Origin of the sequence: Nocardia sp. 852002-20019_SCH5090214 (genome assembly GCF_001665865.1) — a bacterium.
Classification (GTDB): Bacteria; Actinomycetota; Actinomycetes; order Mycobacteriales; family Mycobacteriaceae; genus Nocardia; species Nocardia nova.
In genome coordinates this window covers 57,672-110,503 of record NZ_LZMK01000044.1, presented here as the reverse complement: position 1 = coordinate 110,503, position 52,832 = coordinate 57,672, and the positions used below count along the sequence as shown (strand labels likewise).

At 67.0% G+C, this 52,832-nt stretch carries 53 protein-coding genes and 1 tRNA gene (1 of these 54 only partly in view); 37 read left to right on the top strand and 17 right to left on the bottom strand.

Annotated elements, in window-relative coordinates; translation table 11 throughout:
- The first annotated feature begins 101 nt into the window (after positions 1-101).
- Together A5780_RS05305 and A5780_RS05300 are read left to right on the top strand one after the other, a co-directional pair.
- On the top strand, positions 102-617 hold the full coding sequence (locus A5780_RS05305; RefSeq protein ID WP_064902748.1) for an ImmA/IrrE family metallo-endopeptidase: 516 nt from the start codon (positions 102-104) through the stop codon (positions 615-617).
- A 112-nt stretch (positions 618-729) separates the two neighbouring features.
- Positions 730-1,755, top strand: a complete 1,026-nt coding sequence (locus A5780_RS05300; RefSeq protein WP_063010007.1) for a hypothetical protein — start codon at positions 730-732, stop codon at positions 1,753-1,755.
- A gap of 194 nt (positions 1,756-1,949) precedes the next feature.
- Here the strand turns inward: A5780_RS05300 and A5780_RS05295 are convergent, their stop codons facing one another.
- Positions 1,950-2,366 (bottom strand): helix-turn-helix domain-containing protein, encoded by a 417-nt coding sequence (locus tag A5780_RS05295; protein ID WP_014348820.1) that lies wholly within the window; start codon positions 2,364-2,366, stop codon positions 1,950-1,952.
- 358 nt (positions 2,367-2,724) lie between these two features.
- A complete protein-coding gene (locus A5780_RS05290; protein ID WP_063010005.1) occupies positions 2,725-3,891 on the bottom strand; it encodes a steroid 3-ketoacyl-CoA thiolase in 1,167 nt (388 codons plus the stop codon).
- A gap of 213 nt (positions 3,892-4,104) precedes the next feature.
- Here A5780_RS05290 and A5780_RS05285 point away from each other — a divergent pair, with 213 nt between their 5' ends.
- Entirely contained in the window at positions 4,105-5,289 is a 1,185-nt protein-coding gene (locus A5780_RS05285; protein WP_051757275.1) for a cytochrome P450, read from the top strand.
- 85 nt (positions 5,290-5,374) lie between these two features.
- On the opposite strand, the gene A5780_RS05280 is transcribed toward A5780_RS05285, so the two are convergent.
- From A5780_RS05280 to A5780_RS05265, 4 genes are all read right to left on the bottom strand, one after another.
- A complete protein-coding gene (locus tag A5780_RS05280; protein ID WP_030518658.1) occupies positions 5,375-5,797 on the bottom strand; it encodes a nuclear transport factor 2 family protein in 423 nt (140 codons plus the stop codon).
- A 103-nt stretch (positions 5,798-5,900) separates the two neighbouring features.
- A complete protein-coding gene (locus A5780_RS05275; RefSeq protein WP_062962009.1) occupies positions 5,901-7,067 on the bottom strand; it encodes a thiolase domain-containing protein in 1,167 nt (388 codons plus the stop codon).
- Entirely contained in the window at positions 7,064-8,098 is a 1,035-nt protein-coding gene (locus A5780_RS05270; protein ID WP_063010001.1) for a thiolase domain-containing protein, read from the bottom strand. Before A5780_RS05270 ends, A5780_RS05275 begins: the two co-directional genes overlap by 4 nt.
- Before the next feature lie 12 nt (positions 8,099-8,110).
- Positions 8,111-9,121, bottom strand: a complete 1,011-nt coding sequence (locus tag A5780_RS05265) for a Zn-ribbon domain-containing OB-fold protein (RefSeq protein WP_063009999.1) — start codon at positions 9,119-9,121, stop codon at positions 8,111-8,113.
- 118 nt (positions 9,122-9,239) lie between these two features.
- Here A5780_RS05265 and A5780_RS05260 point away from each other — a divergent pair, with 118 nt between their 5' ends.
- The 5 genes from A5780_RS05260 to A5780_RS05240 all read left to right on the top strand — a co-directional run bounded on the left by A5780_RS05260 (position 9,240) and on the right by A5780_RS05240 (position 16,680).
- Positions 9,240-10,277, top strand: coding sequence for an LLM class F420-dependent oxidoreductase (locus A5780_RS05260; protein ID WP_064907847.1), 1,038 nt, complete (start codon positions 9,240-9,242; stop codon positions 10,275-10,277).
- Positions 10,278-10,307: 30 nt separating this feature from the next.
- Positions 10,308-11,849 carry an acyl-CoA synthetase gene (locus tag A5780_RS05255; RefSeq protein WP_064907846.1) on the top strand — a complete coding sequence of 514 codons (1,542 nt, stop codon included), beginning with the start codon at positions 10,308-10,310 and terminating at the stop codon, positions 11,847-11,849.
- Positions 11,850-12,144: 295 nt separating this feature from the next.
- Positions 12,145-13,794 carry an acyl-CoA synthetase gene (locus tag A5780_RS05250; RefSeq protein ID WP_063009991.1) on the top strand — a complete coding sequence of 550 codons (1,650 nt, stop codon included), beginning with the start codon at positions 12,145-12,147 and terminating at the stop codon, positions 13,792-13,794.
- A gap of 245 nt (positions 13,795-14,039) precedes the next feature.
- A complete protein-coding gene (locus tag A5780_RS05245; protein ID WP_063010019.1) occupies positions 14,040-15,029 on the top strand; it encodes a sigma-70 family RNA polymerase sigma factor in 990 nt (329 codons plus the stop codon).
- Between the two features lie 223 nt (positions 15,030-15,252).
- Positions 15,253-16,680 (top strand): MFS transporter, encoded by a 1,428-nt coding sequence (locus tag A5780_RS05240; RefSeq protein ID WP_064907845.1) that lies wholly within the window; start codon positions 15,253-15,255, stop codon positions 16,678-16,680.
- 48 nt (positions 16,681-16,728) lie between these two features.
- On the opposite strand, the gene A5780_RS39765 is transcribed toward A5780_RS05240, so the two are convergent.
- Complete coding sequence (locus A5780_RS39765; RefSeq protein WP_156511190.1) at positions 16,729-16,872, bottom strand: hypothetical protein; 144 nt, start codon at positions 16,870-16,872, stop codon at positions 16,729-16,731.
- Between the two features lie 249 nt (positions 16,873-17,121).
- Entirely contained in the window at positions 17,122-18,006 is an 885-nt protein-coding gene (locus A5780_RS05235) for a LysR family transcriptional regulator (RefSeq protein WP_064907844.1), read from the bottom strand.
- Positions 18,007-18,117: 111 nt separating this feature from the next.
- On the opposite strand from A5780_RS05235, the gene A5780_RS05230 reads away from it, so the two are divergent.
- Positions 18,118-18,909 carry an alpha/beta fold hydrolase gene (locus tag A5780_RS05230; protein WP_197521665.1) on the top strand — a complete coding sequence of 264 codons (792 nt, stop codon included), beginning with the start codon at positions 18,118-18,120 and terminating at the stop codon, positions 18,907-18,909.
- Between the two features lie 32 nt (positions 18,910-18,941).
- Positions 18,942-19,754 carry an alpha/beta fold hydrolase gene (locus A5780_RS05225; protein ID WP_064907842.1) on the top strand — a complete coding sequence of 271 codons (813 nt, stop codon included), beginning with the start codon at positions 18,942-18,944 and terminating at the stop codon, positions 19,752-19,754.
- Positions 19,755-19,762: 8 nt separating this feature from the next.
- On the opposite strand, the gene A5780_RS05220 is transcribed toward A5780_RS05225, so the two are convergent.
- Positions 19,763-20,182, bottom strand: coding sequence for a VOC family protein (locus A5780_RS05220; RefSeq protein WP_064907840.1), 420 nt, complete (start codon positions 20,180-20,182; stop codon positions 19,763-19,765).
- 160 nt (positions 20,183-20,342) lie between these two features.
- On the opposite strand from A5780_RS05220, the gene A5780_RS05215 reads away from it, so the two are divergent.
- Positions 20,343-20,897, top strand: coding sequence for an AAA family ATPase (locus A5780_RS05215; protein ID WP_064907838.1), 555 nt, complete (start codon positions 20,343-20,345; stop codon positions 20,895-20,897).
- Here the strand turns inward: A5780_RS05215 and A5780_RS05210 are convergent.
- Positions 20,894-21,991, bottom strand: coding sequence for an acyl-CoA dehydrogenase family protein (locus A5780_RS05210; protein WP_063009979.1), 1,098 nt, complete (start codon positions 21,989-21,991; stop codon positions 20,894-20,896). The genes A5780_RS05215 and A5780_RS05210 overlap by 4 nt on opposite strands.
- A gap of 49 nt (positions 21,992-22,040) precedes the next feature.
- Positions 22,041-23,234 (bottom strand): acyl-CoA dehydrogenase family protein, encoded by a 1,194-nt coding sequence (locus A5780_RS05205; RefSeq protein ID WP_030518643.1) that lies wholly within the window; start codon positions 23,232-23,234, stop codon positions 22,041-22,043.
- Between the two features lie 209 nt (positions 23,235-23,443).
- Here A5780_RS05205 and A5780_RS05200 point away from each other — a divergent pair, with 209 nt between their 5' ends.
- From A5780_RS05200 to A5780_RS05145, 12 genes are all read left to right on the top strand, one after another.
- A complete protein-coding gene (locus A5780_RS05200; protein WP_030518642.1) occupies positions 23,444-23,632 on the top strand; it encodes a ferredoxin in 189 nt (62 codons plus the stop codon).
- Positions 23,633-23,676: 44 nt separating this feature from the next.
- Complete coding sequence (locus tag A5780_RS05195; protein WP_030518641.1) at positions 23,677-24,594, top strand: 3-oxoacyl-ACP reductase; 918 nt, start codon at positions 23,677-23,679, stop codon at positions 24,592-24,594.
- A gap of 279 nt (positions 24,595-24,873) precedes the next feature.
- Entirely contained in the window at positions 24,874-25,638 is a 765-nt protein-coding gene (locus A5780_RS05190) for an ABC transporter permease (protein WP_030518640.1), read from the top strand.
- Between the two features lie 4 nt (positions 25,639-25,642).
- Positions 25,643-26,494, top strand: coding sequence for an ABC transporter permease (locus A5780_RS05185; protein ID WP_030518639.1), 852 nt, complete (start codon positions 25,643-25,645; stop codon positions 26,492-26,494).
- Positions 26,495-26,499: 5 nt separating this feature from the next.
- Positions 26,500-27,717 carry an MCE family protein gene (locus tag A5780_RS05180; RefSeq protein ID WP_051757273.1) on the top strand — a complete coding sequence of 406 codons (1,218 nt, stop codon included), beginning with the start codon at positions 26,500-26,502 and terminating at the stop codon, positions 27,715-27,717.
- Positions 27,718-27,719: 2 nt separating this feature from the next.
- On the top strand, positions 27,720-28,745 hold the full coding sequence (locus tag A5780_RS05175) for an MCE family protein (RefSeq protein ID WP_030518637.1): 1,026 nt from the start codon (positions 27,720-27,722) through the stop codon (positions 28,743-28,745).
- Complete coding sequence (locus A5780_RS05170; protein WP_064907851.1) at positions 28,742-29,803, top strand: MCE family protein; 1,062 nt, start codon at positions 28,742-28,744, stop codon at positions 29,801-29,803. Before A5780_RS05175 ends, A5780_RS05170 begins: the two co-directional genes overlap by 4 nt.
- Entirely contained in the window at positions 29,800-31,065 is a 1,266-nt protein-coding gene (locus A5780_RS05165) for an MCE family protein (protein ID WP_063009957.1), read from the top strand. Before A5780_RS05170 ends, A5780_RS05165 begins: the two co-directional genes overlap by 4 nt.
- Positions 31,062-32,309: an MCE family protein gene (locus A5780_RS05160; protein WP_063028953.1), complete on the top strand. Its 1,248-nt coding sequence runs from the start codon at positions 31,062-31,064 to the stop codon at positions 32,307-32,309. Before A5780_RS05165 ends, A5780_RS05160 begins: the two co-directional genes overlap by 4 nt.
- A complete protein-coding gene (locus tag A5780_RS05155; RefSeq protein ID WP_064907837.1) occupies positions 32,306-33,730 on the top strand; it encodes an MCE family protein in 1,425 nt (474 codons plus the stop codon). The genes A5780_RS05160 and A5780_RS05155 overlap by 4 nt, the downstream gene beginning before the upstream one ends.
- Positions 33,727-34,575, top strand: coding sequence for a hypothetical protein (locus tag A5780_RS05150; protein WP_063009951.1), 849 nt, complete (start codon positions 33,727-33,729; stop codon positions 34,573-34,575). Before A5780_RS05155 ends, A5780_RS05150 begins: the two co-directional genes overlap by 4 nt.
- The gene (locus A5780_RS05145) at positions 34,572-35,072 is read left to right on the top strand and encodes a h domain protein (RefSeq protein WP_030517392.1); all 501 of its coding nucleotides are present in this window, start codon (positions 34,572-34,574) and stop codon (positions 35,070-35,072) included. Before A5780_RS05150 ends, A5780_RS05145 begins: the two co-directional genes overlap by 4 nt.
- Before the next feature lie 358 nt (positions 35,073-35,430).
- Here A5780_RS05145 and A5780_RS05140 read toward each other — a convergent pair whose 3' ends face one another.
- The gene (locus tag A5780_RS05140; protein ID WP_063009973.1) at positions 35,431-36,978 is read right to left on the bottom strand and encodes a trehalose-6-phosphate synthase; all 1,548 of its coding nucleotides are present in this window, start codon (positions 36,976-36,978) and stop codon (positions 35,431-35,433) included.
- Between the two features lie 99 nt (positions 36,979-37,077).
- The gene (locus A5780_RS40635) at positions 37,078-37,245 is read right to left on the bottom strand and encodes a hypothetical protein (RefSeq protein ID WP_169812365.1); all 168 of its coding nucleotides are present in this window, start codon (positions 37,243-37,245) and stop codon (positions 37,078-37,080) included.
- Between the two features lie 270 nt (positions 37,246-37,515).
- On the opposite strand from A5780_RS40635, the gene A5780_RS05130 reads away from it, so the two are divergent.
- The 3 genes from A5780_RS05130 to A5780_RS05120 all read left to right on the top strand — a co-directional run bounded on the left by A5780_RS05130 (position 37,516) and on the right by A5780_RS05120 (position 38,989).
- Positions 37,516-38,355, top strand: a complete 840-nt coding sequence (locus A5780_RS05130) for an alpha/beta fold hydrolase (RefSeq protein ID WP_030517394.1) — start codon at positions 37,516-37,518, stop codon at positions 38,353-38,355.
- A 158-nt stretch (positions 38,356-38,513) separates the two neighbouring features.
- Positions 38,514-38,756 carry an MbtH family protein gene (locus tag A5780_RS05125; protein WP_011207082.1) on the top strand — a complete coding sequence of 81 codons (243 nt, stop codon included), beginning with the start codon at positions 38,514-38,516 and terminating at the stop codon, positions 38,754-38,756.
- 158 nt (positions 38,757-38,914) lie between these two features.
- Positions 38,915-38,989 (top strand) — tRNA-Thr (locus A5780_RS05120).
- A gap of 43 nt (positions 38,990-39,032) precedes the next feature.
- Here A5780_RS05120 and A5780_RS05115 read toward each other — a convergent pair.
- The gene (locus A5780_RS05115; RefSeq protein WP_030517395.1) at positions 39,033-39,239 is read right to left on the bottom strand and encodes a hypothetical protein; all 207 of its coding nucleotides are present in this window, start codon (positions 39,237-39,239) and stop codon (positions 39,033-39,035) included.
- A 304-nt stretch (positions 39,240-39,543) separates the two neighbouring features.
- Between A5780_RS05115 and A5780_RS05110 the strand changes: the two genes are divergently transcribed.
- The 3 genes from A5780_RS05110 to A5780_RS05100 all read left to right on the top strand — a co-directional run bounded on the left by A5780_RS05110 (position 39,544) and on the right by A5780_RS05100 (position 42,512).
- Positions 39,544-40,032: a hypothetical protein gene (locus A5780_RS05110; RefSeq protein ID WP_146100904.1), complete on the top strand. Its 489-nt coding sequence runs from the start codon at positions 39,544-39,546 to the stop codon at positions 40,030-40,032.
- 150 nt (positions 40,033-40,182) lie between these two features.
- Positions 40,183-40,920 (top strand): response regulator transcription factor, encoded by a 738-nt coding sequence (locus A5780_RS05105; protein WP_030517397.1) that lies wholly within the window; start codon positions 40,183-40,185, stop codon positions 40,918-40,920.
- A 188-nt stretch (positions 40,921-41,108) separates the two neighbouring features.
- Positions 41,109-42,512 (top strand): cell wall metabolism sensor histidine kinase WalK, encoded by a 1,404-nt coding sequence (locus A5780_RS05100; RefSeq protein WP_063009971.1) that lies wholly within the window; start codon positions 41,109-41,111, stop codon positions 42,510-42,512.
- A 15-nt stretch (positions 42,513-42,527) separates the two neighbouring features.
- On the opposite strand, the gene A5780_RS05095 is transcribed toward A5780_RS05100, so the two are convergent.
- Positions 42,528-42,953, bottom strand: a complete 426-nt coding sequence (locus A5780_RS05095) for an HIT family protein (RefSeq protein WP_063009945.1) — start codon at positions 42,951-42,953, stop codon at positions 42,528-42,530.
- Between the two features lie 105 nt (positions 42,954-43,058).
- On the opposite strand from A5780_RS05095, the gene purD reads away from it, so the two are divergent.
- Positions 43,059-44,351, top strand: a complete 1,293-nt coding sequence (gene purD, locus A5780_RS05090) for a phosphoribosylamine--glycine ligase (protein WP_063009943.1) — start codon at positions 43,059-43,061, stop codon at positions 44,349-44,351.
- Between the two features lie 62 nt (positions 44,352-44,413).
- Here the strand turns inward: purD and A5780_RS05085 are convergent, their stop codons facing one another.
- Entirely contained in the window at positions 44,414-45,418 is a 1,005-nt protein-coding gene (locus A5780_RS05085) for a M23 family metallopeptidase (protein WP_063009941.1), read from the bottom strand.
- Positions 45,419-45,549: 131 nt separating this feature from the next.
- Between A5780_RS05085 and A5780_RS05080 the strand changes: the two genes are divergently transcribed.
- From A5780_RS05080 to A5780_RS05060, 5 genes are all read left to right on the top strand, one after another.
- Positions 45,550-46,719 (top strand): pyridoxal phosphate-dependent aminotransferase, encoded by a 1,170-nt coding sequence (locus A5780_RS05080; protein ID WP_082856653.1) that lies wholly within the window; start codon positions 45,550-45,552, stop codon positions 46,717-46,719.
- 247 nt (positions 46,720-46,966) lie between these two features.
- A complete protein-coding gene (locus A5780_RS05075; RefSeq protein WP_081879751.1) occupies positions 46,967-47,671 on the top strand; it encodes a TetR/AcrR family transcriptional regulator in 705 nt (234 codons plus the stop codon).
- Positions 47,672-47,677: 6 nt separating this feature from the next.
- Entirely contained in the window at positions 47,678-49,111 is a 1,434-nt protein-coding gene (gene purB / locus A5780_RS05070) for an adenylosuccinate lyase (protein ID WP_063009939.1), read from the top strand.
- A 131-nt stretch (positions 49,112-49,242) separates the two neighbouring features.
- Positions 49,243-49,713: an HIT family protein gene (locus tag A5780_RS05065; RefSeq protein WP_063009967.1), complete on the top strand. Its 471-nt coding sequence runs from the start codon at positions 49,243-49,245 to the stop codon at positions 49,711-49,713.
- Positions 49,714-49,831: 118 nt separating this feature from the next.
- Entirely contained in the window at positions 49,832-50,791 is a 960-nt protein-coding gene (locus A5780_RS05060) for an alpha/beta hydrolase family protein (protein WP_064907836.1), read from the top strand.
- 78 nt (positions 50,792-50,869) lie between these two features.
- Here A5780_RS05060 and A5780_RS05055 read toward each other — a convergent pair whose 3' ends face one another.
- Entirely contained in the window at positions 50,870-51,094 is a 225-nt protein-coding gene (locus A5780_RS05055) for a DUF397 domain-containing protein (RefSeq protein WP_223273481.1), read from the bottom strand.
- A gap of 310 nt (positions 51,095-51,404) precedes the next feature.
- Here A5780_RS05055 and A5780_RS05050 point away from each other — a divergent pair, with 310 nt between their 5' ends.
- Both A5780_RS05050 and A5780_RS05045 read left to right on the top strand, forming a co-directional pair.
- Positions 51,405-51,617: a hypothetical protein gene (locus tag A5780_RS05050; RefSeq protein WP_063065915.1), complete on the top strand. Its 213-nt coding sequence runs from the start codon at positions 51,405-51,407 to the stop codon at positions 51,615-51,617.
- A gap of 98 nt (positions 51,618-51,715) precedes the next feature.
- Positions 51,716-52,832 carry the 5' portion of a S9 family peptidase gene (locus tag A5780_RS05045; RefSeq protein WP_064907850.1) on the top strand. Its footprint extends 1,061 nt past the window's final position, so the window shows 1,117 of its 2,178 coding nt (coding positions 1-1,117); its start codon is at positions 51,716-51,718; its stop codon lies beyond the right edge, outside the window.

Genomic DNA, 52,832 nt, shown 5'->3' with positions numbered 1-52,832 from the left:
CGGCTCCGGTGTGATGAGCTTTCGCAGTGCCTCGGCGGCGCAGGCACGCCTCGACGCCGCACGGGCGGAATTCTTCGGACCGAGGGCCTGAGGGGCGCGGAATGATCGAGAGCCGGACTATTAAGACAGGCCGCTCGTATCGCCGCGTCGCCGTCGCCGTCGACGCGGTGTGCGCGGTCGCCGCCGATTTCGACGCCACCACGTTGGAGGAGGTGGTCCTCGCGATCTCCGCCGAACGCGGCCGCCTGATCGAAATCACTGATGCCCGGCTGGGGCCGGGTGTCTGCGGTCAGCGCCGCAGCTATCCGGACAAGGATGTGATCGTGCTGGCCACGGCCCTGCCCAGTCGCGACCACACCCTCGCACACGAACTGGGACATGTGGTCTTCGACCATCCCGGTGAACCGACCGCCGAGGTCATGCTCGAGGCCGGCGACGACCTGATCGCCTACATGTTGTCCCAGCGTGCGCATCAGCGGATCGTCGACGACGGTCGAAACCAGCAGTACGAGTGGGAGGCCGAGACCTTCGCCGGCATGTTGACGACCCGCCTACGCGTATTCGACAACCGTGGTTCCGGCGTCTCGGTGCTCCGATTCGACGAGGCACTCGGATGACCGAGGGGACCGGAGGCGGCAGCGTGCGTAAACATGTAGGACTGCTCGGTCATCCGCAAAAGGCTCGGATGACGGTGCATGCCGGTCATCCGACGAAAGGGAAGGGTTGGTGATGATGTTCTCGTTGACGGCCCTGTTGGTGTGGATGGCGGCCAGTGCCCGTATCGGCCGCGTCCTGGTGAAGCCCCCGACCACGGCCCGGATGGCGATCGTGATCGCGGTCGCGGCGGTGGGCGCCGCGGCCACACTCGGCGTTCCGGAAACCGCGGTCGCGGTGGACCACTCACGGCCGCAAGGAATCAACGGTCAGGCTCTGGCCGACCGGCTGGTGGCGGCGACCTGGCTGCTGTTCGCTGTGGCCACCTCGGTGGTGGCGGCTGCCGCCTGGCCGGTGGTCTCGCGTCGAAATCTGCGTCAAATCGCTTGGGCGGTATACGGTTTCGGCGCCTTCCTCATCGCCGCCACCATCGGTTGGTCGATCCTGTTCGGCTGGGCCATGACGCTGCTCGGATGTGTCTTCATCGCGGTGACGGGTCTGCGCAATCTGGACTGGACGGCGTTGGGGCGCGGTATCGCGCTCTACACCGCGGGCACCATGGCCACGGGAGTGCTTGCCGCACTATCGATCCGGCGGCTGACGGTCGGTGCACAACCGGTTCCTCCCGGCGAGCCGGGGTGGTTCTGGCCGGGCTGGCAGCTCGCGAGTCTGCTGATCGCGGGCGGCGCGGTATGGATCGTGATCGAGCGGTGGATGCGGGCGCGGCTGCTGCTGCGACAGATCCGAGCCCTGCACCGGACCATGATCAAACGTTTTCCCGAGGTGGTGGCGCACGAGCAGACGGTGTCGGTCACCGAGCTCAAGGCGTCCGACCAAGTCGCTCAGATCATGGACGCACTATATCTGCAGACCGGCGGCGGTATGGAACTGGCGGCGGCGGGGGTGCCCGCGCGTTCGGTCACCGAACGCGCGGAACGGGTGGCCCGTTGGGCCCGCAATCCGCTCGGTGACGAGATCGTCGACGCCCGCTGGATCGCACCGCCGGAGGGATTGAGCCCGCGCGGCTGGGTGCAGGCGATCGCCCGCGCCTTCGAGCGCACCGCGGTCGACCGGAAATCAGCTGTCGCACAGGCGGATTGACCATCGATGCGGCCGGACCGATTGGGCGGGCGGTCCTATCGCGCAGCGCAGGGTCGTATTGCGCAGCGCAGCGTGAATCGCACAGCGCAGCGTGAAATGCACAGCGAAGACCGAAGCGTCACCGCTTCGGTCTCAGGTCACAAGACAACACAGTGCGGTTCCGAGTGCCGCACTGTGTTGCCTTGTCCGACTTGCTATTCCGTGCCGTCCGGTGGAACCTCGGGCAGACCTTCACTCGCCCGGAGCTTTTCGGCCATCGAGGTCAGGAGGTTCTGCGATTCTTCGGAGAGATCGAACGCCCTGCTCGACAGCCGACGCAGTCCATAGCCCTGCAGCTGGGACAGCAACTCCAGATCATGGTCGATCTTGGCGGCGTAGATGTCGTTGAAGAAGTAGTCCGGTTTGACCTTGAAGAACTTTGCCAGTGCGGCAACCGTTTCATCTGAGGGGTTCGTCCGCTGACCCGACCGCAACTGCGAGAGATACGGTTTCGAGATCGGATGCCCGGAGGCGGTGAGCGCTGCCGCCACCTCGGCATTGGTGTGCGGCTTACGCCCCGGGGGATGTACGGTTTCGAACAGCTTGTTCAGCCGCGCCGCGAAATCAGCCATTGTGAGCCGCCCAATTCCCTTCGCTGTACTAACAGTCGTTATCTCGGATACGTATCATTGATATTAGCGGCTGAGTAACTGAAAACCTACGCCTGATTCAGGATTTCCTTGAAGCTTCCAGGTCGGCCGTCCGGGAACCGTTCAGCGTCGGCGCGTTTGCGGGGCACCGCACCCTCACTGGTCGAGGGGCAGTACGCTCCGGTTCTGGCCCGTCGAACGAGTCTCGCTCAACGGGCCATTGATAACCGGAAGATAGCTGACATCTCATCCTTTTGTCTGTATCGCAGTTTGTGTGGCGTACGACACGTCTCGGACCTGTGAGGATGAACGTTCAACTACGGATGAAATCTGTTCGGTATTACAACCGCTCGATGATTGTTCCGGTCGCAAGTGCGCCACCGGCGCACATGAGGACCATTGCGATCGACTTGTCGGAGCGTTCCAGCTCGTGCAGGGCGGTGGTGATCAACCGCGAGCCGGTGCTGCCGACCGGATGTCCGATCGCGATCGCGCCGCCGTTGACGTTGACCCGGTCCATATCCGGCTTGTGCACCGACGCCCACGACAGCGGGACCGAGGCGAAGGCCTCGTTGATTTCGAAGAGGTCGATATCGGCGATGCTCATGCCCGACTTCTCCAGCAGCCGCGTCGTCGCCTGTACCGGGCCGTCCAGGTGGAACTCCGGCTCGGCGCCGACGAGGCACTGGGTGACGATGCGCGCCCGCGGCTTCAGTCCCGCACGCGCGGCGGCCTGTTCGTCCATGAGCAGCACCGCGGCGGCACCGTCGGAGATCTGCGACGAGGTGCCGGCGGTGTGAATTCCGCCCTCCAGCACCGGCTTCAGCTTCGCCAGGCTCTCCCGGGTGGTCTCGCGCAGTCCCTGGTCGCGGTTGACGTCGAGCGTCTCGCCGGTGAGGGTGCCCTCCTTGTCGACCTGCGGCGCGCCGGCGATGGTCAGCACCTCGCGGTCGAAGCGCCCCTCCGCCCAGGCCTGCGCGGCCAAACGCTGTGAGCGCACGCCGAATTCGTCGATATCGTCGCGGGTGATGCCGCGCCGCTTGGCGATTCGCTCGGCCGCCTCGAACTGGTTGGGCATATCGATGTCCCAGCTCGCCGGGCGGCGGGGCCCGGCGTTCTCGCCCACGTTCGCGCCCAGCGGGACGTGGCTCATGGATTCGACGCCGCAGGCGACGCCGATGTCGATCGCGCCCTGGGCGATCTGCCCGGCGATCAGGTGGTTGGCCTGCTGGGCGGACCCGCACTGGCAGTCGACCGTGGTCGCGCCCACCTGCCAGGGGAGTCCGGCGTGCAGCCATGCGGTGCGGGTGACGTTGTTGCCCTGCTCGCCGACCTGCATGACGCAGCCGCCGATGACCTGTTCGACCAATGCCGGATCGAGCTGTGCGCGCTCGAGGACGCCGCGCTGCGCGGCGCCGAGCACCTCGGCGGCGTGCAGGCCGGCCAGCCAGCCGTTGCGTTTGCCGATCGGGGTGCGCGCGGCCTCGACGATGACGGGGGTGCCCATAACTTCAACCTTTCGAACAGGATCCGTATCAGCACAGAAACTGGAACAAGTTCTGTGGATGTACTGAGGGCGGACTATGGCTTCTTTACTACTGATACCACCTATGCTGCAATGAAGGTAGAACGTGTTTCAGTTAGTCGAAGGAGACAACTGGTGGTTGACACCCATGTAGCTCCGAACCTCCCCGAGGGGTTCGACGCCACAGATCCCGATATGTGGGCCCGCGGCATTCCCGTCGAAGAGTTCGCGGAGCTGCGCCGGGCCGCGCCGATCTGGTGGAACCCGCAGTCTCCGGAGGTCGGAGGGTTCCACGACGACGGCTTCTGGGTTGTGTCCAAGCACGCCGATGTCAAGGAGGTCTCGCGGCGCGACGATTTCTCCACCTACGAGAACACCGCGATTCCCCGCTTCAACGACGACATCCCGCGCGAGGCCATCGAGCTGCAGCGCCACATTCTGATCAACAAGGATGCGCCCGAACACACCAAACTGCGCAAGCTGATTTCCAAGGGCTTCACCCCGCGCGCGATCAACGGTCTGCGCGCGGAGCTGTCCGCCCGCGCCAAATCGATCGTCGACGCGGCCGCGGCCAGCGGCGCCGGCGACTTCGTCACCCAGGTGGCCTGTGAGCTGCCGCTGCAGGCGATCGCCGAACTGATCGGCGTCCCGCAGGAAGACCGGATGAAGGTCTTCCAGTGGTCCAACGAGATGACCGGCTACGACGATCCGGACACCGATGCCGACCCGGCCGCCTCGTCGATGGAGATCCTCGGCTACGCCTGGCAGATGGCGGAGGCCCGCAAGGCGGAACCGGCCAACGACATCGTCACCGCTCTGGTCAATGCCGATATCGACGGTGAGGCGCTGACCTCGGAGGAGTTCGGCTTCTTCGTCATCCTGCTGGCGGTCGCCGGAAACGAGACCACCCGCAACGCCATCACCCACGGCATGATCGCGTTCCTGGAGAACCCGGAGCAGTGGGAGCTCTACAAGCGCGAGCGGCCGGCCACCGCCGCCGACGAGATCATCCGCTGGGCCACGCCGGTGAGCTCGTTCCAGCGGACCGCGCTGGTCGACACCGAACTGTCCGGGGTGCAGATCAAGAAGGGCCAGCGTGTCCTGCTGATGTACCGCTCGGCCAATTTCGACGAGGAGGTGTTCGAGAATCCGTACACCTTCGACATCACTCGCGATCCGAATCCGCACCTGTCCTTCGGTGGTACCGGCGCGCACTTCTGCATCGGCGCCAACCTGGCCCGCCTGGAGATCGACCTGATCTTCAATGCCATCGCCGACCATCTGCCCGATATCACCAAGCTCGGCGACCCCAAGCGTCTGACCTCGGGCTGGCTCAACGGCATCAAGGAATTCCAGGTCGACTACAAGACCAAGGCCTGATTCGCACCCTGAACACGGACAGGGCGGGCACCCATCGGGTGCCCGCCCTGTTGTTCGTGCGGCCCTCGTTTCGTGCCGCACTGCCTCACTGCTTGCGCATGGTCCCCATCGCGCGATCGGTCTCCCAGAACGCGCGCAGTGCCACGATCTTCCCGGCGTCGTCGACCTTGTAGGTGAAGACGCCCTCGGCGTCGATGACGTGTCCGCCCAGCTGCGTGCGGATCAGCCCGGTGAAGGCCACCTCGCTGCCGCAGGCGAAGGAGTCCCCGAAGAGGAAGTCGATGGATTCGGTGGGGGCGATGGCCTTGTCCCAGAACGCCGCGATGGCCTCGTGGCCGCGGTGGCCCACGCCCTCGGGGTCGAAGACCGAGGGGCCGATCGGGTCCTCCACGATGCCGTCGGTGGCGAACAGTGCCAGCCACGCGTCCTTGTCCCGGGCGCGGACCGCGGCCTGTGAGGCCCGTCCGGCGAGGCGTGCCGGATGTTCGGTGGTGGTGGTAGCGGTCATGTCGAACTCCCGGCTCGGCGGTATCGGCGAATTTGCTGATGGAATTGCAAATGTGCTTTCCGCCGACAATCCGGTCACCCGGAAATGCCGGCGGAATTGCGCGTCACCGTGGTTCCGAGCCCACTACCCACATCGAGAAGTACTGTGATCCGCCACCATAGGCATGGCCGAAGGCTTTTCGAGCACCCTCGACTTGGTAATCGCCGGCCCGGCCCATTACCTGCTTGGCCGCCTCGGCGAAGCGGATCATGCCGGACGCGCCGATCGGATTGGAACTCAACACGCCGCCCGAGGGGTTGACCGGCAGCTTCCCGCCGATCTCGGTCTCACGCGCGTCGACCAGCTTCCAGCCCTCGCCCTCGGGGGTGAAGCCCAGGTTCTCCAGCCACATCGGCTCGAACCAGGAGAACGGGACGTAGATCTCGGCCGCATCGATCTCCTCGAGCGGATTGGTGATCCCGGCCTGCTTCCACAGTGCGGCCGCGGCGTCGCGTCCGGCCTGCGGATTGACCTGGTCGCGGCCGGAGTAGGCCAGCGGTTCGGTGCGCATGGCCGTGCCGTGCACCCACGCGACCTTCTTACCCGACGCCTCGGCAGCCTTCGCCGACTCCTCGTCGCCGATCACGATCGCGCACGCGCCGTCGGAGGACGGGCACGTCTCGTCGAAACGCACCGGATCCCAAAGCATTTGGGACGCGAGTACCGATTCCATGGTGATATCGGGCTGGCGCAGGTGGGCGAACGGATTCTTCGCGCCGTTGCGGCGATCCTTCACCGCGACCATCGCGCCGATGTGCAGGGGAGCGTTGGCCCGGCGGATGTACGCGCGCACGTGCGGCGCGAAGTATCCGCCCGCACCGGCGCCGACCGGCATCGTGAACGGCACCGGATTCGACAGCGCCCACATCGCATTGGATTCGGACTGTTTTTCCCAGCAGATCGCCAGCACCCGGCGGTACACACCGGCCTGCACGTGGTTGGCGGCCACGACGCCGGTCGAACCGCCGACCGAACCCGCCGTGTGCACTCGCAGCAGCGGTTTTCCGGTGGCGCCCAAGGCATCCGCCATGAACAGCTCGGGCATCATCGAGCCCTCGAACAGATCCGGCGCCTTACCGACGATCACCGCGTCGATATCGGCCATCGTCAGATCGGCATCTTCGAGTGCGCGATCGATTGCCTCGCGGCACATACCGGCCATCGAGACATCGGTCCGTTTCGTCACGTGATGGGTTTGTCCCGTGCCGAGTACGGCGGCTTGCTGCGTCATCGTCCTGCCTCCAGGATCGCCACCAAGTTCTGCTGCAACGCCGGACCACTGGTGGCGTGTGCGAGGGCTCGCTCGGCGGTGCCGTTCATGATTTCGTTGGCCGCGTAGCCGATTCGTTCCAGACCTGCGGCGAACATCGGGTTGCCCGCCAGCGCACCACCCGAGGGGTTGATGCGGGTGGACTCGCTCAGCCCGATGGCCTGCTTCAGGATCAGCTGTTCGTGGCTGTAGGTCGCATGCAGTTCGGCGACATCGAATCCGCTCGCATCCCCGCCGAGCACCGCCTTGGCCGCGGCCGTGGTGGAGGGGGAGGTGGTCAGATCGCGGGCGCCGATCATCGGGGTGTCGATGCGATGCGCCATGCCGGTCAGCCACGCCGGCCGCTCGCACAGCTCGCGAGCCTTGTCGCCGCGGGCCAGCACGATCGCGGCGGCGCCGTCGGTGATCGGCGCGATGTCGTGCTCGCGCAGCGGATTCGCGACATAGGGTGCGGCGAGGCGCTTCTCGATCTCGGCGTCGTCGGCGGCCGAGACCGCGGCCATATCGCGTTCGGTCCAGTTCCCGGCGTCGAGTCCGGCCCGAGCCTGCAGTCCGGCCACCGAGACCGCATCCGGCCACAGCGGGGCGACCAGGTAGGGATCCATCTGCATCGTCAGCACCTGCCGCAGCGTGCCGGCCGAAGGCTTGCCGAAGCCGTAGACCAGGGCGGTCTCGGCCTGTCCGGAGCGCAGCTTCACCCACGCCTCGTACAGCGCCCAGGCGGCGTCCATTTCGACGTGCGATTCGTTGATCGGCGGCACGGCGCCGATCGAGTCGATCGCGGAGATGAACGAGAAGGCCCGTCCGGCAAGGTAATCGGAGGAACCCGAGCACCAGAAGTCGATATCGGACACGCCGATGCCGAGCTTGTCGTACAGCTGCCGGAAGCACGGGACCAGCATTTCGACACCGTTGGTGGTGCCGTAGGTTTCACGGACATGCGGGGCGTGGGCGAAGCCCACCACCGCGATATCTGTAGCGTTGTCGCTCAAGGTGTTTCGCTCCTAGAGGTGGTGCCGGTAGCTGTCGTAGTCCGCGTCCGGCTCGCCGTTGGGCTCGAAGTGGTCCACGTTCTCCAGCGTGTAACCCCACTCCTCGCGCGGCTTCCACACCGCCTTCACGCGCATACCCATGCGGACTTCGCTGGGATCACAGCCCAGCACCCGGTGCAGCACCGGAATATCGGCGCCGTCGAGCAGTACGTACGCGGTGACGTACGGCGGCTTGATCTTCTGTCCCATGAACGGCACGTTCACGATGCAGAACGTGGTGATGGTGCCGGTGTCGGGCAGGTCGACCATCTCGTCGGTCGGACGGCCGTCGATCGGGTCGGCGCCGCGGGGCGGGAAGTACACCTTGCTCTCGGCGTCGGCGCGACCGCCGATCAGGCGTCCCTCGGCCAGCGCCTTCAGATACCGCGTCTCGGTAGGCGAGGCAGTGTGCTTGTACCGCAGGTCGATGGGAGTGACGATGCCGGTGACCGGCTCGGCAGCATCGGCATCCGACGAGGTGGAACCGGCTGGGGCCGAGGAGGTCTCGCCCGGTTCGACACAGGCTATGTCGTGGATGCTGCCGGTGCGTTCGGCGGCCCAGCGCACCCGCACGCGCAATCCGCTGTGCACCTCGTCGGGAGACGACACGTCGAGAGCGTGCAGCACCGCCGTGTCGGCGCCGTCGAATTTCACCAGCGCCCAGGCGAAGGGGCGGTCGAACGGCTGGCCGGGCAGCGGATCGGCGACCCAGCTCCAGCTCTGCACCGTGCCGACATCGGAGACGTCGACGAAGTCGGTCAGCCGCTCCGCGGTCACCGGATCGAATTCCGCCGGCGGCACGATCACCCGGCCGTCGCTGCCGCGGACGCCGACGATCCGGCCCTCGCGCAGCCCGGTCAGGAACCGGCCGATGGTCGGTCCGACCGATCGGGTGTAGTCGAACTTCATTCGTAGTTCGGCGCTGAGTACCTCGGGTGCGGGTTCCGCTTCCGGACCGCTGCCTTTCGCGATTACGCCGGTCATGGTGTTCCCATTGGTCACGATATCGAGTAGAACAGGTTCTTATTCTGGTGGCAAGGGCTACCTGGAAAGGTGTCCGGCAACGGGCTCGGTGAAACGGGCTGGGCGGAAGGAGTCGACGATGCGGTTCGGATTGCAGCTCGGATATTGGGGTGCGGGGCCGCCGCCCAACGCCGGGGAGTTGGTGGTGGCCGCCGAGGAGGCCGGATTCGACGCGGTGTTCGCCGCCGAGTCCTGGGGTTCGGATGCCTTCACGCCACTGGCCTGGTGGGGTTCGTCCACGCATCGGGTCCGGCTCGGGACGTCGGTGGTGCAGCTGTCCGCTCGCACCCCCACCGCGACCGCGATGGCCGCGCTGACCCTCGATCACCTCAGCGGTGGCCGCCACATCCTGGGGCTGGGCGTCTCCGGCCCGCAGGTGGTGGAGGGCTGGTACGGCCAGCCCTTCGCCAAACCGTTGCAGCGCACCTGCGAGTACGTCGGGATCATCCGCCAGGTGCTGGCCCGGGAGGCGCCGGTGGTGAGTCAGGGCGCGCAGTACCGGCTGCCCTACGACGGGCCGGGTTCGACCGGCCTGGGTAAACCGCTCAAGCCGATAACCCACCCGCTACGTGCGGATCTGCCGATCTGGCTCGGCGCCGAGGGGCCCAAGAACGTGGCGCTCACGGCCGAGATCGCCGACGGCTGGCTGGCGATCTACTACACCCCGCGACTCGCCGGAATGTACGACGAATGGCTCGACGAGGGGTTTGCCCGGCCCGGTGCCCGGCGTTCTCGGGAGGACTTCGAGATCGCGGCGAGCTGCCAGGTGATCATCACCGACGACGCCCGCGCCGAAATCGATCGGATCAAGCCGGTGATGGCGCTCTACATCGGCGGCATGGGCGCCGAGGAGCTGAACTTCCACGCCCAGGTCTACCGGCGGATGGGTTACGGCGCCGAGGTCGACGAGATCACCAGATTGTTCCGCTCCGGCCGCAAGGACGAGGCCGCCGCCGTGATCCCGGACCAGCTGATCCTCGACACCGCCATCATCGGCGACGAGGACCATGTGCGCTCCCAGCTGAAGGTCTGGGAGGCGGCGGGTGTCGGAATGCTCCTGGTGACCGTTCGCGACGTGGCGCAGCTGGACCGTCTCGCCCCCCTTGTTCAGATGTAGAACACGTTCTAGATTCGAGGAGTGACTTCGATGGAGCCGGCGCAGAAGCTGGGACTGTGGAATATCGCTGCCACCGACCCCGATCGGATCGCGGTCGTCGATCCGTCGGGGCGGGAGGTCAGCTACCGGGAGTTGTCCGACCAGGCCGACCGCATCGCAAGAGGCTTGCAGGCCAAGGGGTTACAGCCCGGCGATGTGCTGGTGTCGATGGTGCACAACACCACCGATGCGCTCGGCGTGTACTTCGCGGCCTATCAGGCCGGGCTGTACATCGTCGCGGTGAACTGGCATCTGACCGGTCCGGAGATCGCCTACATCCTCGGTGACAGCGAGGCGAAGGTCTTCATCGCCGACGAGCGTTTCGCCGAAGCCGCGACGATCGCCGCCGACGAGGCGAATGTGCCTGCGAGCGCGCGCTATTCGGTGGTCGACATCGCCGGGTTCCAGCCCCTGGCCGAGCTCGGCGCGGGGGAGTCCGGACGCCCCGACGTCCGGACCACCGGTGCGCCGATGCTCTACACCTCGGGAACCACCGGTCGTCCCAAGGGCGTTCGCCGCCCGCTGACCGGCGCCGATCCGGATGTGGTGGGCCCGCAGGCGACCGGCTTCTTCGGACTCTTCGGCATCCAGCCCTTCGACGACCACGTGCACATCTGCGGTTCGCCGCTCTATCACACCGCCGTGCTGAACTTCGCCTCCATCTCGATTCAGCTGGGGCACAAGGTGGTTCTGATGGACAAGTGGGATCCGGAGGAGATGCTGCGGCTGATCGACACCCATCGGGTGACGCACAGCCATATGGTCCCCACTCAGTTCCACCGCCTGCTCGCGCTCCCGGAGGAGGTGCGGGCGCGCTACGACGTCTCCTCGCTGCGGTGCATGATCCACGGCGCCGCGCCGTGCCCGCAGGAGACCAAGCGCAGGATGCTGGAGTGGTGGGGCCCGGTCGTCACCGAGTACTACGCGGCCACCGAGGGCGGCGGCACGTCGATCTCGGGCGAGGAGTGGTTGCGCAAGCCGGGTTCGGTCGGCAAGGCCTGGCCGTACGCGGTGGTGAAGGTGCTCGACGAGCAAGGCAACGAGGTCGCGCCCGGCGAGGTCGGCCAGGTGTACATGAAGATGGGCGGCTCCAACTTCGAGTACCACAAGGACAAGTCGAAGACCGAGGATGCGCGGGTGGGCGATCTGTTCACCGTCGGCGACATCGGGCACATGGATGCCGACGGCTATCTGTTCCTGCACGACCGGCGTTCGGATCTGATCCTGTCCGGGGGTGTGAACATCTATCCGGCCGAGATCGAGGGTGAGTTGATCACCCACCCCAAGGTCGCCGATGTCGCGGTCTTCGGTATCCCGCATCCGGATTGGGGTCAGGAGGTGAAGGCCGTCGTGCAGCCGGCCGAAGGAGTCGCGGCCGACGACGAGCTGACCCGGGAGCTGATGGAGTTCGCCGCGGCTCGCCTGGCGAAGTACAAGCTGCCCAAGAGCATCGACTACCTGCCCGAACTGCCGCGCGATCCGAACGGCAAGTTGTACAAGCGCAAGCTGCGCGAGCGTTACGTGCCCGCGTAGCCGCAGTCTCGCCGATCGAGTCCGGACGCCCTTTCCGTCCTGCCCTGTGTGGGGCGTCCTCGGTCGCGAGCGCCCAACGGGGTCGAGGCCCGTAGGAGGCAGCGAAGCGTCACCACGCAGGGCCTCCCCGTTGGGCGGATGCGACACTGCCCTCGAGCCCGCCCGGTTGTGACCGGCGGGCTCGTCGGCGTTGCAGAATACGCGTTTCGGCGAAACCCACTGCCGATTCGGCCGAATTAGTAAACTGTGTAAATCAAGTCTTGTCAGGCGTAAGAACACGTTCTATTTTGGTCCTGTGAGCTACAACATAGCGGACCTTGTCGAACACACCATCGACCTCGTGCCGGACCGTGTCGCGCTGGCCGACGACGTCCGCTCGGTGACCTATGCCGAGCTGGAGGATCGGGCCAACCGATTGGCGCACTACCTGCAAGAACAGGGTGTGCAGCCGGGTGACAAGGTCGGCATCTACTCGCGCAACACGATCGAGGCCGTGGAGGCCATGGTCGCGATCTTCAAGGCGCGGGCAGTAATGATCAACGTGAACTTCCGGTACGTCGAGAACGAGTTGCAATACATTTTCGACAATTCCGATATGGTCGCGCTGATTCACGAACGTCGCTACAGCGACAAGGTGTCGGCGGTGCGACCGAACACGCCGAAGCTGAAGACGGTCATCGCCGTGAACGACGGTACCGAAGCCGAGGTGTCGCTGCCCGCGGATTCGGTGGAATACGAAGCGGCGCTGGCGGCTTCGCACGGTGAGCGCGACTTCGGTGACCGCTCCAACGACGACATCTTCATGATCTACACCGGCGGCACGACCGGCATGCCCAAGGGCGTCATGTGGCGCCACGAGGACTGGTGGCGGGTGCTCGGCGGTGGCATCAACTTCATCACCGGCGAAGCGATCGAGGACGAGTGGCAGCAGGCCAAGGCCGGCGCCGCCGGCGGCCAGATGGTGCGCTACCCGATCCCGCCGATGATCCACGGCGGTTCGCAGTCGGCGACCTTCCACGGCCTGTTCGACGGTGGCAAGACGATCATGCTGCCGGAGTTCGGCGCCCACACCGTGTGGCAGGCGATCGACCGCCACGGCGTGAACCTCATCTTCATCACCGGTGACGCCATGGCGCGGCCGATGCTGGACGCGCTCAAGGAAGGCCATCCGGAAACCGGTGAGCCGTACCAGCATGCGAATCTGTGGGCGATGGCCAGCAGTGCGGCGCTGTTCTCCCCGGCGCTGAAGGACGAGTTCATCGAGCTGCTGCCGAATACGGTCATCACCGATTCCATCGGCTCCTCGGAGACCGGTTTCGGCGGGCTGTCGGTGGCGGCCAAGGGTGCCACCCATACCGGTGGTCCCCGGGTCAAGATCGACGCCTCCACCGCGGTCATCGACGAGGAGGGCAACCCCGTCGCGCCCGGCTCCGGTCAGGTGGGCGTGCTGGCTCGGACCGGCAACATCCCGCTCGGCTACTACAACGACCCGGTGAAGACCGCCGCGACGTTCAAGGAGTTCAACGGCGTTCGCTACTCGATCCCCGGCGACTTCGCCCGGGTCGAGGAGGACGGCACCGTCACGATGCTGGGCCGCGGTTCGGTCAGCATCAACAGCGGCGGCGAGAAGATCTACCCGGAGGAGGTCGAGGGCGCGCTCAAGTGCCATCCGGAGATCTTCGACGCGCTGGTGATCGGTGTGCCGGACGAGCGCTGGGGTCAGCGGGTGGCCGCGGTCGTGCAGTGTCGCGGCGCCGACCGTCCGACGCTCGAGGAATTGCGTCCGGTGCTGACCAGGGAGATCTCCTCCTACAAGCTGCCGCGCAGCCTGTGGTTCGTGGACGAGATCAAGCGTTCGCCGGCCGGTAAGCCCGACTACCGCTGGGCCAACGAACACGCCGGGTCGCGTCCGGCCGACGAGGAATCCCAGGCCGCGTCGAAATAGCCCCGCAGCGATGGCCCCGCAGAAATAGATAGCTCGCCGAAGTAAATAACCGGCAATCGATATCGCCGCGCCCGGCATAGCACGCCGGGCGCGGCGATTTCGTGTCGCCGAAACGCGGTGAGTTCTGTGCACCGCCGGTCCGTCGAGTGCCATTGCATGGCCGCGGCCTGCTGAGCACGGCGTTCGTGTCGATGCCCCTACTTCCGGGGTGTTTTCTGTCGGTGGCCTGTGCCACAGTGATCCGCATGAGCGAACAAGCTTCCGCCGGCACGGTCGACGACGTGCTGCAGCAATTCGAGAGTTACCGGCGGGAGCTGTGTGCTTACGCCTATCGGATGTTGGGTTCCTCGTTCGAGGCAGAGGACGCGGTTCAGGAGACTTTCACTCGGGCCTGGAAGGCCTACGACTCGTTCGAGGGGCGGTCCAGCCTGCGGTCGTGGCTGTACAAGATCACCACGAACATCTGCCTGGACATGCTGGACGGCCCCCAGCGCCGGGCCCGGCCGATGGACCTGTCCGGACCGTCGAGCCCGGACAGCCCGCTGCCGCCGCCGCAGCCCGATTACGTCTGGGTCGAGCCGATTCCGAACGCACTGGCCTTCGGCGCCGACCCGGCCGAGCACGCCAGCACCAAGGATTCGCTGCGGCTGGCGTTCGTGGCAGCCTGTCAGCATCTGCCGGCCACCCAGCGGGCGATCCTCATCATGCGTGAGGTGCTGCGGTTCTCGGCCAACGAGACGGCCGAGATGTTGATGATGTCGCCGGCCTCGGTGAACAGCGCGCTGCAGCGGGCCCGCGCGACGATGTCGAAGGTGCAGCCCTCGGAGTCGGGCGGCTACGACGAATCCGACGACAGTCAGCGCAAACTCGTCGACGGCTTCGTGCGCGCCTTCGAGGCCTACGACATGGACGCGCTCACCTCGCTGCTGAAAGAGGATGTGGCGCTGTCGATGCCGCCCATCGAGCTGTGGGTCTCCGGTCCGGAGAACGTCGCTCGGTTCATGCTCTCGCCGGGACCCTCGGCCTGCCGGGGTTCGCGGCTCGTTCCCCTGGAAGGCGCCAACGGACTTCCGGCCTTCGGTCAGTACAAACCCACCGGGGAACCCGGGGTCTTCTCGCCCTGGTCGATCACGGTGCTGGAATTCGACGGTTCCGCGATCAGCGGACTGAACTTCTTCCTCGACACCGACCGGTTGTTCCCGCTGTTCGGATTGCCGCCGGAGTTGCGCGACTGATCCGTTCGGGATCGTGCAGGGCCCGCCGGTCGAATGACCGACGGGCCCTTCTCCTTTCGCGGTCGCGGAGATGTCCGCCTCGGAGACGTCATACCCCCAGGGGGTATGACGGGAATCACAGCGGCGTTTCATACCGTGCATATACCCCTAGGGGGTATACAGAACGAGTCGGAAATTCCACGGGCGCAGCGGATGCGCCCGCAACCGAGGAGTGAGGATTTCTATGTCCACTCGGGTATCCACGCCGCCGTCGCGGCGCTGGTTCGCATTGGCGCTGATCGCGCTGGCGCAGTTCATGGTCATCATGGACACCTCGATCATCGGGGTGGCGCTGCCGAAAATGCAGGATTCCCTGGGCTTTTCGCAGGAGGGGCTGTCCTGGGTCTTCAACGCCTACGTCATCGTCTTCGGCGGGCTGCTGCTGCTCGGCGGACGCCTGTCCGACATCTGGGGTGCTCGCCGCGTCTTCCAGATGGGCTGGGTGGTGCTCGGCGCCGGGTCGCTGGTGGCCGGACTCGCCGGATCGCCCGCAATCGAGCTGATCGGCCGGGGTGTGCAGGGAGCGGGCGCCGCATTGATCGCCCCCTCGGCGCTGACACTGCTGATGATGGTGTTCGGGTCGAATCCCAAGGAGCTGACCACCGCATTCGCCTTCTACGCCGCCGCCGCGCCGGCGGGCGGTACCGCCGGCGTATTCCTCGGCGGGCTCATCACCGAGTACGCGTCGTGGCCGTGGGTCTTCTACATCAACATCCCGATCGCCGCGCTGGCCGTCGTCGCGGCCGCGGTCCTGGTTCCCGGCGGAGCGGCCGCGTCCGGCGGTTCGGTCGACGTGCTCGGTGCCCTGACCGCGACGCTGGGTCTGGGTGCGGCCGTCTTCGCAGTCGTCCGTGCGCCAGAGGTCGGCTGGGGTTCCGGATCGACGTGGGGTGTCCTGGCGCTCGCGGCCATCTTGTTGGCGGCCTTCCTGGTGCTGCAGGCCCGTCGCCGGGAACCGCTGATGCCGCTGTCGATCTTCCGTGCGCCGAATCTCGGTGCGGCCAACATGGCTCAGGTCCTGCTGGGCGCGGCCTGGGTGCCGATGTGGTTCTTCCTGAACCTGTATCTGCAGCAGGTTCTCGGCTACTCGGCGTTCCCGTCGGGTGCGGCTCTGCTGCCGATGACCGCCCTGATCATGGTCGGCATGATCGCGGTGTCGCCGAAGTTGTTCGCGCGCTTCGGCGCTCGCGCCATGATCGTCACCGGGCTGCTGGTCCTGGGGGCCGGTCTGGTCTGGCTGACCTTCATCCGGGCCGACGGCAACTTCTGGATCGACGTGCTGCCCGGATCGCTGCTGGCCGCGTTCGGGATGTCGCTGGCCTTCGTCCCGTCGCTGCAGACCGCCATCTCCGCGGCGCGGCCGGAGCAGGGCGGCCTGGCGTCCGGTCTGGTGAACACCGGCTATCAGATCGGATCGGCGCTGGGGCTGGCGGTGGTGACCGCGATCGCCTCGGCCGCCGGAGCCGACCGCATCGGTGACGCCGATGCCCTCACCGACGGGTTCTCCGCCGCATTCGGCGCCGCGGCGGGAATCGCGGTGCTGGCGGCGGCGCTCGGCTGGGCGACCTTCCGGTCGCCGGCTCGGCGTGAGCGAGTGCCGGCGGGTGCGTGACAGCGCGACCGCGTGTGGCCCTCGACCAGGTCGGGGGCCACACGGCTGTCAGTCGATCGCCTTGGCGGTCAGCCAGATCGTGATGACGACCCCGGCCGCCACCGCCATGCCGATGTGGCCGGGGGAGCGCGCGTAGTCGTAGCTCGAGAGTGCCGCGACGGCCGCCAGGACGAACATCAGCAGACGTTTCACCGGGTACCCCCCACCGCTCGGAGTTCAAGCATACGAGAGGCGGAAGTGGTTGCGCCACAGGAGAATACCGCGATCACGTGGTATCGGTATTGCACGATGTTCGCCGGTGACCCCGGGCTCGCGTGGTGCGCGGATAGCTCGGCAAGGCCGAAGCAGCCGCGCCCGGCGCGTCGGCGGATGTCGCGGTGGTGAGACGAATTGGGCCGGCGCGGAACGTCTTCGAATGAGACGGACGCAACGATCAGGTGATCAGTCGGTGACGGTGTGGCAGGCCTCGATGAGTGCCCGTAATTCGGCACGTGGCGGATCGGGCCGCACCGCGAGATAGCTCGGCATCCTCGGCTCCGGGTTGCGCAGAGGACGCCAGACCACGCCCGGGAACGACAAATTCGCCGCCTGGGCGGCGTAGTACACCGTCCAACTCGGCGTGCCGAAGCCGATCGCGGCCAGCGTGTCCTGTTCGGTGGTGAACTCCGGTCCGAAGGCCGGTGCGAAACCGGCCTCCCGGCACGAATCGACGACCAGGTCGTAGAGGGTGGGATTGCGGATGCGGCCGACCAACCGCAGCGGCAACTGCGCGAGCCGCGCGAGATCGATCTCGCGCAATACCGCGAGGTCGTGCCGAGCGGGGATCGCGGCCACCAGGCGGTCGGACCACAGCGGCAGCAGTTCCAGGCCGGGTTCGTCCCGCGGACCGCGCACGATCGCCGCATCCAGTTCCCCCGAGCGCACCCCCTTCACCCGAACCTCGGTGTCCGCGCCGACCAGTTCGAGGTGGGCGTGCGGGGCACGGCGAGCGAAGGCCACGAGAATGTTCTCCAGGCGGGTGCCGAGGCCGGTGCTGGTGCCCAGCCGGATCGTGCCGGTGCGTTCGATGCGCAGGTCGTCGATGGCGGCACGGGCCTGCGCCACCGCGGCGAGGACCTGTTCGGCGTGCGGAAGCAGTCGCCGCCCGCCCTCGGTGAGGCGCACGGTGCGGGTGGTCCGCTCGAACAGCGCGACGCCCAATTCCCGCTCCAGGCGGGTGATCTGCTGGCTCACGGCCGACTGCACGATGTGCAGCCGCACGGCCGCGCGTCCGAAGTGCAGTTCCTCGGCCACGGTCAGGAAGTACTGCAATTGGCGGAGCTCCACGGCGCGAGATTAATCAGTTTCGGTGAACAGTGCCAGCGCGGTTCGACCGTTTTTCGGCGCGGCCGAACGCGATTTCCTGGTCACAGCACATCGGAAACCGCACCGGGAGTGATGACCATGCCGTATCTCGCCGTCGACGACGTCCAGCTGTACTACGAGGATCAGGGAACCGGGCAGCCGCTGTTGTTCCTGCACGGCTGGGGTACCAGCGGCCGGGTCTGGGGCGCTCAGCAGGCGGCGCTGGTCACCGAGTTCCGGGTGGTCACCGTCGATTGGCGCGGCTGCGGGCGATCGGACCGGCCCGTCGCCGGCAACAACCTGACCGGTGTGATCGCCGACCTCGTCGAGCTCATCCGGCGGCTCGGGTTGCATCGCCCCATCGTCGTCGGATCCTCGGTCGGCGCGACCTTCGCGACCGAACTGGCGCTGGCTCATCCGGATCTGCTCGGCGGTGTCGTCGCGGTGGACGGTCCGGCCTACTGGCCCGGGCAGGGCATGCCGCTGGCCGAGATCATCGGCGAAATGCGGGATCACCGAGCCGAATTCGTCGCGCGGTGGGTGCCGAACTGGTATGCCCCGGGAACCTCGCCGGCGCTGGTGGGCTGGACCGTACGACAGATCCTCGATTCGGGTGTGTACATCGACGAACTGTTCCACCTCTTCGCGACCTACGATCCCCGCCCGCGACTGCCGCACCTGCGTACGCCGATCCACTACCTGCACGGCGAGTTGGACGCCGAAATTCCGGTGGCGGTGGCGCGGACGTGCGCGGCCCTCACCCCGGGCGCGCGAGTCGGCGTGATCGACGGCGCGGGCCATATGCCGCAACAGGAACGAGCGGCCGAATTCACGGCCGCGCTGCGCGCGGCGATCGCCGACTTCACTCTGCAGGCCGCGGCCTGATGACCGAAACACCTACGACACAAGGAAATTCGATGAAATTCGCAACTGCCGCAATCACCGGGGGTACCGCCGAGGTCGCCTACCACATGACCGGAACGGGTCCCGCGGTCGTGCTGGTCCACGGCACGGCGGCCGCACGCGACCAGTGGGCGCCGCTGACCGCCGATCTCGCCGACCGCTATACCGTTGTGGCACTGGACTATTCCGGTTCCGGCGACACCGTCGACCACGGCGGCCCACTCACCGTCGCCGATCTGGCCGCCGAGGTGCGCGCCGTCGCCGATCACGCCGGGCTGGACCGGTTCCACTTGGTCGGGCATTCCCTGGGCGCGGTGGTGGCCGCGCATGTCGCCGCGACCGCACCCGACCGGGTTCGTTCCCTGCTGATGCATGCGGGCTGGGTTCGCACCGACGCTCGGATGGATGCCGAATTCCGTTACTGGATCCAGGTGCTGCGCGCCGACGCCGCCTACGGCACCAGCCTCTTCGCGCACATGCTGCCGCTGATGGCATTCGGTCCGCGCTACTGGGAGCGAACGAGCGCGGAGGAGAACGCGACCCTGGTCGAGCAGCTGGCGAAGGTGATCGCGCGCGGTGCCGCCCGCCAGACCGAGGTGGATCGCACCGTGGATCTCACCGATCTGCTCGGCCGCATCACCGCGCCGACGCTGATCCTCGCCAGTGCGCACGACCGGGTGGTTCCGGCGGCGCAGCAACAGCGGCTGCTCGCCGCGATACCCGATGCTCGCTACGCCGAGGTCGACGCCGGCCACGGCGCTCCGGGCGAGGATCCGGCCGGCTTCCACGCCAAGATCATCAATTTCCTGGACGCGCAAACGGCGTGAACGCCCGGTCAGTTGCTGCCGGGATAGTCCATCCAGAAACCCTCCCAGTGGTGACCGTCGGGGTCGACGAAGGCGCGGCTGAACATGCCTACCGCCTCCTCCTGGGCGCGCTTGTCCTCGCTGACCTCCTCCGTGGCCCCGGCGCCCACCGCGGCCGCGATCAGCGACTCGACCTCCGCTCGACTGCCCAGCGACAGCGCGTAGATGGAACCGGTGGCCGCCCGGGTGTCGGCGATCGGTCGGTTGGTGAAGGTGTCGAAGTACCGCCGGACCAGCAGCATCACGCAGATGTTGTCGTCGACCACCACGCACGCGGCATTCTCGTCGGTGAAATCCGGATTCACCTTCCAGCCCAGCGCCTCGTAGAACGATGTGGACCGCTCCAGATCCTCGACGGGGAGATTGATGAAGATCATCTTGCTGGCCATGCTCGGTCCTCTCGCGGCATCGGTACGTGTCGTCTGTAGAGACGCGGTGGGCGCGGCAAACTCATCGGACGCCTCGGCGTACCCCCTCTGAGCTGCACCGATGCCGCATCGACCGGGAAAATCGCTCGCGGTCGAATGTCCTGCGCGATACCGTCCGGCCATGACGAGTGCCGTCTATCTCATCACCGGCATCCAGGCGGCCGGAAAGTCGACGGTCGCGCAGGCCCTCGCCGAACGACTGCTCCGTTCCGCCCACGTTCGCGGTGACGTGTTCCGCCGCTTCGTGGTCGGCGGCCGCGCCGAGATGTCCGGCGAACCGAGCGGAGAAGCCATGCGGCAGTTGCGGTTACGCCACCGCCTGGCGGCCGCGACGGCCGACGAATACGCCGCCGCGGGATTCACGGCGGTGGTCCAGGACGTCGTCCTGGGTGAACTGCTGCCGTGGATGATCGAGCAGATCCGCACCGACCCGCTGTACGTGGTCGTGCTGACTCCGCGTCCGGCCGCGGTAGCTCGGCGTGAGGCCGGACGGGACAAGAAGGCCTACGGGGTCTTCACCGTGGAACAGCTCGACACCGTTCTGCACGCGGAAACGCCACGCGTCGGATTGTGGTTGGACACAACGGATCTCACGGTCGAGGAGACCGTCGAAGAGATTCTCGCCCGGGCCGAACCGGTGGAGCGGCGGATCGGCCCGGGCGAGCGCCTGCGTTAGTGGGCCTCGGCCAGGAGGGTGCCCAGCGCACGCAGGTGGTCGGTGGCACCGCCGAGCGCGAATTCGTTGTGTTTGGCGGCGGTGAAGTAGCACTGCACGATGTGGTCGCGGTCGATGCCGACGCCACCGTGCACGTGCACGGCGGTGTGTGCGATGCGGTGACCGGCCTCGGCGGCCCAGAACTTGGCGGTGTGAATCTCCGCGTCCGCCGGCAGCCCCTCGTCGACCCGCCACGCGGCCTGGGTGACCGCCAGCCGCAGCCCCTGCAGATCGATGTAGCCGTCGGCCAGCCGCTGCGCGACGGCCTGGAAGCTGCCGATCTTGCGATTGAACTGCTCACGCTCGCGGCCGTATTCGGCGACGAGTTCGACCGCGCGCTCCAAGGTGCCCAGCTGCTGCGCGGCCAGACCGAGCCAGCCGTGGTTCAGCAGCCACGCGAGGATTTCCGCGCCGTCGTCCACGGTGCCGATCAATTCGGCAGGGGTGGAATCGAATTCGATCTCGGCCTGCGGGCTGCGGTCGACCACCTGCTGCGGCGTGATGCGCGCGTCCGCCGGGTCGACCAGGAATACCGCTGCCGTGCCGGAGACCGTGGCGGGCACCAGGATCCGCCCGGCCTGCGCGGCGAAGGGAACAACCGTCTTGGCGCCGACCAGCTTCCAGCCGCCGTCCTCGGTCGCGGTCGTGGTGGGCTTCGCCGGCTCCCAGTTGCGTTCCTCCGACAGCGCCGCGGTCAGAATCGTCTCGCCCGCACCGGCTTTCGCCGCCAGTTCGCGCTGCGCCTCGTCGCCCCAGCGGGCCAGGGCGCCGGCGCCGAGCACGACCGACCACAGATAGGGGACGGGGGCGGCGGATTTGCCGATCTCCCGAAGGATCGCGGTCTGCTCCAGCGCGCCCAGGCCGCTGCCGCCCACCGATTCCGGCAGCGCCGCCGCGAGCACTCCGGTCTCGGCCAGTGACCGCCAGAGCTGTTCGTCGAAGCGGACCTCGGCCTTGTCCAGTTCCCGCAGCCGGTCGGCGGTGACCAGTTTGGTGCAGACCTCGCCGGTCAACCGCGCGAGATCCTGCTGCCCCTCGGTAAGTGTGAAATCCATCGTTGTTCCTAGTTCTTCGGCGTTTCCGATGTTCCGACCGGTCTGCGGCTCAGCGGGCGGCAGCGGGCTGTTTCAGGGCGGTCATCGCGATGATGTCGCGCTGCACTTCGTTGGTGCCGCCGCCGAAGGTCAGGATCAGGCAGGCGCGATGCATCCGCTCGAGCCGTCCGCGCAGCTGCGCGCCGGGGGAGTCCTGCCGCAGATAGGCCTGCGGGCCGAGGATCTCCATCAGCAATCGGTAGGCCTCGGTGGCCAATTCGGTGCCGAGCACCTTGCAGGTGGAGGCATCCCACGGCCGCGGCGCGGCATCTCCGCCGGCATCGGCGCCCGAGGCGATCTCCCAGTTCAGCAGCTTCAGGAATTCGACCTTGGCGTGCACGCGCGCGAGGTTCAGCCGCACCCACTCGTTGTCGATCACCCGCGCACCGGTGGAATCCTTGGTGTCGCGCGCCCACTCGGTGGTCTGCGCGACCGCCAGCGCCAGCGGCGCCGCCGAGGTCAGCGCCACCCGCTCGTGGTTGAGCTGGTTGGTGACCAGCGCCCAGCCGCCGTTCTCGGGGCCGACCATCGCCGAATGCGGAACCCGCACGTCCTGGTAGTAGGTGGCGCTGGTGTCGGGCCCGGCCATCGTGTGCACGGGCGTCCAGGAGAAGCCCTCGGCCGACGTCGGCACGATGAACATGCTGATGCCCTTGTGCTTCTTGGCGGTCGGGTCGGTGCGGGCGGCCAGCCAGATGTAGTCGGCGTACTGGATGAGGCTGGTCCACATCTTCTGGCCGTTGATCACCCAGTCGTCACCGTCGCGGACCGCGGTGGTGCGCAGTGACGCCAGGTCGGTGCCCGCGCCGGGCTCGGAATATCCGATGGAGAAGTGCAATTCGCCCGCGGAGATCTTGGGCAGGAAGAACTTCTTCTGCTCCTCGGTGCCGTAGTGCATGATCGTCGGCGCCACCGAGTTGATGGTCAGGAACGGCACCGGCGCGCCCGCGACGGCCGCCTCGTCGGTGAAGATCAGCTGATCCATCGTCGAGCGATCCTGGCCGCCGTACTCCTTGGGCCAGCCGAGGGTGAGCCAGCCGTCGTGGCCCATCTGCTGAACGACCTCGCGGTAGACGTTGCCGTGCCCGTACTCACCGGTCTGCGACGACAAGGCCTCGCGGCGCTCCGGCGTGATCAGCTTGGCGAAATATTCGCGGAGCTCGGCGCGCAGCTGCTCCTGTTGCTCGGTATAAGCAATCCGCATGGCGGTTACCTCGTACTCGGTGATGGTGATGGCGGATGTGACGACATCGCCCCTGTGACGATCAGCGCCGGGGCCGATCTGCCCTGACGTCGATCATTGCATATCTACTGAAACATGTTCCAGTATGGAAACCGAATCCGGCCGCTTCGGCCGCAGCGGCCCGGCCGGGCTTGTAGGCTCGGCACTACCTGGTGGTGAAGGAGTTATCAATGAAGGTCAGTGTGGATTTCGACCAGTGCGAGGCCAACGGTATTTGCGTCGGAATCGCCCCCGACGTCTTCGAACTCGACGATGAGGATCAGCTGCACATCCTCACCGCCGACGTGCCCGAGGACCGGCTCTCCGATGTCGAGACCGCCGTCGCGCAATGCCCCAAGGCTGCCCTGCGGTTGCAGTGAAATGGATGCTTGCCGATAACTGGAACACGTTCTAGAGTCACGGCGTGAGTGAATCGTCGAATCAGTCGGGGACGGATCTGTCCGGCAAGGTAGCGATCGTGACCGGAGCCGGCGCGGGCCTCGGGCGGGCCGAAGCGCTGGCGCTGGCCGGGGCCGGCGCATCGGTGGTGGTCAACGATCTGGCCGAGAACGATGCGGTGGCCGCCACCCTCGCCGATATCCGCGCGCTGGGCGCGAAAGCGGAATTCGTGGGTGGCAGTGTGGCCGAGCGCGCCACCGCCGATGCCCTGATTCGCACCGCGGACGAGACCTTCGGCGGTGTGGACATCGTCGTGAACAATGCGGGAATCGTCCGTGACCGCATGCTTTTCAATCTCTCCGACGAGGACTGGGACGCGGTCCTCGCGGTCCATCTGCGCGGCCATTTCCTGTTGTCGCGGAATGCCGCCGCCTACTGGCGCGGTAAATCGAAGGAATCCGGTGCTCCAATTTACGGGCGCCTGATCAACACATCGTCGGAAGCCGGTTTGCTGGGTCCGGAAGGGCAGCCGAATTACGCGGCCGCGAAAGCCGGAATCACCGCGCTGACGCTGTCCGCCTCGCGCGGTTTGTCGCGATACGGCGTGCGTGCCAACGCCATCTGCCCGCGGGCCCGGACCGCCATGACGGAATCGGTCTTCTCCGCCGCTCCCGAAGGGGATGTGGACCCGCTGTCGCCGGATCACGTCGCCCGTCTGGTCGCCTACCTGGCCTCTCCCGGCGCCGATGCGATCAACGGTCAGGTGTTCGTCGTATACGGCCCGATGGTCGCGCTGATGGCCGCGCCCGAAGTCGAGGCCCGCTTCGATGCCGCCGGCGCGGAATGGAGTGCGGACGCGCTGGCCGACACACTCGGAACCTACTTCGCCGAGCGCCCCGCCGGGCGTACGTTTTCTGCGAGTTCGCTGCACGATCTCGGCTGATTATCAGGTGCAGGTCATCCGACCAACTCCGGTTGATCGGCGGTCTCGCACTTGGTAGACATGGGGGTCGAAGGTTGTGGGGTGCCTCACAAAGGCGTTCTGTACACCGTATGAACCTGTTCTAGCTTCCGAGATGAAGCTCGGATGAAAAGAGCAGGTCAAAAATGTCAAATTCTCTTCCGATTCGATGTGAACGTGTTCTAATCTTCGGAGCGGAAGAGGTGTGGAGGCTCGCTTGCGCAGCGTTGCGCGTACGGGTCGGCAAGGAGGAATCGCGGAATGAACGAGGTTCTTGCCGTGCCGTTGCGTGCGGTCGGCGGGTTCTTCGAACTCGTGGCCGCTGTGGCGCGGGCCTTGATACGTCCGCCATTTCAGCGACGGGAATTCGTCGACCAGTCGTGGTTCGTCGCACGGGTGTCGATCATCCCGACCATCCTGGTCGCGATCCCGTTCACGGTTCTGGTGAGCTTTACGCTGAACATTCTGCTGCGCGAAATCGGCGCGGCCGATCTCTCGGGCGCGGGCGCCGCATTCGGAACGGTCACCCAGGTCGGTCCGATCGTGACGGTGCTGATCGTCGCCGGCGCCGGTGCCACCGCGATCTGCGCGGACCTGGGTGCGCGCACGATCCGGGAAGAAATCGACGCCATGAAGGTGCTCGGTATCGATCCGATCCATCGCCTGGTGGTGCCCCGCGTACTCGCCTCGATGTTCGTCGCGGCGCTGCTCAACGGCCTGGTCTCGACGATCGGCATCGCCGGCGGCTTCCTGTTCTCGGTTCTTCTGCAGGGAGTCAACCCCGGCGCCTTCGTCAACGGGCTCACCCTGCTCACCCATACGCCGGAGCTGGTGATCTCGGAGGTCAAGGCCGCGCTGTTCGGTCTGATCGCCGGTCTGATGGCCTGCTATCTCGGTCTCAACGTCAAGGGCGGTCCCAAGAGTGTGGGTGACGCGGTCAACCAGACGGTGGTTTTCTCCTTCATGGCTCTGTTCGTGGTGAACGTCGTGGTCACCGCCGTCGGCATCAAGTTCACGGTGCGGTGATCCGATGGCGTTCGTAATCCAGTCCCGCTTCCCCCGTACTGTTCGACGTGTGCGGCGGGTTTCGAGTTCGATGGACGGAATCGGGCATCACGCCCAGTTCTACGCGAAGTCACTGGCCTCGGTGCCGAAGGCGTTCTCGCACTACCGCACCGAAACCATTCGCCTGATCGCCGAAATCAGCATGGGCACAGGCGCTTTGGCGGTGATCGGCGGCACGGTGGTGATCGTCGGCTTCCTCACCCTGTTCACCGGCGGCACCATCGCGGTGCAGGGCTACAGCTCGCTGGGCAATATCGGTGTCGAGGCGCTGACCGGATTCTTCGCCGCATTCCTCAATGTGCGCATCGCGGCACCGGTGATCTCGGGCATCGGGCTCGCGGCGACCATCGGCGCCGGCGCCACGGCCCAGCTGGGCGCCATGCGGGTGGCCGAGGAGATCGACGCCCTGGAATCCATGGCGATCCGGCCGATGCCCTTCCTGGTGGGCACCCGGGTGCTGGCGGGCATGATCGCGATCGTTCCGCTCTACGCGCTCGCGGTCATCGCGTCGTTCGTCGCGAGCCGCTTCGCCACGGTCGTCATCTACGGCCAGTCGGCCGGTGTGTACGACCACTACTTCTCAACATTCCTGATTCCCAGTGACATTCTGTGGTCGTTCGTACAGGCGATCCTCATGGCCTTGGCGGTCATGATGATTCACACCTATTACGGCTACAACGCGACCGGTGGACCGGTCGGTGTCGGAATCGCGGTCGGTAACGCGGTGCGCGCCTCGCTGGTGGCAGTGGTGTCGGTGACCCTGCTGATGTCGCTGGCGATCTACGGCACCTCCGGCAACTTCCATCTCTCCGGGTAGGCGGTATGGCGGCAAATAAACTCGTCGAAAAGGAAGGCGCCGGCAAGTTTTTCGGCGCCGGATGGGGTGTCAAGCTTTCGGGGGTGGCGCTGATTCTGTTTCTGGCCGCGATCGTCGCCGTCGCTTTGACGATGTTCGTGGGCGGATTCAGCACGTCGAAACCGGTCTATCTCGACGCCCCGCGGGCCGGCCTGGTGATGGACAAGGACGCGAAGGTCAAGATCCGCGGTGTGCAGATCGGCCACGTCTCCGATATCGCGTATACCGGCGACCAAGCTCGGCTGACCCTGGCGATCGAACCCGATCAGCTGAAGATGGTGCCCGCGAACGCGACCGTGGATATTCGGTCCACCACCGTCTTCGGCGCCAAATACGTGAACTTCGTCGAGCCGGAGGTTCCGTCCGCGCAGCATCTGCAGGCCGGCGCCACGCTGACCGCGCAGTCGGTGACCGTCGAATTCAATACGCTGTTCCAGCATTTGACCGATGTGCTCGGCAAGATCGCGCCGGAGAAATTGAATGCGACGCTGACCGCGCTCGGCACGGCATTGCAGGGCCGCGGCGACAAACTCGGTCAGCTGCTGGTCGACAGTGACGAATATCTGCGCGACATCAATCCGAGCCTGCCCGATCTGCAACGCGATCTGCAGACGTCGGTGGGAGTCACCAATCTGTACGCCGACACCGCGCCGAACCTGTTGCGCACCACCGACAACGCGGCCGTGACGAGCAAGACCATCGTCGACCACCAGGACAGCCTCGACGCGGTGCTGCTGAATCTGATCGGCCTGGCCGACACCACGGGCGCGGTGCTGAAGGAGAACGAGAACGGCCTGTCGACCGCACTGGATCTGCTGCGCCCGACGGCCGAACTGCTCAACGAATACAACCCGGCGCTGTACTGCCTGGTCGAAGGTGTCGCGGGCGCGATTCCACGAGCCAACGAGATCTTCGGCGGCACCGGACCGTGGGTGACGTTGAACGCCAGTTTCATGCCGGGCGGCACGCCCTACACCTATCCGAAGGATCTGCCGAAGGTGAATGCGACCGGTGGCCCGCACTGCGAGGGCATCCTCGACCGTAAACCCGGTAGTCACGCGAACTATCTGGTCACCGACACCACTGAGGGACGGGTGTACACGCCGGAACTGTCCACCCATCTGAACGGGCCCCGGGTCTTCCAACTGCTGTTCGCGGGGCTGCCGGGGGTGGGTAATCCGTGAGCATCAAACCGCACGCCACCGGCGTCAAACTCGGAATCTTCACGCTCGTGATGGTTCTGGTGCTGGCCCTGTTGGTCGTCATCTTCTCGCAGATGCGCTTCGCCCGGGAGAACGGCTACCACGCGGTGTTCACCAGTTCCTCGGGCATGCTGCCCGGGTCCAAGGTTCGCATCGCGGGTGTCCCGGTCGGATCGGTGAAGAGCGTCAAGGTCGGCAAGGACCATCTGGCCCATGTCGATTTCGACGTCGACCGGCAGTACAAGCTCTATGTCAGCACCCATGCCGCGGTGCGCTACGAGAATCTGGTGGGTGACCGGTATCTGGAACTGATGGACGCCCCGGGCACCGCGCAGGTGCTGCACTCCGGCGGCACCATCGGTCTGGACAAGACCAAGCCGGCGCTGGACCTGGACATGCTGCTGGGTGGTTTCAAGCCGCTGCTGCGCGGCCTGGACCCGCAGCAGGTCAACTCCCTGACCGAGGCGCTGCTGCAGGTCTTCCAGGGCCAGGGCGGCACCCTGGTCGCACTGCTGAACAGCTCCGGCTCGTTCGCCAAAACCCTGGCCGACCGCGACGCCCTCATCGGCAGCGTGATCGAGAATTTGAAGACGGTGCTGGCCACCATCGACGATCACAACAAGGAATTCGACACCACGCTGACCGAATTGCAGCGTCTGGTGAGTGGCCTGGCCGCGGACCGGGATCCGATCGGCGCGGCGCTGCCGCGACTGGCCGGCGCCACCGGAGATCTCACCGATCTGCTGAAGCAGGCGCGCCCGGACCTCAAGGCGACCTTCGACCAGCTGGGCCGGCTCTCGGACAATCTCGACCAGAAGTCCGACGATGTCGAGTGGGTCCTGCAGAACCTGCCCACGACCTACAAGGAGCTGGTGCGGCTCGGTTCGTACGGCTCGTTCCTGAACATGTACGTGTGCGGAACGAATTTCCTCGTGGACGGCCCGGACGGTAAGCCGATGCATGTGAATCTGCCCGGTCTGCAGACGACCGGAAGGTGTTCGACGAAGTGAACCAGACCTCCCCGCTCATCAAACACGGCGTCGTCGGCGTCGTCCTGGCGGTCGCGATCGCGTTGTCCGCCCTGCAGTTCGACCGGCTTCCGTTCATTCGCAGCGGCGCCGAATTCACCGCGTATTTCGCCGATGCCGGCGGTCTGGTGACCGGTGACCAGGTTCAGGTCGCCGGTGTCCGCACCGGTCAGGTCGAGGATGTCAGCCTCGACGGCCCCAAGGTGAAGGTCCGGTTCAGCCTCGACGAATCCATCGTCCTGGGGAAGAAGACGACCGCCGCGATCAAGACCAACACCGTGCTCGGGCGCAAATCCCTGGAGGTCGATCCGCAGGGGTCCGGTGCGTTGCGCAGCGATCAGCCGATTCCCTTGGAGCGAACCACTTCTCCGTATTCGCTCAACGACGCCCTGGGCGATCTGAGCAATACCGTGAAGGGGCTGGACACCGACCAGGTCAACAAGACTCTGGACGCCCTGTCGGACGCCTTCGCCGACACCCCCGCGCCGATGCGTTCCGCCCTGGACGGCATCACCCAGCTCTCGCGCAGCCTGAACGCCCGCGACAAGGCGCTGACCGAACTGCTCTCGCACGCGCAGAACGTCACCAAGGTGCTCTCGGATCGGTCGAACCAGATCAACTCCCTGCTGCTGGACGGCAACAACCTGCTCGGCGAGCTGGACGCCCGGCGCACCGCTCTGAGCCAGTTGATCGTCTACGTCAACGGGCTCGCGCAGCAGCTCACCGGCTTCGTCAACGACAACGAACAGAGCCTGAAACCCACACTGGACAAGCTGAATTCGGTGCTGCAACTGCTCGAGCGGAACAAGAACAACCTGAACCAGGCCCTGGACGCCCTCGGACCGTTCGAGGCGGCGCTCGGTGAGCAGGTCGGCAGCGGCCCGTACTTCCAGGCCTACGTCTCCAACGCCACGAGTATGACGTTGCAGCCGCTGGTGGACGCGCTGGTCTGGCCCCAGCATGTACCCGAATCGTTCTGGAAGTACCTGACCACCCCGCCGCCCTCGATCGGGCCCGCGATCCAGGAGCCGCCGCGATGAACGCGATTCGCACGATCACGAAGGTGCCGAAATGGGTCCGCGTCGTGGCCGCCGTCCTTGTGGTGGCGCTGGCGGGCTGGATCGTCTACGGCGCGGTGAGCAATATCGGCAAGACCCACATCACCGCCTATTTCCCGTCCACCACCGGGCTGTACGCCGGTGACGACGTGCGAGTGCTGGGCGTCAAGGTCGGCAGGATCGATTCGATCGAGCCGGGCCGGGACAAGACCAAGGTGACGATGACGGTCGACCGCGGCGTCGACATTCCCGCCGATGCCAAGGCCGTCACGGTCTCGCCGAATCTGGTCTCGGCACGCTTCGTGCAGTTGGCGCCGGTCTACACCGGCGGCCCGAAGATGCACGACGACGGCGTGATTCCGATCGAGCACACCGCCGTGCCGGTGGAATGGGACGACATCAAGGCCGAGCTGACCAAACTGTCCAAGGCCCTGGGGCCGATCGGTGAGGATCAGCAGGGCTCGTTCGGCCGGTTCGTCAACACCGCGTCCGACAATCTCGCAAACGGGAACGCCCAGGCGCTGCGGGACACGCTCCACGAGTTGTCGAGCACGCTGAATACGTTGTCCGACGGTCGCACCGACCTGTTCGGCACCGTCCGCAACCTGCAGCAGTTCGTCGACGTGCTCTCCAAGAGCAACGATCAGATCGTGCAGTTCGGCGGGCGGCTGGCCTCGGTGTCCTCGGTGCTGTCGGGCGTCTCCGACGACCTCGGCGCCGGACTGGACAATCTCGACTCGGCGGTGGCCGACGTCAAACGCTTCCTGGACGAACGCGGCGGCCAGCTCACCGAGAGTGTGCAGAATCTGGCGCAAGTGACCCAGATCCTGGCCGACAAGCGTCCGCAGCTCGAGCAGGTCCTGCACTCCGGCCCGGTCGCGCTGGCGAACTTCTATCAGATCTACAAGCCCGCGCAGGGCACGCTGACCGGCGCCGTGGTGCTGCCGAACTTCCGCAATCCGTTCGCGTTCCTGTGTGGTGCCGTCGAGGCGCTCGAGGACAACGGTTCGCAGCGGACCGCCGACCTGTGCAAACAACAGGTGGCGCCGGTGATCAGCTCACTGATGATGAATTACCCACCGCTGCTGGTGAATCCGGCGTCCGGACAGCAGGCCTTCCCGAGCCAGCTGACCTTCTCGCCCCCGAGCCTGGCCGACCGCGTCGAGTATCCGGCGCCCGGCGAGGCTCCGGCCGAGGTGCCCAGCGGTCTTGCCGGCCTGGCGATTCCGGGAGGAGGACGATGATGCGACGCGGACGGATGCGACTCGCCGGCGCCGCCGTCGGTCTGGTGATCCTGTTGGGCGCCACCGGATGCGAGTGGGACGGTCTGAACACCCTGCCGATGCCCGGTGCGGCCGGAACGGGTGAGGGCGCCTGGCAGATCAAGATCCAGATGCCGAATGTCACCACGCTGACCCGCAATTCGCCGGTGCAGGTGGACGACGTCACGGTCGGCACGGTGAAGAACATCCAGGTCGAGGATTGGCACGCGCTGGTCACGGTGAGCCTCGAGAAGGGTGTGCACCTGCCCGCCAACACGGTGGCCGCGATCGGGCAGACCAGCCTGCTCGGCAGTAACCACGTCGAGCTGTCGGCGCCGAAAGACGTTGCGCCGGAAGGCCAATTGAAGCCCGGCGATGTGATCCCGTTGTCGCGCGCGAGTGTCTATCCCACCACCGAGCAGACGCTGTCGTCGCTGTCGGTGGTGCTCAACGGTGGCGGTATCTCCCAGCTCGAGACCATCACCCACGAGCTGAACAAGACCTTCTCCGGGCGGTCGGATGCCATCCGCGATCTGCTGCCGCAGCTGGCGCAGCTGACCAGCACCCTGGACGGTCAGACCAAGGACATCATCGACGCGATGGGTGGGCTGGACCGTTTCGCCGGACAGCTGAACAACCAGAAGGAACAGGTGACCCGGGCCGTCACGCAGCTGCATCCGGCCCTCACCGTACTGGCCGACCGCCGCGAGAACATCACCAAAACGATTACCGCACTGGGTGATCTCAGCGATGTGGTGAGCCGGGTGATCGCCGAGAGCGGTGACAACTTGAAGGCGGATCTGGCCAATCTCCATCCGGCCCTGGAATCGCTGGCCAGCACCGGAACGAAACTGGCCGATGCCCTGCAGATCCTGCTCACCTTCCCGTTCCCCATGCGGAACTTGAACAAGGCGCTCAAGGGCGACTACCTCAACCTGCTGATGACCGTCGATCTCACCGGCGCGCGGCTGGATTCGAACTTCCTCACCGGTACGCCGCTGGGCGGACGCTTCGGCGGGGTCGAGGGCGCACTCGGCACGATCGCACCCGATACCGCGATGGGCAAGGGTGACCCGATCACCGGGCCGATGCAGCCGCCGCCACCGCCCGCGCCGAACACGGCGGCGCCGACGCCGAGTCTTCCCGGCCTGCCGCCGATTCCGAATCTGCCCGCCATACCCGGGCTGACGGTGCCCGCGCCGCAACAAGGGGGTGCGGGTCGATGAAACTCAGCAAATTCGTCCGGACGCAGTTGGTGATCTTCTCGATCCTGACCGTGATCGGCCTGGTCGTGATGGCGGGCGTCTACGTCCACCTGCCGGCCATGTTCGGCATCGGCCGCTACGGCGTGACCGTGAAACTGGAAGCCACCGGCGGGCTGTACCCGACCGCGAACGTGGCCTACCGCGGTACCAACGTCGGCAAGGTCGAGGATGTGAAGCTCACCCCCGAGGGGGTCGACGCCAAGCTGTCGATCAACAGCGACTTCAAGATTCCCGGTGATGTCGATGCCTATGTGAAGAGCGTGTCGGCGATCGGCGAACAGTACGTGGATCTGGTCCCGGCCGAGAATCCGCACGGCGGGAATCTGCACGACGGTTCGGTGATCCCGGTGCAGCGCACCAAACTTCCGCAGGACGTCGGCGATATGCTCGACCAGGCCGACCGGCTGCTCAGCAGTGTCGCCGACACCAAACTGCGCCAGGTGATCGACGATGCCTTCACCGCGTTCAACGGCGCGGGCCCGGATCTGCAGAAGTTCATCGACTCCGCCTCGCTGCTGGTGCAGGAGGCGAAGAAGAACACGAACGAGACCAAGGATCTGCTCGACAAGATCGGCCCGCTGCTCGACACCCAGAACCAGTCCGACGCCGCGATTCGTTCGTGGACAAAGGATTTGGCGACCGTCACCGATCAGTTGCGCCAGCACGACCCCTCGCTGGGGCAGTTGCTCGACCGCACCCCCGCGGCCGCGCAGAAGGTGTCGCAGACCTTCCAGGATCTGCGGCCGACGCTGCCGCTGCTGCTGTCGAATCTGACCAGCGTCGGCCAGGTCGGGGTGACCTACCACGCCGGTGTGGAACAGATCCTGGTGATCTACCCGCAGCTGGTGGCGGCGCTGCTGACATCCATCCGCGGGCCCACGCAATACGGCGCCATGGTCGACTTCATGCTCGGGCTCAACGACCCGCCCGGCTGCACCACCGGCTTCCTGCCGCAGGATCAGCGCCGCTCGCCGGCCCTGAAGGACACCCCGGACACGCCGCCGAATCTCTACTGCAAGGTGGCGCAGAACGCCAAGGAAGCGGTGCGCGGTATCCGCAACACGCCGTGTGCGGACGTGCCGGGCAAGCGGGCTCCGAGTCCGGAGCTCTGCCACGACCCGCAGGGTTATGTGCCCGAGGGCGACAACCCGCCCTTCGGCGATCCGCACCCGGTCACCCCGTCCGGCGAGCCGGCGGCCAACCCCGGCGACGCTCCGGCCGCGCAGAGCCAACCGGCGGCGGCACTGCGCACCTACGACCTGAAGAACCACACCTTCACCGGACCCGACGGCCGGACCTACCGACAGGGGGATGTGGGCGCCGACGGATCGGGCACTGTACCGTCCAGTTGGCAGGCGATGCTCGAGGAGCAACAGAAATGAGCGAATCGAATTCCACACCCACCGGTCGCGTCCGGCGCCGGGCCAGCCGGCAGGCCGGAGCGCCGACCGACGCGATAGCGGTCGAGCGGACCGAGAGTTCGCCCTCCGACGAAGCGACGGTGAAGCTCGGCGCCGCGGGCGCTGCCGACGAGACGGTGCAATCGTCGAGCCCATCGCCGGCGAAGGCGACCGAGTCCTCCTCCGAGGCGGCATCGAAGGTTGTGTCCGGCGCCGACGCGAAGTCCGAGACCACCGTAAAGCTTTCGACGGCGGCCGATGACGACACGACCGTGCGGCTCACCGACTCCGCGGCGGAGACGGCAGCGGCGGACACCTCCGAGCCATCGAAGCGCTCACTCGGACCGCTGGGCTGGGCGGCCGCGGTGGTGGCGGTGCTGTCGTTGATCCTGCTGGTCGGCTCGGGCGGCTTCTTCGCCTACCACCAGCATCAGGTCGGCGCCCAGGCCGACCAGCGCGCGGAATATGTGCAGACCGCCAAGCAGGCGATTCTCAATCTGACCAACATCAAGGACGACACCGCGAAGCAGGACATCGACCGGGTGCTCTCGGTCGCCTCGGGACAGCTCAAGCAGGAGTACTCCGAGCGCAAGGACGCCTACGCGCAGGTCGTGCAGCAGGCCAAGGTGAAGGCCAGCGGCGAGATCATCGAGACCGCGGTCGAAAGCCAGGACGACCACACCGCGAAGGTGCTGGTCGCGGCCAAGCAGACCCTGACCAACGCCGGCGCCAAGGATCCGCAGGAGCGCTACTACCGCTTCCGGGTCACGGTCGACCGCGACGACAACGGTGGTATCACCGCCTCGCAAGTGGAGTTCGTGGCATGAGCAGACAAGGTTCCGGCAAGCTGCGTCCCATCCTGTTCATCGGTGCGGCGGTGCTGTTCGTGGCCGCGGTCGCGATGGCCTCGGTCACCGGCTACAAGTACTGGTCCGACAAACAGGTCGAGCAGGCCCGTACCGACTCGGTACCCGCGGCCCGGCACGCGGTGGAGTCGGTATTCACCTACGACTTCAAGACCGTCGACGCCGAGTTGCCGAAATCGGCCGACAACCTCACCCCGTCGTTCCGCAAGGACTACCTGAAGCTGATCCAGCAGGCGATCGCACCCGGCGCCAAGGAGAAGCAGCTCACCGTGCAGGCCACCACCACGGCGGCCGGTGTGGTGTCCGCGGAGCGCTCGCACGCGGTGGTCCTGCTGTACCTGAACCAGGTGACCACCAGTAAGGACTCCCCGCAGGGCACGGTGACGCCGAGCCGGGTCCGCGTGGCTCTGGACAAGGACGGCGGCCACTGGCTGGTCGACGCGATCACCCCGATCTGATCCCGCGTTAAGCGAATCCCGTTATCCCCGTTAAGGGTTCGTACCTACCGTCGACGGCACAGCGATTCCGAGGCGGGATCGGTGGTCGATACCGGCTCCGGTCGCGGCGCAGATCTCCCGCCGGTGAAGCGCGCCTGTGCCGCACGGACCGACCGTGTGGTGATCCGGCGGGTGCGGCGGAATCCGGGGTGGCGGGTACGCGGCGACCGCCTGCCCCGGCGGAGGCCAGGACCGAGATTCGGTGTGGGCGGCGCTCTCCGGCTGCCGGACGGTCGGTTCGAAGGGTGTACCCGCCTCGGGTCGCTGTGCAGTCGCCGGAACGTTCGCCCGGCCCCGCCGGGGAGCGTTCGCCGCGGGCCTAGCGCTCGGCGCCGCTCGGATCCACATCCGCATCGGTGAGCAGGGCGCTGCCGGCCACCCGATCCTGGGCCAGTGCGTCGAGGAACGAGCGCGCCCAGCGGTCCACGTCGTGGGCGAGTACCTGGCGGCGCAGCGAACGCATGCGGCGCCGCTTGGTTTCGGGGTCGTCCTCGATCGCGGACATGATCGCGTTCTCGACGCTGTCCAGATCGTGTGGATTACACAGGTAGGCCTGACGCAATTCCGCTGCGGCGCCGGTGAATTCGCTGAGCACGAGGGCGCCGTTGAGGCCGCTGTGCGAGGCCACGTACTCCTTGGCGACCAGATTCATCCCGTCGCGCAGCGGGGTCACCAGCATGACGTCGGCGGCCACGAAGAAGGCGACCAGTTCGTCGCGGGGGATCGGCCGGTGCAGATAGTGCACGAAAGGGTAACCGACGCGGGAGAATTCGCCGTTGATGCGGCCCACCTGACGTTCGATGTCGCCGCGCATCTGGATGTAGCTCTCCACCCGTTCGCGACTCGGCGTGGCCAGCTGCACCATCACCGTCTCGGCCGGGTCCAGCCGGCCCTCGTGCAGGAGTTCCTGCAGCGCCGCCAGGCGGATATCGATGCCCTTGGTGTAGTCCAGGCGGTCCACACCGAGCAGGATGTGCTTGGGGTTGCCCAGCTCCCTGCGGATCTGAGCGGCGCGCTCCCGCACCGAGCGTCTTCGCGACAGCTCGTCGAGTTCGGCGGAGGCGATCGAGATCGGGAAGGCGCCGACCCGCACCGTGCGGAAACCGACCTGCACCACACCGAGTTTCGACCGCACACCGACCGTGCCGCGCGAGGTGGGTTGTCCGGCAAGCCTTCTCGCCAGGTACAGGAAGTTCTGCGCGCCGCCGGGCAGGTGGAAGCCGATCAGGTCGGCGCCGAGCAGCCCCTCCACGATCTCGGTGCGCCACGGCAGCTGCATGAACAGCTCGACCGGGGGGAACGGGATGTGCAGGAAGAATCCGATGGTCAGATCGGGCCGCAGCATGCGCAGCATCTTCGGCACCAGCTGCAGCTGATAGTCCTGTACCCACACCGTCGCGCCCTCGGCGGCCACCTTCGCGGTGTACTCGGCGAAGCGCCGGTTCACGTCCACGTAGGCGGTCCACCAGTCGCGGTGGTACTCCGGCCGCACGATCACGTCGTGATAGAGCGGCCACAGCGTGCCGTTGGAGAATCCCTCGTAGTAGGCGGCGACCTCCTCGGCGGTCAACGGCACCGGATACAACTCCAGGCCGTCCTCGATGATCGGATCGACATCCACATCGGGAACGCCGGCCCAGCCCACCCAGGCGCCGTTGTTGTTGCGCAGCACCGGCTCCAGGGCCGTGACCAGGCCGCCCGGACTGCGCTTCCACCGCTTGGTCCCGTTCGGGAGACGTTCCAGGTCGACCGGGAGCCGGTTGGCGACCACGACGAAACCGGACCCGGCGCCGCCGGGACGGTCCGCTGGTGCGGATTCGGTTTCCGGCGAAGCGTCTCGAGATCGATCGCTGCGTATGTCGCGCATCTGGTCCACTGCTGGATCCTCCGGTCGCCGAAATGGCGGAACTAGGCGTGGGATTTCAGTTGTGATGAGCGCTGCGCATTGCGCTGCGCGGGGCTCGTCCTATTCGCTGCGCGCGCTGGGACCGATTCCGAGCATCGACAGCAGCATCCGGCATTCGTCGGCATCGTTGGCGTAGGCGGCCACGACGCGCTGTGCCTGCCGTGCGGTCTCGTCGGCGAGCGGTTCCAGGTCGTCGTCCGCGATGTCGTTGGCGCTCTTCGCGGCCATCATCGTGTCCTCTCGGCTCGGGGTCGTGGCACGGCGGTGGGGTTCGACCGTCGTGGTGTCGGCGCCGTGCGCTGTCAATGGTATCGGTCGCCGCACAGGGGCCCGTCGACTCGGTACCGACCGCTGCCGAACCGCAACAGCGCGGGGCGACACCCGCCACACCGGCGAAACGCTGGAGCCTCGGGAACCTATAACGTTGGTAGGGAGGCGAATTTCGCCCACTGCGTGTATCGAGCACCGCACGAATCGAGTGGAAAGGGTCGCAGCACTATGCCGTTGGCCACGGTGAATGGAATCTCGCTGAACTACCAGGTGAAGGGAGACAAGGCCAAAGGCACCGACACCAAGGGGGCTGCCCCGCTGGTCGTGCTGATCATGGGCACCGGGAGCCCCGGCCGGGTGTGGGAGCTGCACCAGGTTCCGGCGCTGGTCGCGGCCGGCTACCGAGTGTGCACGTTCGACAATCGCGGCATCGCTCCGTCCTACGAGGCGCCCGACGGGATGACCATCGACGAATTGGTCGCCGACACCGCGGCGCTGATCGAATTTCTCGACGAGGGCCCGGTCCTGGTCGCCGGTACCTCGATGGGTGCGCGGGTCGCGCAGGAATTGGCCCTGGCGCGGCCCGACCTCGTGCGCAAAGCCGTATTCATGGCCGGACACGCGCGGCTCGACCAATTCCAGAAGACGCTCTCGCTCGGCGAACACGAACTCGACGCCTCCGGCGTGCGACTGCCCGCCAAATACGAGGCCGCCCTGACCGCGGTGATGAATCTTTCGCCCGCCACGATGGCCGATCCGAATTCCGCGCGCGATTGGCTGGATCTGTTCGAATTCACCGGCGGACCCGCATCCCCGGGAATCCGGGCGCAGCGCCGGATGGACCACGATTTCGATCGGTTGCAGGCCTATCGCGCGATCAAGGTGCCGTGCCTGTCGATCGGATTCGCCGACGACCGGATGATTCCCGCGTATCTGACCCGTGAGCTGGCCGAAGCCATTCCCGACGCCCGATACCAGGAGATCCCCGACGCCGGGCATTACGGGTATCTGGAACGTCCCGAGGCGGTGAATAAGATCCTGCTCGATTTCTTCGCGGGCTCGAGGTAACCACCAACGCGTAACGTCGGTCTTGCTAGTGTCGACACATCGCTCGGGGGCTACGGCTCTGGTCGGTCGGCTCAGGTCGGTTTCGGCTCGTGCCCGCGCCCCGCGAGTTCCGTATCCAGCGCGTTCCCGTACACAGCGCCAGCATCCAGTGAGGTGAAATGAGCACCAACCCCTTCGACGACGAGGACGGCCGCTTCTTCGTTCTGGTCAACGACGAGGAGCAGCATTCCCTGTGGCCTGCTTTCGCCGAGGTCCCGGCCGGGTGGCGAGTGGTGTTCGGCGAGGACAGCCGCGCTGCCTGCGTCGAATACGTGGAGAAGAACTGGACGGATATGCGGCCCAAGAGCCTGCGTGACGCGATGGCGGCCGACGACGCGGCTCGCCAGGGCGCCCAGTCCTGATTCCGCGCCGGACGAAACTGCGCGGAGCGACGGTGATCGGCGGCTGCGTGCTGCCCTGAGGGGCACACGCAGCCGCTGCGATCCGCCGCTCCCTCCTACAGTGGTGAACGATTTTTCCGGACGGCCCGCGCCCCGGTTATGATGGCACCGCTTCACCCGCCTCCTTAGCTCAGTGGTAGAGCACCGCTCTTGTAAAGCGAAGGTCGTCAGTTCAATCCTGACAGGGGGCTCCACTCGGGCTCCGGCCTGCGAAAGCAGGTCGGAGCCCTTTTTGCGTCAGGGGAGATGCATCAGCTGCCGGGCCAGCCCGAACAGGCGGCTGCCGAGTTTGATGACGGGGATTCCCAGCGGAATCAACAGGATCGTCACGCACAACACCGCGCCGAGGATCCAGACGACGAGCGCCAATAGGCCGACCACCGTGCCCAGCACGGCCGTCAGGATGCCCAACACCACGTCGAGCAGGCCCCGTATTGCTGCCATGACGACCTTTCCGATGTCCATTCTGCTCTTTTCGGGCGTGGTGTGCTCCGATCCGCGCCGCCGTGATGAAAGTTAAGCGCCTGCCACCCCGCGATGAACGGGCGAGAAGTCGTCAGCAAAACCGTCGCTAAACCTCGCATGCCGACCTGGTGGTTTCCATTTCGGGCCATTGCGCCGCTCCGAAGCGTCCCCCTAGCGTCGGGCCCCGTTGCCGCGGCCGCTGTCCGGACAGGACTTCCTGCCCGAGCAGATTCGTGGCAACGCACCTGATGAAACCCACCGAAGTAAGGAGATGACTGTCGATATGACAACAGCCACCCGCCGGATCCTGGCAACGACCGCCTTCGCCGCCCTCTCGGTCTCGATCGCCGGCGCTACCGCCTCCGTCGCCTCGGCTGATACCCCCTCCGCCACGCCGACGACCAGCAGCGCGCCGTCGGCTCCCAAGCTGTCCACGGGCTCGGCGTTCGGCGCCGACAAGCACAAGGACGACGACGGTGACGACCAGCCGGCCGCGCCCTCAGTGGACGCGATCCAGAAGGTCCTCACCAAGATTCAGGACACCGACAAGCCGGAGGACCTCGAGAAGTCGCTCGACAAGGACATCGACACCCTCACCCACAACGAGGCCGCCGTGCCCGCCAAGGTGAAGGAGGAGTTCAACAAGTTCCGTCAGGAACTGCAGCAGGCCAAGACCAAGGACAGCCTGGACGGCAGCTCCGCCGCCGACACCCTGAAGACGATCAAGGGTGACGCGAAGACGCTCGGCGCCGATCTGAAGGCCGCCGCATAAGAGCGCAGCACCATCGACGACCCGCCGATCCGGGAGGCGCCGCCCGGGTCGGCGGGTCGCCTGTTCTCCGACCTGTCGCGCAGCCGGCTCGCAGGAAACTCCCAGACAACGTTCAGCGCATTCCGGGCTGTAGGAGAGACGATATCCAGCATGAGTGGAGTGGCTGGCGATCGGACCCCCGAGGCTCGGGTGCTGGTGGTCGACGACGAACCGATGATCGTCGAACTGCTGTCGGTGAGTCTGCGCTATCAGGGGTTCGAGGTGGCCACGGCCGCCAACGGCGCCGAAGGGCTGGACCGGGCCAAGCAGTTCCGGCCCGACGCCCTCATCGTCGACGTCATGATGCCCGGTATGGACGGCTTCGGCCTGCTGCGCCGGCTGCGCGCCGACGGCATCGATGCCCCGGTCCTGTTCCTCACCGCGCGGGACGAGGTCGAGGACAAGATCACCGGCCTCACCCTCGGCGCCGACGACTACGTGACCAAACCCTTCTCGCTCGAGGAGGTGGTGGCGCGGCTGCGGGTGATTCTGCGGCGCTCCGGTCACGTGGTGGAGGAGACGAAATCCTCGCGTATCCGCTTCGAGGACATCGAACTCGACGACGACACGCACGAGGTGTGGAAGGCCGGGGAACCGGTCGCGCTCTCGCCGACGGAGTTCACCCTGCTCCGATACTTCATGGTCAATGCCGGAACGGTGCTGAGCAAGCCGCGCATCCTCGATCACGTCTGGCGCTACGACTTCGGCGGCGAGGTGGGCGTGGTGGAAACCTATGTCTCCTACCTGCGCAAGAAGGTCGATACCGGTCCCGACCGGCTGATCCACACCCTGCGCGGTGTCGGCTACGTGATGCGCGCGCCCAGCCGCAGCCGGTCGTCGGCGAAATGAGCGATCCGCGCTCGGTGCGCGAGCGCGCCGACAGCGACGCGGCCGGCCCCGAGGCGGTGCTCGCGACGGCCGGTCCGGCCGAGCCGGGCACCGAACCCGGTGGCATCGCCGAAACCGGCGCACGCGCCGAGGGCGTCGCCCCGCCGCGGCGCGGACTGCGGCGCCGGATCTCGCGTCGCCTGGCCGCGGTGCCGCTGCGGGTCACCCTGGTGCTCGCGCTGGTGTGCCTGGCGGGTCTCGGACTGCTGGTCTCGGGTGTCGCGGTGACCTCCGCGATGCGAAATGTGCTGATCGACAAGGTCGATCGGCAGTTGTTCGACGCCGCCCACAGCTGGGCCAGCCCCGATGCGCCACCGCCCCAGCACCTTCCGCAACCTCCGGGGCGGGAACGCCCGCCCGCGCTGTTCTACGTGCAGGTGACCGGACCCACCGGAAATCAGCGTCTGCTGCTGAGTTCCGGACCCACCGTTCCGGACACTCCGTCGAATCTGTCGAGACATCCCCAGACCGTGGGATCGGTCGGCGACCCCGACGAACACTGGCGCGCGCTCGAGGTGGTGACTCCGCAGGGATCCAGTGTGGTCGCGCTGCGCCTCACCGAAACCGAGAACATCATCGACCGTCTGATCGGGTTGCAGGTCGCGGTGGGCCTCATCGTGCTCGCCGTACTCGCGGTGGTGGCGCAGTTCGTGATTCGCCGGAGCCTGCGCCCGCTCGGTGAGGTGGAGAAGACCGCCGCGGCCATCGCGAGCGGGGATCTGCATCGGCGAGTTCCGGTGCAGGGCACCAACACCGAGGTCGATCGGCTCTCGCAATCGCTCAACGGCATGCTGTCCCAGATTCAGAGCGCCTTCGCCGCCACCGAGGCATCCGAGGAATCCGCGCGGCGTTCGGAGGCCCGGATGCGGCGGTTCGTCGCCGATGCCAGCCATGAGCTGCGGACACCGCTGACCACGATCAAGGGTTTCGCGGAGTTGTATCGGCAAGGGGCGCTGGCGGATCCGGCCCTGTTCATGGACCGGATCGAACGCGAGTCCAAGCGGATGAGCCTGCTGGTGGAGGACCTGCTGATGCTGGCTCGCCTCGACGCGCAGCGCCCGGTGGAACGCCGGCCGGTGGATCTGCTGGCACTGGCCAGCGATGCGGTGCACAGTGCCCGCGCCGTCGACGCGGCCCAGCGTCCCGAGGAGCCGCGCCGGCCCATCGACCTCGAAATACGCCCGGGGACGGGGACATTGGAGGTGCGTGGCGACGAAGCGCGGTTGCGTCAGGTGCTGGGCAATCTGGTCAACAACGCGCTGATTCACACCCCGCCCGACGCGGCGGTCACCGTCGCGCTGACACCCGCTCCGGACGAGGTGGTCATCGAGGTCGCCGACACCGGGCCGGGCCTGCCCACCGAGGACGCCGAGCGCATCTTCGAACGCTTCTACCGCACCGACACCTCACGCAGCCGCGACAGCGGTGGCACCGGACTGGGTCTGTCGATCGTGCAGGCGCTGGTCGCCGCGCACGGCGGCACGGTCTCGGTGCACAGCGCGGTGGGGCAGGGCACCACCTTCGCGGTGCGCCTGCCCCGTTCGCAGGAGTGATTCAGGCTCGGTGCGTCAGGCCGGGACGTTCGCGCCGTAGCCGAGATCGCGCAGCGCCTGCTTGATCTTGTCCTGCGCCTCGTCCAGCGATTCCGGGCTCGGATCGGTGTCCGCGCCCGAGATGTTGAAATCGCCCAGCTCGAACGCCGGGAAGACGTGCACGTGCAGGTGCGGCACCTCCAGCCCGGCGATCAGCAGGCCCGCGCGCGGCGCGTCCCACGCCTTGCGCACCGCCTGGCCGACCTTCTGAGCGACCTCGTTGATCCGCGCGAACGTGGCGGGATCCAGATCCTGCCACTGGTCGATCTCCTTGCGAGGAACCACGAGCGTATGACCCTGGGTGACCGGAGCGATGGTCAGGAAGGCGACGAATTCCTCGTCCTCCCACACGAACCGCCCCGGCAGCTGTCCGGCAATGATCGCGCTGAATACAGATGGCATGGGTTTCATACTGCCCCGCCCGGCCGGGAGGCGGTGGCCGGGGCGGCGGGCTGTCCTCCCGGTACCCGCATCTGCTGTTCACCTGCGTCCCCTAAGCTGTCACGCGTGCGCGTACTCGTCATCGGATCCGGAGCCCGTGAACACGCCCTGGTGGAAGCCCTGCGTCGGGATCCCGGGGTCACCGCGATCGCGGCCGCGCCCGGCAATCCGGGGATCGGCCAGGTCGCCGAGGTGCGGGCGGTCGATCCGGCCAGCGCGGAGGCCGTCGTGGGCCTGGCCCGGGATTTCGCCGCCGATCTGGTGGTGATCGGTCCCGAGGTGCCGCTCGTGCTCGGCATCGCCGACGCGGTCCGGGCGGCGGGGATCGCCTGCTTCGGACCGTCGGCCGCCGCCGCGCGGATCGAGGGATCGAAGGCGTTCGCCAAGGACGTGATGGCCGCGGCCGGGGTGCGCACCGCGCACAGCGAGGTCGTCGATCATCCGGGCGAGCTCGACGCCGCACTGGATCGCTTCGGGCCGACCTGGGTCGTCAAGGACGACGGGCTGGCCGCGGGTAAGGGTGTGGTGGTCACCGCCGATCGGTCCGCGGCCCGCGACCACGGGGCCGAACTGCTCGAGCAGGGCCATCCGGTGCTGCTGGAATCGTTCCTCGACGGTCCCGAGGTCTCCCTGTTCTGCCTGGTCGACGGCGAGACCGTGGTGCCGCTGCTGCCCGCGCAGGACCACAAGCGCGTCGGCGACGGCGACACCGGCCCCAACACCGGCGGTATGGGCGCCTACACCCCGCTGCCGTGGCTGCCGCCGGAGACCGTCACCGAAATCGTCGACGATGTGGTCAAACCCGTTGCCGCCGAAATGGTTCGGCGTGGCGTCCCGTTCTCCGGCCTGCTCTACGCGGGTCTGGCGATCGGCCAGGCCGGACCAGCGGTCGTCGAATTCAACTGCCGCTTCGGCGATCCCGAGACCCAGGCCGTGCTCGCGCTGCTCGATAGTCCGCTCGGCGCCCTGCTGCACGCCACCGCGACCGGCACGCTGGCGCAGGCGCAGCCGCCGGTCTGGAAGGACGGCGCGGCGATCACGGTGGTGCTGGCCGCGGAGAACTATCCGGGCCGCCCCCGCACCGGTGACGTCATCTCCGGCACGGAGAGCGCCCCGGCCTCGGAGGGAAGCGCGAATGCCGAAGTGCTGCACGCCGGTACGGCGCTGCGCGCGGACGGCGCACTGCTGTCGGCCGGCGGGCGTGTGCTGAATGTCGTTGCCACAGGCGGGGATCTGACCGAGGCTCGCACGAACGCCTATGCACGCATCGCGGGAATCAAACTGCCCGGCAGCCACTTCCGCACCGATATCGGTCTCGCCGCCGTCGAGGACCGCATCTCGCTCCCCACCCGCGTGTAGCCGAATCGGCTTCGGCCCCACCGGTTTCGAAGCGCACGGAGGCCGAAGCGAGCCCGCCGGGTTCAGCCGACCTGAATGCCGTGCATGGCCAGCCACGGCTGCGGGTCCACATGCTGTCCGCCGATGAGGATCTCGAAGTGCAGGTGCGGGCCGGTGGAATCGCCGCGGTTGCCGATGCGGGCGATCTGCTGACCGGCGCGCACCCGCTCGCCGACCGACACCGAGAAGTCGTACATGTGGCCGTACACCGAGATGGTGCCGTCGTCGTGGCGGATGCGCACCCACAGTCCGAAGCCCTGCGCCGGCCCGGCGTCGATGACGGTGCCGTCGGCGACGGCGTAGATCGGCGAACCGATGGGCGCCGCGATATCGATTCCGTAGTGGAAGGTGCCCCACCGGCCCCCGTACCCGGAGGTGAACACGCCGCGCGCGGGCAGGGCGAAACCGCCGATGCCCGGGGCGATTCCGCCCGGGAGGATGCCGCCGGGAATCGTGGTGGCCGGCCCGGACAGCCAGGGTTGCGGCGTCCCGGCGACCGCCGCGGCGGCTTCGGCCTTCGCGCGTTCCAGGGTGGCCCGCGACGCCGCGGCGACCACCTGCGCCTCGCGCATGCGCTCGCCGTTGTCGATGGCGGTCAGATAGCGCTTGCTGGTTTCGGGTTCGGCCTGCACCTGTAGCGGATAGGCCACCGCGATCCGCTGTGCCGCACCGGGTTTCGGCGTCGAGTCGACCGGTTGCGGCGCCACGGTGTCGGCGGCGGCGAACAGTCCGACCACGACCATGCCGATCACCAGCACCCGATGCTCGCCGACCCAGCCGCGCAGCCGGGGCCACAGGGTCTCGAATTCCTCGCGCCAGTGTCGATCCCGCATCATCTGCCACCAGCGCCCCACCCGCGTGCGCCATTCGACCGCCGCGACCTGCCCGAATTCACGCGATCGGCGGGCCGAGGAACGCAGGCGACGCGCGATCGAGGGACGGTCGCGGCGCAGCGTCGTTCGCCAGTCGGGGCGGATCACGGTCCAGCCCCCCTGGTACGACTTCGCGCGGCGTGCCTGGTCAGGCATTCTGCCGACGATAACAGGGGCCCGCCCGGACACGCAGGCAGGCGCGGCGGCGCACAGCAACGTCTCAGGCGCCCGGTGCCCGGGAACGGACTGCGCGCCGGCCTGCCGAGGCGGTGTTCTACCGTCGTCTGGTGCGCAGTGAATCCCGGCGGTCCACCGTTCCGACCTTCTACGTCATGGACGTCTGGAAGGCCGCGGCCGAACGCGCCCGCACCCACGGCGACGTGCTGGTCCTGGCGGCGGGCCAGCCCTCCACGCCCGCCCCGGTGCCGGTGCGCCGCGCCACCCAGGCGGCCCTCGACGCCGAATTACTCGGCTACACCGAGACTTTCGGCATCCCCGAATTGCGCTCGGCCATCGCGGCCCATCATCGCGACACCTACGGCGTCGAGGTCGAGTCCGACGACGTGGTGATCACGACCGGCTCCTCGGGCGCGTTCACGCTGATCTTCCTGGCCGCATTCGACATCGGCGACACCGTCGTGGTCGCTCGCCCGGGTTACCCGGCCTACCGCAACACCCTCACGGCCCTGGGCTGCCGGGTGATCGAACTCGACTGCGGCTCCCACACCCGGTTCCAGCCGACGGTGGCGATGCTGGAGGAGCTGCCCGAACCGCCCGCCGGCCTGATCGTGGCCAGCCCGGCGAACCCGACCGGCACCATGATCGCCCCGGACGAGCTGGCGGCCCTGGCCCGCTGGTGCGACGAGCACGGCACGCTGCTGATCTCCGACGAGATCTATCACGGCATCGCCTATTCGGGCGTCGACGGCGACACCGAACCGGTGAGCTCGGCGTGGGAGACCTCGCGCGAGTCGGTGGTGATCGGTTCGGTGTCGAAGTATTTCTCGATGACGGGCTGGCGGCTGGGCTGGATGCTGGCACCCGCGCGGCTGCGCCCGGCGCTGCAGCGGCTGGCGTCCAATATGACCGTCTGCCCGCCGGCCATTTCGCAATTCGCGGCGGCGCACGCGTTCGGCCCGGAGGCCAAATCCGAACTGGACGGGCACGTCCGCCGCTATGCCCGCAACCGGTCGTTACTGCTCGAGGGGCTGCCCGCCCTCGGCATCAGCGATCTGGCGCCTGCCGACGGCGCCTTCTACGCGTACGCCGATATCGGTCATCTGAGCCAGGATTCGACGCGCTGGTGCGCGGATCTGTTGGCGCACACGGGTGTCGCCCTCGCGCCCGGGATCGATTTCGACACCCGTAACGGACACCGCACGGTCCGATTCTCCTTCGCCGGCGCCACCGCGGATATCGAGGAGGCGCTGGTGCGACTCGGCCGATATCTGAGCTGACGCACAGACTTTCCGTACCGGCCCACCGGAGCGCGTGGATGCGGTACAAATGATTCGGGTTGTGATTTCAACCCTTGCTATTTCGAACCGATCCCGGCTGTCCGCTCGGATCGGATCCCGGAAATTTGCGCGGTCCCATGGTCGATTGCACAGCAACGATTCGGCCGGGATTGCACAGACGCACAGATTTGCACAGATCGCACCGATTTGGCACGGATGAACCGATGATGACTGGCACGATGACACGGTGATCACCGCGACGACCCCGAAAGGCGAAAGGCGTCGCCAAGCGTTGGTTGCGGCTGCCGCGGAGTTGCTACTCGAAGGCGGCTTCGATGCCGTGCGCCACCGTTCGGTGGCGACGCGCGCGGATCTGCCCCTGGCATCCACGACCTACTATTTCGAATCCCTCGAGGATCTGATCGCGCGCGCGGTCGAGTTCAGCGGCAATGCCGAACTCGAGTCGATGCGCCGCCGGATCGGCGAGGTCACCCACCGCAAACGCGGCGCCGAGGCGACCGTCGACCTGATCGTGGATCTGATGGTCGGCACCGACGGCCCCGACGAATTCGCCCGCGGGCGGCTGATCGCCCGCTACGAGCGGTCGGTGGCCTCGGCCCGGCATCCGGAACTACGCGAGGTGCAGCTGCGGTTACGCGCCCAGCTCGAGGACCTATTGGCCGATGTGCTGCGCCGATCCGATCGGATGGTGCGCACCGATCAGTTGCGCCGGCTGGTGGCGGTGGTCGACGGTGCGGTGGTCGCCGCGCTGGCCGAATCCGATCCGCAACCGCGCCGGACCGCCCGCGGCGCGCTGCTGGAATTGATCGATGTGATCGCTCCGCCGGTGCCGCAACCGCTGATGGCGCCGCAGACCGTGCCACCGGCCGCGGCGCAGCACCTGCCCGCGGCCATGCCCCAGCAACCGAGCAGGCATCGAACATTAGACTGACTGTTCGTGAGTCTTGTCCCGAACGTCCTCGCCACCCGGTACGCGAGCCCGCAGCTGGTGCAGTTGTGGTCGCCCGAGAACAAGATCGTGCTGGAGCGCCGGCTGTGGCTCGAGGTGCTGCGGGCCCAGACCGAACTCGGCGCCGCCGGTACCGAGGCGGTCACCCCCGAGGTCCTCGAGGATTACGAGCGGGTGCTAGGCGAGGTCGACCTGGCCTCGATCGCCGAACGCGAGCGGATCACCCGCCACGATGTGAAGGCGCGCATCGAGGAGTTCAACGCCCTCGCCGGGCACGAGCAGATCCACAAGGGCATGACCAGCCGGGATCTGACCGAGAACGTGGAGCAGTTGCAGATCCGGCTCTCGCTGGAACACGTCTACGAACACGGCGTCGCGGTCGCCGCGCGGCTGGCGGAGCGGGCCGCCGAGTACCAGTCGCTGGTGATGGCCGGTCGCTCGCACAACGTGGCGGCACAGGCGACCACCCTGGGCAAGCGCTTCGCCGGTGCGGCCGACGAGGTGCTGATCGCCCTGCACCGGGTGCGCGAGCTGATCGACCGGTATCCGCTTCGCGGGATCAAGGGCCCGATGGGCACCGCGCAGGACATGCTCGATCTGTTCGACGGCGACGCCGCCAAACTCGCCCAGCTGGAGCAGAAGGTCGCCGGGCATCTGGGCTTCGCGACCGTGCTGACCAGTGTCGGCCAGGTCTACCCCCGCTCCCTGGACCACGACGTGATCTCCGCGCTGGTCCAATTGGGCGCGGGCCCTTCGTCGTTCGCGCACACGGTGCGGCTGATGGCGGGGCACGAACTGGTCACCGAGGGTTTCCAGCCCGGGCAGGTCGGCAGTTCGGCGATGCCGCACAAGATGAACACCCGCTCCTGCGAGCGCGTCAACGGTCTGCAGGTGGTGCTGCGCGGTTACGGCTCGATGGCGGCCGAACTGGCGGGCGCGCAGTGGAACGAGGGCGATGTGTTCTGTTCCGTGGTGCGCCGGGTCGCGCTGCCCGACGCGTTCTTCGCCATCGACGGCATGATGGAAACCTTCCTGACCGTCCTCGGCGAATTCGGCGCCTACCCGGCCGTGATCGAGCGTGAGCTCAACCGCTACCTGCCCTTCCTGGCCACCACCCGCATTCTGATGGCGGCCGTGCGGGCCGGGGTCGGGCGCGAGAGTGCGCACGAGGTCATCAAGGAGCACGCGGTCGCGGTGGCGCTGGCCATGCGGGAGCAGGGGCGCGAACCGGATCTGCTGGACCGCCTGGCGGCCGACGACCGGATGCCGCTGGACCGGGCCGGACTCGAGGCCGCCCTGGCCGATCGGACGGCGTTCATCGGGGCCGCCGAGGCACAGGTGGGCGATGTAGTGGCGCAGGTGCAGAAGCTGATCGACGCGAATCCCGAGGCCGCCCGCTACACCCCCTCGCCGATTCTGTAACCGCCGCCGGACCGATGGTCGCGGCACCGCAACCGCCCGGCGCCGCCGTTCGCGCGGTGGTCTCGCGCGTGCTCGGCGCCGTGCGAATGGTGCGGCGGCGCAGGCGAAATCGGCGACTAGGGTTGCCGGATATGGACCCCTATACGATCTTCGCCGATATCGTCGCCGGGCGGGCGCCCTCGTCCAAGGTCTACGAGGACGACGACGTTCTCGCCTTCATGGATATCCGTCCCATGACACCCGGTCATCTGCTGGTGATTCCGAAGATTCCGGCGCGCAGCCTGGCCGAACTCGATCCGGCGATCGGCGGCAAGCTCTTTCAGGTCGCGCAGCGTCTGGCGGCCGCGCTGCGGCAGTCCGAGGTGCGTTGTGACGGGGTGAATCTCTTTCTGGCAGACGGTGTTACGGCCGGGCAGGAGGTCTTCCACGTCCATCTGCACGTCATTCCGCGCACGCCCGGCGACGGCTTCGGTCTGCGCAATCGCGCGACGACCCCGCCGCGTGCGGACCTGGACTATCTGGCCGCATCGATCCGGGGCGCGGTCGGGCGGGCACAACCGAATGCCGCGGGCGGACAGGACGGAAAGTGGTGGCTCACCTGAGTCCTGCTGCGGACCGGGTGATTTGCTGAGGAAGCGCCGGGAGGCCGAAAGCTCCGCGCGGCACCACAGTATGCGTTACTTTAAGTAGCAGTTGTGGTGGGTTGACGGAGGTGGGGACATGCGACGTTCATTCGTTGCTGCGGTTGTGCTGGCAGTCGGACTGGGCGTCTTCGGTCCCTGGATGGGCCCACAGCCACGCGCATCGGCGGCGCGGGTGGTCGGGGAAAACGATATGAGCCCGACCCGGACGGCGCTGTTCATCGACTCCCCAGCCATGGGACGCACCATCCAGGTTCAGGTGCTGCATCCGGCCGGTGGGGGTTCACGGCCCTCCTACTATCTGCTCGACGGGCTCGATCCCGGTGTGCAGCAGAGCACCTGGACCAATGCCACCGATGCCGAACCCTTCTTCCACGGTAAGAACGTCAACGTGGTGCTGCCGATCGGCGGGCAGGCGAGTTACTACACCGACTGGCAGCGCGACGATCCGCACTTCGGCCGCTACCAGTGGGAAACCTTCCTGACGCGCGAACTTCCGCCCATCATCGACGCCACTTTTTCCGGCAACGGCGTGAACGCGATCGGTGGCCTGTCGATGGGCGGCATCGCGGCGTTCGTCCTGGCCGTTCGCCATCCGGAGTTGTACGAGGCGGTGGCGGGATACAGCGCGTGCCCGGACCTGGGCATCGCGCAGGGGGCGATCATGTTCTCGATCGCCAATCGCGGCGGCAATCCGTTCGATATGTGGGGTGCGCCCGGAAGTCCGGAATGGGGCGCCCACGATCCGGCGCTGCTGGCGAATCGGCTGCGTGGCAAGACCCTCTACCTGTCCACCGGCACCGGAATCCCGGGTCCGCACGAGACCGAGATCAAACCGCAGCTGCCGGAGAACATCGTCCTGGGCGGGCCGATCGAGGCAGGCGTGGACGTCTGCGTCACCGCCTTCGAGCAGCGGCTGCGTGGCATGCGAATCCCGGCCCGGGTCGATCACAGTCCGGTGGGGACGCATTCCTGGTCGTATTGGCAGGACTATCTGCACGCGTCCTGGCCGACAATCGGCGCGGCGATCGGGGCCTGATCGCCGGGGCCCGACGTCCGATCGGCGCGGGACACCCCGCGCGACCGGGCGAGGCCCCGGAGATCAGGTGCGCTGCGTTCAGTGCGGTTGCGCGCCCGGCCGGTTGAATTCGCCGTCCTTCGCGCCGGCGACGAACGCCCGCCATTCACCGGGAGTGAAGATCAGCGCCGGCCCGTCCGGATTCTTGGCATCACGCAGCCCGATATTGCCGCTGGCCAGGAAGGCCACCTCGACACCGCCCTCCCCGTCGCCGCTGCGCTGCCAGACCGCCCCGGGTTCGATCTCGCGATTCTTCGCTTCCAACCTGTGCTCCTGCATCGAAGTGATCGCCCGTTGGATCCGTGCGGGCGCTGCCGTCCCCGAGAGTAGGCGGTCGGAAGCCGCCGCACCGGCGTCGTTTCCGAATCCGCGCATACCGGCATGGCCGGGATCACACCGATATGCCGACCTGCGAAATGTGGCATTCGTCTACTCGTCTCGGCAACACCGCTGGTTTACGCCGCAACCTGATCGGAAACCCCATTCACTGTGGCAGTTGGAGGGCGTCGACTGGTCAAGAGACCGAGAGGGCGTGCCCTGCCGCACTGAACGGACGACAAGGATGGAGCACCGCATGGCACCCGTCTTCGACAGTTGCGCGGTGGTGCCCCGGCACCTCACCGTCGAGCAGGCGCACAACATCCTGCACAGTCACAGCAGCTGTCCCACCGACCAATGCCCGCGCCGCAAAGCCGCACTGTTCTTCCTGATGGAATCTCGTCGTTCGGCCCGCGGCAACGGGCGTGACCTGCGCCGGCCCGCACCGCGGACCACCGGCCTGGGGTAACGCGGGCCGAGCTCGCACTCCCGTCCTCGCCGATGCATTCTGTCGGCGGGTGTGGGGGTGCGCGCCCGGAACGGCCTGCCGCGATTACGGTGGTCACCATGGCTCTCGACAGTGGTACCGGAACCATCCAGAACGCCGGCGACGCCGCGGTGGCGGTGACCCCGCCGGTGGCCAAACAGGTCCCGGCCGAACGCGTCCATCACGGTGACACCTTCGTCGATCCCTACGAATGGCTGCGGGACAAGGACGATCCCGAGGTCATAGCCCATCTCGAGGCCGAGAACGCCTATACCGACGCCCAGACCGCGCACTTGGCCCCGCTGCGCGCGCGCATCTTCGACGAGATCAAATCGCGCACCCAGGAGACCGATATGTCGGTCCCGGCGCGGCTGGGCGAGTACTGGTACTACTCGCGCAGTTTCGAAGGCAAGCAGTACGGCGTGCACTGCCGCTGCCCGATCACCGATGTCGACGACTGGACCCCGCCGCAACTCGACGTCGATATCGAGATTCCCGGTGAGGAGATTCTGCTCGACAGCAACGTGCTGGCCGAGGGGCACGATTTCTTCGCCCTCGGCGCCTATTCGATCAGTCACGACGGCACGCTGCTGGCGTACTCCACTGATACCGTCGGTGACGAACGATATGTGCTGCGGTTCAAGGATTTACGCAGCGGCGAGCTGCTCGGCGACGAAATTCCGGGCACCGCGCCGGGGGCGACCTGGTCGCTGGACGGAACCCACGTGTTCTATCAGACCGTCGACGAATCCTGGCGGCCCGACACCGTATGGCGCCACCGCCTCGGCACCGCGCAGTCCGCCGACGTCAAGGTGTTCCACGAGCCCGACGAGCGCTACTGGGTCAGCATCGGCGCCACCCGCTCCGAGAAGTACCTGATGATCTGGGTCGGGTCGAAGATCACCACGGAGGGCTGGATCCTCGAATCCGACGATCCCGAGGGCGAATTCCGGGTGCTGCTGCCGCGCCGCGAGGGTGTGGAGTATTCGGCCGAACACGCGGTGATCGGCGGGCAGGACCGGCTGCTGATCCTGCACAACGACGTGGTCGACGGTGTGAAGGCCGAGAATTTCGTGCTCACCGAGGCGCCGGTGGACGATCCGGCCGCGATGACCATGCTGATCGGTCATCGCGACGATGTGCGGCTCGAGGACGTCGACTGCTTCCGCGACCATCTCGTCCTCTCGTATCGGCGCG

Bases quoted from the DNA above. Each gene is read 5' to 3' on its own strand.
- A5780_RS05125 (WP_011207082.1), top strand. From the start codon at position 38,514: ATGAGCACCAACCCCTTCGACGACGAGGACGGCCGCTTCTTCGTTCTG.
- A5780_RS05130 (WP_030517394.1), top strand. From the start codon at position 37,516: ATGCCGTTGGCCACGGTGAATGGAATCTCGCTGAACTACCAGGTGAAG.
- A5780_RS05155 (WP_064907837.1), top strand. From the start codon at position 32,306: ATGAAACTCAGCAAATTCGTCCGGACGCAGTTGGTGATCTTCTCGATC.
- A5780_RS40635 (WP_169812365.1), bottom strand. From the start codon at position 37,245: ATGGCCGCGAAGAGCGCCAACGACATCGCGGACGACGACCTGGAACCG.
- A5780_RS05290 (WP_063010005.1), bottom strand. From the start codon at position 3,891: ATGGGCACCCCCGTCATCGTCGAGGCCGCGCGCACCCCGATCGGCAAA.
- A5780_RS05230 (WP_197521665.1), top strand. From the start codon at position 18,118: ATGACCATGCCGTATCTCGCCGTCGACGACGTCCAGCTGTACTACGAG.
- A5780_RS05150 (WP_063009951.1), top strand. From the start codon at position 33,727: ATGAGCGAATCGAATTCCACACCCACCGGTCGCGTCCGGCGCCGGGCC.
- A5780_RS05265 (WP_063009999.1), bottom strand. From the start codon at position 9,121: ATGACCGGCGTAATCGCGAAAGGCAGCGGTCCGGAAGCGGAACCCGCA.
- A5780_RS05110 (WP_146100904.1), top strand. From the start codon at position 39,544: ATGACAACAGCCACCCGCCGGATCCTGGCAACGACCGCCTTCGCCGCC.
- A5780_RS05190 (WP_030518640.1), top strand. From the start codon at position 24,874: ATGAACGAGGTTCTTGCCGTGCCGTTGCGTGCGGTCGGCGGGTTCTTC.
- A5780_RS05140 (WP_063009973.1), bottom strand. From the start codon at position 36,978: ATGCGCGACATACGCAGCGATCGATCTCGAGACGCTTCGCCGGAAACC.
- A5780_RS05165 (WP_063009957.1), top strand. From the start codon at position 29,800: ATGAACGCGATTCGCACGATCACGAAGGTGCCGAAATGGGTCCGCGTC.
- A5780_RS05050 (WP_063065915.1), top strand. From the start codon at position 51,405: ATGGCACCCGTCTTCGACAGTTGCGCGGTGGTGCCCCGGCACCTCACC.
- A5780_RS05255 (WP_064907846.1), top strand. From the start codon at position 10,308: ATGGAGCCGGCGCAGAAGCTGGGACTGTGGAATATCGCTGCCACCGAC.
- A5780_RS05185 (WP_030518639.1), top strand. From the start codon at position 25,643: ATGGCGTTCGTAATCCAGTCCCGCTTCCCCCGTACTGTTCGACGTGTG.
- A5780_RS05215 (WP_064907838.1), top strand. From the start codon at position 20,343: ATGACGAGTGCCGTCTATCTCATCACCGGCATCCAGGCGGCCGGAAAG.
- A5780_RS05115 (WP_030517395.1), bottom strand. From the start codon at position 39,239: ATGGCAGCAATACGGGGCCTGCTCGACGTGGTGTTGGGCATCCTGACG.
- A5780_RS05210 (WP_063009979.1), bottom strand. From the start codon at position 21,991: ATGGATTTCACACTTACCGAGGGGCAGCAGGATCTCGCGCGGTTGACC.
- A5780_RS05105 (WP_030517397.1), top strand. From the start codon at position 40,183: ATGAGTGGAGTGGCTGGCGATCGGACCCCCGAGGCTCGGGTGCTGGTG.
- A5780_RS05200 (WP_030518642.1), top strand. From the start codon at position 23,444: ATGAAGGTCAGTGTGGATTTCGACCAGTGCGAGGCCAACGGTATTTGC.
- A5780_RS05275 (WP_062962009.1), bottom strand. From the start codon at position 7,067: ATGACGCAGCAAGCCGCCGTACTCGGCACGGGACAAACCCATCACGTG.
- A5780_RS05285 (WP_051757275.1), top strand. From the start codon at position 4,105: ATGTGGGCCCGCGGCATTCCCGTCGAAGAGTTCGCGGAGCTGCGCCGG.
- A5780_RS05060 (WP_064907836.1), top strand. From the start codon at position 49,832: ATGCGACGTTCATTCGTTGCTGCGGTTGTGCTGGCAGTCGGACTGGGC.
- A5780_RS05305 (WP_064902748.1), top strand. From the start codon at position 102: ATGATCGAGAGCCGGACTATTAAGACAGGCCGCTCGTATCGCCGCGTC.
- A5780_RS05295 (WP_014348820.1), bottom strand. From the start codon at position 2,366: ATGGCTGATTTCGCGGCGCGGCTGAACAAGCTGTTCGAAACCGTACAT.
- A5780_RS05280 (WP_030518658.1), bottom strand. From the start codon at position 5,797: ATGACCGCTACCACCACCACCGAACATCCGGCACGCCTCGCCGGACGG.
- A5780_RS05220 (WP_064907840.1), bottom strand. From the start codon at position 20,182: ATGGCCAGCAAGATGATCTTCATCAATCTCCCCGTCGAGGATCTGGAG.
- A5780_RS05085 (WP_063009941.1), bottom strand. From the start codon at position 45,418: ATGCCTGACCAGGCACGCCGCGCGAAGTCGTACCAGGGGGGCTGGACC.
- A5780_RS05260 (WP_064907847.1), top strand. From the start codon at position 9,240: ATGCGGTTCGGATTGCAGCTCGGATATTGGGGTGCGGGGCCGCCGCCC.
- A5780_RS05180 (WP_051757273.1), top strand. From the start codon at position 26,500: ATGGCGGCAAATAAACTCGTCGAAAAGGAAGGCGCCGGCAAGTTTTTC.
- A5780_RS05300 (WP_063010007.1), top strand. From the start codon at position 730: ATGATGTTCTCGTTGACGGCCCTGTTGGTGTGGATGGCGGCCAGTGCC.
- A5780_RS05225 (WP_064907842.1), top strand. From the start codon at position 18,942: ATGAAATTCGCAACTGCCGCAATCACCGGGGGTACCGCCGAGGTCGCC.
- A5780_RS05065 (WP_063009967.1), top strand. From the start codon at position 49,243: ATGGACCCCTATACGATCTTCGCCGATATCGTCGCCGGGCGGGCGCCC.
- A5780_RS05245 (WP_063010019.1), top strand. From the start codon at position 14,040: ATGAGCGAACAAGCTTCCGCCGGCACGGTCGACGACGTGCTGCAGCAA.
- A5780_RS05145 (WP_030517392.1), top strand. From the start codon at position 34,572: ATGAGCAGACAAGGTTCCGGCAAGCTGCGTCCCATCCTGTTCATCGGT.
- A5780_RS05095 (WP_063009945.1), bottom strand. From the start codon at position 42,953: ATGCCATCTGTATTCAGCGCGATCATTGCCGGACAGCTGCCGGGGCGG.
- A5780_RS05240 (WP_064907845.1), top strand. From the start codon at position 15,253: ATGTCCACTCGGGTATCCACGCCGCCGTCGCGGCGCTGGTTCGCATTG.
- A5780_RS05205 (WP_030518643.1), bottom strand. From the start codon at position 23,234: ATGCGGATTGCTTATACCGAGCAACAGGAGCAGCTGCGCGCCGAGCTC.
- A5780_RS05160 (WP_063028953.1), top strand. From the start codon at position 31,062: ATGATGCGACGCGGACGGATGCGACTCGCCGGCGCCGCCGTCGGTCTG.